Origin of the sequence: Allobosea rubneri, from assembly GCF_032464875.1 — a bacterium.
GTDB classification, from domain to species: Bacteria; Pseudomonadota; Alphaproteobacteria; order Rhizobiales; family Beijerinckiaceae; genus Allobosea; species Allobosea rubneri.
The window spans coordinates 1-56,135 of record NZ_JAWDID010000005.1 but is presented as its reverse complement, the minus strand read 5'-3'; the positions used below and the strand labels follow the sequence as shown (position 1 = coordinate 56,135).

General features: G+C 67.4%; 51 protein-coding genes (1 of these 51 running past the window's edge). 19 read left to right on the top strand and 32 right to left on the bottom strand.

Features of this window, described 5'->3' with window-relative positions:
• The 3 genes from RKE40_RS05170 to RKE40_RS05160 form a co-directional block, all read right to left on the bottom strand.
• A protein-coding gene (locus RKE40_RS05170; protein WP_316017169.1) for a DoxX family protein crosses the window boundary here: on the bottom strand, window positions 1-304 show its 5' portion. Its footprint begins 116 nt before the window's first position; 304 of the gene's 420 nt are visible here — the first part of the coding sequence; the start codon lies at window positions 302-304; its stop codon lies beyond the left edge, outside the window.
• Between the two features lie 116 nt (window positions 305-420).
• On the bottom strand, window positions 421-846 hold the full coding sequence (locus RKE40_RS05165) for a VOC family protein (RefSeq protein ID WP_316017168.1): 426 nt from the start codon (window positions 844-846) through the stop codon (window positions 421-423).
• A 144-nt stretch (window positions 847-990) separates the two neighbouring features.
• Complete coding sequence (locus tag RKE40_RS05160; protein WP_316017167.1) at window positions 991-1,407, bottom strand: VOC family protein; 417 nt, start codon at window positions 1,405-1,407, stop codon at window positions 991-993.
• Between the two features lie 106 nt (window positions 1,408-1,513).
• Between RKE40_RS05160 and RKE40_RS05155 the strand changes: the two genes are divergently transcribed.
• Window positions 1,514-2,023, top strand: a complete 510-nt coding sequence (locus RKE40_RS05155) for a MarR family winged helix-turn-helix transcriptional regulator (protein ID WP_316017166.1) — start codon at window positions 1,514-1,516, stop codon at window positions 2,021-2,023.
• A gap of 111 nt (window positions 2,024-2,134) precedes the next feature.
• Here RKE40_RS05155 and RKE40_RS05150 read toward each other — a convergent pair whose 3' ends face one another.
• From RKE40_RS05150 to RKE40_RS05135, 4 genes are all read right to left on the bottom strand, one after another.
• On the bottom strand, window positions 2,135-3,397 hold the full coding sequence (locus RKE40_RS05150; RefSeq protein ID WP_316017165.1) for an RNA polymerase sigma factor: 1,263 nt from the start codon (window positions 3,395-3,397) through the stop codon (window positions 2,135-2,137).
• Window positions 3,398-3,399: 2 nt separating this feature from the next.
• Window positions 3,400-3,765 (bottom strand): YciI family protein, encoded by a 366-nt coding sequence (locus tag RKE40_RS05145; protein WP_316017164.1) that lies wholly within the window; start codon window positions 3,763-3,765, stop codon window positions 3,400-3,402.
• A 217-nt stretch (window positions 3,766-3,982) separates the two neighbouring features.
• Window positions 3,983-5,017, bottom strand: coding sequence for an aldo/keto reductase (locus RKE40_RS05140; RefSeq protein ID WP_316017163.1), 1,035 nt, complete (start codon window positions 5,015-5,017; stop codon window positions 3,983-3,985).
• Between the two features lie 34 nt (window positions 5,018-5,051).
• Entirely contained in the window at window positions 5,052-6,242 is a 1,191-nt protein-coding gene (locus tag RKE40_RS05135) for an MFS transporter (RefSeq protein ID WP_316017162.1), read from the bottom strand.
• Between the two features lie 104 nt (window positions 6,243-6,346).
• On the opposite strand from RKE40_RS05135, the gene RKE40_RS05130 reads away from it, so the two are divergent.
• Window positions 6,347-7,261, top strand: coding sequence for a LysR family transcriptional regulator (locus tag RKE40_RS05130; protein WP_316017161.1), 915 nt, complete (start codon window positions 6,347-6,349; stop codon window positions 7,259-7,261).
• Window positions 7,262-7,497: 236 nt separating this feature from the next.
• On the opposite strand, the gene RKE40_RS05125 is transcribed toward RKE40_RS05130, so the two are convergent.
• The 5 genes from RKE40_RS05125 to RKE40_RS05105 form a co-directional block, all read right to left on the bottom strand.
• Window positions 7,498-8,292 carry an ABC transporter ATP-binding protein gene (locus RKE40_RS05125; RefSeq protein ID WP_316017160.1) on the bottom strand — a complete coding sequence of 265 codons (795 nt, stop codon included), beginning with the start codon at window positions 8,290-8,292 and terminating at the stop codon, window positions 7,498-7,500.
• The gene (locus RKE40_RS05120; RefSeq protein ID WP_316017159.1) at window positions 8,289-9,212 is read right to left on the bottom strand and encodes an ABC transporter permease; all 924 of its coding nucleotides are present in this window, start codon (window positions 9,210-9,212) and stop codon (window positions 8,289-8,291) included. Before RKE40_RS05120 ends, RKE40_RS05125 begins: the two co-directional genes overlap by 4 nt.
• Window positions 9,213-9,293: 81 nt before the next feature.
• On the bottom strand, window positions 9,294-10,271 hold the full coding sequence (locus RKE40_RS05115) for an ABC transporter substrate-binding protein (RefSeq protein WP_316017158.1): 978 nt from the start codon (window positions 10,269-10,271) through the stop codon (window positions 9,294-9,296).
• A gap of 218 nt (window positions 10,272-10,489) precedes the next feature.
• Window positions 10,490-12,004, bottom strand: coding sequence for an anthranilate synthase component I (gene trpE / locus RKE40_RS05110; RefSeq protein ID WP_316017157.1), 1,515 nt, complete (start codon window positions 12,002-12,004; stop codon window positions 10,490-10,492).
• 11 nt (window positions 12,005-12,015) lie between these two features.
• Entirely contained in the window at window positions 12,016-13,929 is a 1,914-nt protein-coding gene (locus RKE40_RS05105; protein ID WP_316017156.1) for a SurA N-terminal domain-containing protein, read from the bottom strand.
• Window positions 13,930-14,078: 149 nt separating this feature from the next.
• On the opposite strand from RKE40_RS05105, the gene tpiA reads away from it, so the two are divergent.
• From tpiA to RKE40_RS05090, 3 genes are all read left to right on the top strand, one after another.
• Complete coding sequence (gene tpiA, locus RKE40_RS05100) at window positions 14,079-14,840, top strand: triose-phosphate isomerase (protein ID WP_316017155.1); 762 nt, start codon at window positions 14,079-14,081, stop codon at window positions 14,838-14,840.
• A 126-nt stretch (window positions 14,841-14,966) separates the two neighbouring features.
• Window positions 14,967-15,368, top strand: a complete 402-nt coding sequence (gene secG, locus RKE40_RS05095; protein ID WP_316017154.1) for a preprotein translocase subunit SecG — start codon at window positions 14,967-14,969, stop codon at window positions 15,366-15,368.
• Between the two features lie 157 nt (window positions 15,369-15,525).
• Entirely contained in the window at window positions 15,526-17,154 is a 1,629-nt protein-coding gene (locus RKE40_RS05090; RefSeq protein ID WP_316017153.1) for a CTP synthase, read from the top strand.
• Window positions 17,155-17,189: 35 nt separating this feature from the next.
• Here RKE40_RS05090 and RKE40_RS05085 read toward each other — a convergent pair whose 3' ends face one another.
• Window positions 17,190-17,579: a GFA family protein gene (locus tag RKE40_RS05085; RefSeq protein ID WP_316017152.1), complete on the bottom strand. Its 390-nt coding sequence runs from the start codon at window positions 17,577-17,579 to the stop codon at window positions 17,190-17,192.
• A gap of 102 nt (window positions 17,580-17,681) precedes the next feature.
• Between RKE40_RS05085 and RKE40_RS05080 the strand changes: the two genes are divergently transcribed.
• The 4 genes from RKE40_RS05080 to RKE40_RS05065 all read left to right on the top strand — a co-directional run bounded on the left by RKE40_RS05080 (window position 17,682) and on the right by RKE40_RS05065 (window position 20,854).
• Window positions 17,682-18,083, top strand: a complete 402-nt coding sequence (locus RKE40_RS05080; RefSeq protein WP_316017151.1) for a DUF350 domain-containing protein — start codon at window positions 17,682-17,684, stop codon at window positions 18,081-18,083.
• Between the two features lie 10 nt (window positions 18,084-18,093).
• A complete protein-coding gene (locus tag RKE40_RS05075; protein ID WP_316017150.1) occupies window positions 18,094-18,729 on the top strand; it encodes a DUF1190 domain-containing protein in 636 nt (211 codons plus the stop codon).
• 2 nt (window positions 18,730-18,731) lie between these two features.
• Window positions 18,732-19,898 (top strand): glutathionylspermidine synthase family protein, encoded by a 1,167-nt coding sequence (locus tag RKE40_RS05070; RefSeq protein WP_316017149.1) that lies wholly within the window; start codon window positions 18,732-18,734, stop codon window positions 19,896-19,898.
• A 77-nt stretch (window positions 19,899-19,975) separates the two neighbouring features.
• Window positions 19,976-20,854 (top strand): VOC family protein, encoded by an 879-nt coding sequence (locus RKE40_RS05065; protein ID WP_316017148.1) that lies wholly within the window; start codon window positions 19,976-19,978, stop codon window positions 20,852-20,854.
• 16 nt (window positions 20,855-20,870) lie between these two features.
• Here the strand turns inward: RKE40_RS05065 and mdoH are convergent, their stop codons facing one another.
• Both mdoH and RKE40_RS05055 read right to left on the bottom strand, forming a co-directional pair.
• Window positions 20,871-23,090, bottom strand: coding sequence for a glucans biosynthesis glucosyltransferase MdoH (gene mdoH / locus RKE40_RS05060; RefSeq protein WP_316017147.1), 2,220 nt, complete (start codon window positions 23,088-23,090; stop codon window positions 20,871-20,873).
• Window positions 23,078-24,607, bottom strand: coding sequence for an OpgD/OpgG family glucan biosynthesis protein (locus tag RKE40_RS05055; protein WP_316017146.1), 1,530 nt, complete (start codon window positions 24,605-24,607; stop codon window positions 23,078-23,080). Before RKE40_RS05055 ends, mdoH begins: the two co-directional genes overlap by 13 nt.
• A gap of 364 nt (window positions 24,608-24,971) precedes the next feature.
• Here RKE40_RS05055 and glmU point away from each other — a divergent pair, with 364 nt between their 5' ends.
• Window positions 24,972-26,327: a bifunctional UDP-N-acetylglucosamine diphosphorylase/glucosamine-1-phosphate N-acetyltransferase GlmU gene (gene glmU / locus RKE40_RS05050; RefSeq protein ID WP_390893255.1), complete on the top strand. Its 1,356-nt coding sequence runs from the start codon at window positions 24,972-24,974 to the stop codon at window positions 26,325-26,327.
• A gap of 220 nt (window positions 26,328-26,547) precedes the next feature.
• A complete protein-coding gene (gene glmS, locus RKE40_RS05045; RefSeq protein WP_316017144.1) occupies window positions 26,548-28,374 on the top strand; it encodes a glutamine--fructose-6-phosphate transaminase (isomerizing) in 1,827 nt (608 codons plus the stop codon).
• 19 nt (window positions 28,375-28,393) lie between these two features.
• Here glmS and RKE40_RS05040 read toward each other — a convergent pair whose 3' ends face one another.
• A complete protein-coding gene (locus RKE40_RS05040; RefSeq protein WP_316017143.1) occupies window positions 28,394-28,771 on the bottom strand; it encodes a YbaN family protein in 378 nt (125 codons plus the stop codon).
• A gap of 144 nt (window positions 28,772-28,915) precedes the next feature.
• Here RKE40_RS05040 and RKE40_RS05035 point away from each other — a divergent pair, with 144 nt between their 5' ends.
• Window positions 28,916-29,638, top strand: a complete 723-nt coding sequence (locus RKE40_RS05035; protein WP_316017142.1) for a DUF502 domain-containing protein — start codon at window positions 28,916-28,918, stop codon at window positions 29,636-29,638.
• On the opposite strand, the gene RKE40_RS05030 is transcribed toward RKE40_RS05035, so the two are convergent.
• Together RKE40_RS05030 and RKE40_RS05025 are read right to left on the bottom strand one after the other, a co-directional pair.
• Window positions 29,628-30,461, bottom strand: a complete 834-nt coding sequence (locus RKE40_RS05030; RefSeq protein WP_316017141.1) for an AraC family transcriptional regulator — start codon at window positions 30,459-30,461, stop codon at window positions 29,628-29,630. The genes RKE40_RS05035 and RKE40_RS05030 overlap by 11 nt on opposite strands.
• Window positions 30,462-30,530: 69 nt before the next feature.
• On the bottom strand, window positions 30,531-31,424 hold the full coding sequence (locus tag RKE40_RS05025) for a LysR family transcriptional regulator (protein ID WP_316017140.1): 894 nt from the start codon (window positions 31,422-31,424) through the stop codon (window positions 30,531-30,533).
• 99 nt (window positions 31,425-31,523) lie between these two features.
• Between RKE40_RS05025 and RKE40_RS05020 the strand changes: the two genes are divergently transcribed.
• Together RKE40_RS05020 and RKE40_RS05015 are read left to right on the top strand one after the other, a co-directional pair.
• Window positions 31,524-32,372 (top strand): SDR family oxidoreductase, encoded by an 849-nt coding sequence (locus RKE40_RS05020; RefSeq protein ID WP_316017139.1) that lies wholly within the window; start codon window positions 31,524-31,526, stop codon window positions 32,370-32,372.
• Window positions 32,373-32,455: 83 nt separating this feature from the next.
• Complete coding sequence (locus RKE40_RS05015; protein ID WP_316017138.1) at window positions 32,456-32,875, top strand: RidA family protein; 420 nt, start codon at window positions 32,456-32,458, stop codon at window positions 32,873-32,875.
• A 14-nt stretch (window positions 32,876-32,889) separates the two neighbouring features.
• Here RKE40_RS05015 and recG read toward each other — a convergent pair whose 3' ends face one another.
• The gene (gene recG / locus RKE40_RS05010; RefSeq protein WP_316017137.1) at window positions 32,890-34,992 is read right to left on the bottom strand and encodes an ATP-dependent DNA helicase RecG; all 2,103 of its coding nucleotides are present in this window, start codon (window positions 34,990-34,992) and stop codon (window positions 32,890-32,892) included.
• Window positions 34,993-35,135: 143 nt separating this feature from the next.
• Between recG and RKE40_RS05005 the strand changes: the two genes are divergently transcribed.
• Together RKE40_RS05005 and mfd are read left to right on the top strand one after the other, a co-directional pair.
• A complete protein-coding gene (locus tag RKE40_RS05005) occupies window positions 35,136-35,432 on the top strand; it encodes an FAD assembly factor SdhE (RefSeq protein ID WP_316017136.1) in 297 nt (98 codons plus the stop codon).
• A 162-nt stretch (window positions 35,433-35,594) separates the two neighbouring features.
• Window positions 35,595-39,143 carry a transcription-repair coupling factor gene (mfd, locus tag RKE40_RS05000; RefSeq protein ID WP_316017135.1) on the top strand — a complete coding sequence of 1,183 codons (3,549 nt, stop codon included), beginning with the start codon at window positions 35,595-35,597 and terminating at the stop codon, window positions 39,141-39,143.
• A gap of 52 nt (window positions 39,144-39,195) precedes the next feature.
• Here the strand turns inward: mfd and RKE40_RS04995 are convergent, their stop codons facing one another.
• Both RKE40_RS04995 and RKE40_RS04990 read right to left on the bottom strand, forming a co-directional pair.
• Entirely contained in the window at window positions 39,196-40,227 is a 1,032-nt protein-coding gene (locus RKE40_RS04995; protein WP_316017134.1) for an AMP-binding protein, read from the bottom strand.
• Between the two features lie 9 nt (window positions 40,228-40,236).
• Complete coding sequence (locus RKE40_RS04990) at window positions 40,237-42,090, bottom strand: ABC transporter substrate-binding protein (RefSeq protein ID WP_316017133.1); 1,854 nt, start codon at window positions 42,088-42,090, stop codon at window positions 40,237-40,239.
• 276 nt (window positions 42,091-42,366) lie between these two features.
• Here RKE40_RS04990 and RKE40_RS04985 point away from each other — a divergent pair, with 276 nt between their 5' ends.
• Window positions 42,367-43,194, top strand: a complete 828-nt coding sequence (locus RKE40_RS04985; RefSeq protein WP_316017132.1) for an invasion associated locus B family protein — start codon at window positions 42,367-42,369, stop codon at window positions 43,192-43,194.
• 82 nt (window positions 43,195-43,276) lie between these two features.
• Here RKE40_RS04985 and mazG read toward each other — a convergent pair whose 3' ends face one another.
• Window positions 43,277-44,116 (bottom strand): nucleoside triphosphate pyrophosphohydrolase, encoded by an 840-nt coding sequence (gene mazG / locus RKE40_RS04980; protein ID WP_316017131.1) that lies wholly within the window; start codon window positions 44,114-44,116, stop codon window positions 43,277-43,279.
• A gap of 37 nt (window positions 44,117-44,153) precedes the next feature.
• On the opposite strand from mazG, the gene arfB reads away from it, so the two are divergent.
• Window positions 44,154-44,573: an alternative ribosome rescue aminoacyl-tRNA hydrolase ArfB gene (gene arfB / locus RKE40_RS04975; RefSeq protein ID WP_316017130.1), complete on the top strand. Its 420-nt coding sequence runs from the start codon at window positions 44,154-44,156 to the stop codon at window positions 44,571-44,573.
• Window positions 44,566-45,123, top strand: coding sequence for a regulatory protein RecX (locus RKE40_RS04970; protein WP_316017129.1), 558 nt, complete (start codon window positions 44,566-44,568; stop codon window positions 45,121-45,123). The genes arfB and RKE40_RS04970 overlap by 8 nt, the downstream gene beginning before the upstream one ends.
• Before the next feature lie 28 nt (window positions 45,124-45,151).
• Here the strand turns inward: RKE40_RS04970 and RKE40_RS04965 are convergent, their stop codons facing one another.
• The 10 genes from RKE40_RS04965 to RKE40_RS04920 all read right to left on the bottom strand — a co-directional run bounded on the left by RKE40_RS04965 (window position 45,152) and on the right by RKE40_RS04920 (window position 55,868).
• Window positions 45,152-46,132 carry a Bug family tripartite tricarboxylate transporter substrate binding protein gene (locus tag RKE40_RS04965; protein WP_316017128.1) on the bottom strand — a complete coding sequence of 327 codons (981 nt, stop codon included), beginning with the start codon at window positions 46,130-46,132 and terminating at the stop codon, window positions 45,152-45,154.
• 171 nt (window positions 46,133-46,303) lie between these two features.
• Complete coding sequence (locus tag RKE40_RS04960) at window positions 46,304-48,616, bottom strand: molybdopterin guanine dinucleotide-containing S/N-oxide reductase (protein WP_316017127.1); 2,313 nt, start codon at window positions 48,614-48,616, stop codon at window positions 46,304-46,306.
• Window positions 48,617-48,634: 18 nt separating this feature from the next.
• The gene (locus RKE40_RS04955; RefSeq protein ID WP_316017126.1) at window positions 48,635-50,026 is read right to left on the bottom strand and encodes an FAD-binding oxidoreductase; all 1,392 of its coding nucleotides are present in this window, start codon (window positions 50,024-50,026) and stop codon (window positions 48,635-48,637) included.
• A 76-nt stretch (window positions 50,027-50,102) separates the two neighbouring features.
• The gene (locus RKE40_RS04950; RefSeq protein ID WP_291642617.1) at window positions 50,103-50,495 is read right to left on the bottom strand and encodes a carboxymuconolactone decarboxylase family protein; all 393 of its coding nucleotides are present in this window, start codon (window positions 50,493-50,495) and stop codon (window positions 50,103-50,105) included.
• A gap of 54 nt (window positions 50,496-50,549) precedes the next feature.
• Window positions 50,550-51,197 carry a 4-carboxy-4-hydroxy-2-oxoadipate aldolase/oxaloacetate decarboxylase gene (locus RKE40_RS04945; RefSeq protein ID WP_291642615.1) on the bottom strand — a complete coding sequence of 216 codons (648 nt, stop codon included), beginning with the start codon at window positions 51,195-51,197 and terminating at the stop codon, window positions 50,550-50,552.
• Window positions 51,198-51,220: 23 nt separating this feature from the next.
• Window positions 51,221-52,411, bottom strand: coding sequence for a mandelate racemase/muconate lactonizing enzyme family protein (locus RKE40_RS04940; protein ID WP_291642613.1), 1,191 nt, complete (start codon window positions 52,409-52,411; stop codon window positions 51,221-51,223).
• A gap of 20 nt (window positions 52,412-52,431) precedes the next feature.
• Window positions 52,432-53,406, bottom strand: a complete 975-nt coding sequence (locus tag RKE40_RS04935; RefSeq protein WP_316017125.1) for a quinone oxidoreductase family protein — start codon at window positions 53,404-53,406, stop codon at window positions 52,432-52,434.
• A gap of 70 nt (window positions 53,407-53,476) precedes the next feature.
• Window positions 53,477-54,148, bottom strand: coding sequence for a 4-carboxy-4-hydroxy-2-oxoadipate aldolase/oxaloacetate decarboxylase (locus RKE40_RS04930; RefSeq protein ID WP_316017124.1), 672 nt, complete (start codon window positions 54,146-54,148; stop codon window positions 53,477-53,479).
• Window positions 54,149-54,168: 20 nt separating this feature from the next.
• On the bottom strand, window positions 54,169-55,092 hold the full coding sequence (locus RKE40_RS04925; RefSeq protein ID WP_316017123.1) for an NAD(P)-dependent oxidoreductase: 924 nt from the start codon (window positions 55,090-55,092) through the stop codon (window positions 54,169-54,171).
• Entirely contained in the window at window positions 55,089-55,868 is a 780-nt protein-coding gene (locus tag RKE40_RS04920) for an RraA family protein (RefSeq protein WP_316017122.1), read from the bottom strand. The genes RKE40_RS04925 and RKE40_RS04920 overlap by 4 nt, the downstream gene beginning before the upstream one ends.
• Window positions 55,869-56,135: the final 267 nt, after the last annotated feature.

Sequence of the window (56,135 nt, the reverse complement as noted above, 5' to 3'; positions counted from 1 at the left end):
TGCCGACGCGCAGATGCGTCGCCATGGCGCCGCCGAGCAGTCCGGTGAGCAGGATCGCGCCGAGAATGCTGGTCCGCGGCAGCGCGTAGAGCAGGGCGATCGCCAGCGTCATCACGCCAAGCCCGCGTGCCAGCTCGGGCGACGCGGAGTAGCCGAGCTGCTGCATGGTCTCGGTCACCACCGAGAGCGGGGCGAGCTTGATGCCTCCGTCGAAGATCAGGAAGGCGACGACCAGCCCGCTCATCACGCGGCCGAGCCAGAGCATTGCCGGAGCTGTAGCGGTGTCTTGGATGTCCGAATGCATGGTCTTCTCCGGAACGGGCATGGCTTGATCGGGCATGGCTTCGCTGGCCCGGCGCATGCGGAGCTGCCGGCTGAAGCGCACGAGATGGGGGGCGCCGGCCTCGCGCCGGCGCGCCGTTACTTGACCGCGGAGACCAGGGCCCAGAGGAAGCCGAACGGGTCGCGATACTGGCCGTAGCGGTCGCCCCAGAACATCACCTCGACCGGGGTGACGACCTCCATGCCGGCATCGACGCCGCGCTTCCACCAGAAGTCGATATCGTCGACGCGCAGGGTCAGCGTGCAGCCCTGCGGCTGCTGCCAGGGATAGCCGTACTCGGGATAGGGGTCGCTCAGCATCAGCGAGCCGCCATTGATGTAGAGGTGGATGTGCATGGTGCGGCCCTTCTCGTCGACCGGCTGGCGGGCGACTTCCTCGGCGCCGAACGCCTTCTGGTAGAATTCGGAGGCCTTCACCGCGCCGTCGACGCTGATGTAGGGCACGACGCCGCCGCGGGTTTCGGGCTGGGCTTCGGGCTTCTGGGCGGTTGCTGCTTGCGACATGGCGAAACTCCCTCTTTTGCTGCTGTTGGACGTTGGTTTCGTCTCTGCCGGCCGGTTTTTCCGGAGGCCTGACGCTAGGACGTTGGCGACCTGGCTAAGCCGACAAAGGTCGTGGATTATTTTTCGAAAGGCCGGTCTTGGCGCTCATTCGGCTCCTTTGAGCTCGATCGCGTTGCCGTCCGGATCCCGGATGTAGATCGCCTGACCTTCGCCCTCGGCGCCGTAGCGCGAGCCGGCTGCGACGATGGCGATGCCGTGGCGCTCCAGGTGGGCGCGCAGGCCGGCTTCGTCGAAAGGCCTGATCCCCAGGCAGATATGGTCGACATTGCGCCCCTCGGCGCCCGGCGCCGCGCCGCCGGCGCGGCCGAGCGGGCCGGCGACGTCGACGAGATCGATCAGCGAGCGGCCGGCGCGCAATTGCACCAGCCCGAGCTCATCCTGCCGGCGTTCCACCGGGCAGCCGAGAACGTCCTGGTAGAAGCCGAGCATGCGGGCGGTGTCGGCGGTGCGGAACACCACATGGTCGAGCCCGGCGAGCGTGAACGGAACTTGTGCTGGCATCGCTGCCTCCATTTATCTTGATGTCGAGATAAATCCCTTGTTGTCTTGACGTCAAGATATATCTGGCGTCTCTGCTGACAGGATCGGACAGGAGCTGGAGATCGGGATGGACGGTGCGGTTGAAGAGCGGCAGGACCATGTCGATCGGCTGCGGGCGCAATGGGCGCGCGAACTGCCGGATCTCGACACCAGCCCGATGGCGGTGATCGGCCGCGCCAGGCGGATCACCTTGCGGCTGCGACCGGGCATCGAGGCGGTCTTCGCCCGTCACGGCCTCGATGCCGGCGAGTTCGATGTGATCTCGACCCTGCTGCGCTCGGGCGAGCCCTGGCAGCTGACGCCGACCGCGCTCTACCAGACGCTGATGATCTCCTCCGGCGGGCTGACGGCGCGCCTCAATCGGCTGGAGGCGGCCGGGCTGATCCGGCGCCGCGAGGCGCAGGAGGACCGGCGCAGCCTCCTGGTCGAGCTGACCGAGACCGGCCGGGCCAAGGCCGAGGCGGCCTTCCGTGAGGACATGGCGCTGGAGCGCCGGCTGCTCAGCGGACTGGACGCGGCAGAACAGGCCGAGCTCGCCCGCTTGCTGACGAGGCTGGCACTGAGCCTTGAAAGTTAATTCAGTATGGGAGAATGCTGGTACAAGCCTTTGTAACTGCGAGCTACAGCAGACTGTTCAGGCGGCCGATGAGGCGCCTCACAACCAGCGCGTCGCGAACCGGTCGCGCACTCAGCTTGCGCTGGATACGCCGCTGTCCTGCATGAGCCGGTCGATATGCAGCCTGATATGGGCCGCCTCGCTGGCACTGTTCGCAAGGGCGATCGCCCGGTCGAAGGCGATCCGTGCCTCGCGGCCGCGGCCGAGCTGCAGCAATAGCCCGCCTTTCAGGCCAAAGAAGTGGAAGTAGCCGGAGAGCGATGCTTCCAGCGGTTCCACGAGCGCGAGCGCAGCTTCGGGACCGCGCAGCTTGGCGACGGCAACCGCACGGTTCAGCGTTACGACGGGCGAGGGCTGAATGTGCTCCAGCGTGGCGTAGAGCAGGTCGATCCGCGCCCAGTCGGTCTCCTCAGGCCGCGCCGCGCGGGCATGGACCGCCGCTATCGCGGCCTGGATCTGGTAGGGGCCAGGCCGCTGGTGGCGCATGGCCTTGTCGATCAGGGCGAGGCCTTCCGCGATCAGGTGCCGGTCCCATAGTGCCCGGTCCTGATCGTCGAGCAGCACGATCGCCCCGCTGTTGTCGAGACGGGCTGCCGAGCGCGCGTGCTGGAGCAGCATCAGCGCTGCGAGCCCCATGATCTCGGGCTCGGTCGGGAACAGCCTGAGCAGCAACCGCGCCAGGCGGATCGCTTCCTCGCTGAACGGCCGGCGGCGGTCGGCTTCCGCGCCCGAGGCGGAATAGCCTTCGTTGAAGACGAGGTAGAGCATCGCCGCGACCGCCGCCAGCCGTTCGCCGCGCTCGACAGGGCCGGGCGCTTCGAACGGCACCTCGGCGGCGGCGATCCGCGCCTTGGCCCGGGTGATGCGTTGCTCCATCGCGCTTTCGCCGACGAGAAAGGCCCGGGCGATCTGCTTGACGCTCAGCCCCGAGACGATGCGCAGCGCGAGTGCGACCTGCTGCGTTGCAGGCAAATCGGGATGGCAGCAGATGAACAGCAGCCGCAGGATGTCGTCGCGGTAGTGGGCCCCGTCGAGCCGCTCGGCGACATCGCTTTCGGCATCGCCGAGGTCGGAGATCTGGTCGTCCTGCGGCAACGGTTCCTGTTTCTTCTGTCGCCTGACCTGATCGAGCGCGACATTGCGGCCGACGAAGATCAGCCAGGCGGTTGGGTCGCGCGGCGGCCCGTTCTGCGGCCAGGTCTTGAGCGCCCTGAGGCAGGCCTCCTGATAGGCCTCCTCGGCGATGTCGAGATCGCGGAAATAGCGCAGCAATGCGCTGATCGCCTGGGCGCGGGCCGCAAGCAGCGCCGCATCGATCCAGGCGAGATCGGCCATTTTCAGACTCCGGCCGGATAGTAGACCGCAAGCGGGCGAACCTCGAAGGCGCCGCCGGGATTGGCCTCGCCGAGCTCGCGCGCGATGCCGAGCGCCTCGTCGAGATCGGCGACGTCGACGATGTAGAAGCCGAGGAACTGCTCCTTGGTCTCGGCGAAGGGGCCGTCGAGGATAAGCGGCGCGTCACGATCCTTGCGCAGGGTCGTCGCAGCCGTGGTCGGCAGCAGGCGCGCGACGGGGCCGAGCTTGCCTTCCTTGGCGATGCGGTGGCGGACCTTTTCGAGGCGGCCCATGACCTCCTCGTTCTGCTCCTTCGTCCAGGCCGTGACGACCTCTTCGGAATGATAGCAAAGGATGGCGTAGTGCATCGGCGGCTCCTCTCATGGCCAAGGACGTGTGGCCGGGCCCGCAGCCGACAGGCGGGAGCGCAAAAAATCAAGCCGCGTCGATGTTCCCTAGACCAAGTCGTCCCGGGCGACCGAAGGGAGGCCCGGGATCCATGCCTGAACCTCGCTGGGAAGGCTCTGGAATGGATCCCGGATCTCCGCTTCGCTGCGTCCGGGACGACCGAGACGGTTTGTCGTATCAAACCGCCGGCGGGTTTAGCCGGGCAAAGCCCTCCTGGCGATGATACGGGAAGGCAGGGTACGGTGGCACCGTCGCGCTCGCGGTGTCGAGCCTCGCGATCTGCTCCGGCGTCAAGGCCCAGCCGACGGCGCCGAGATTGTCACGCAATTGCTGCTCGTTGCGGGCGCCGATGATCACCGAGGCGACGGTCGGGCGCTGCAGCAGCCAGTTGATCGCGATCTGAGGCACCGTCCTGCCGGTCTCCTTGGCGAGTTCGTCGAGCACGTCGACGATGGCATAGAGCTTCTCGTCGTCAACCGGCGGGCCGAAATCGGCGGTCTGGTGCAGGCGGCTGCCTTCCGGCAGCGGCTGGCCGCGCCTGATCTTGCCGGTCAGGCGGCCCCAGCCGAGCGGGCTCCAGACCAGCGCGCCGACGCCCTGGTCGAGGCCGAGCGGCATCAGGTCGAACTCGTAGTCGCGGCCGACCAGCGAATAGTAGACCTGATGGGCGACATAGCGCGGGAAGCCGTGCTTCTCGGCGAGCGCGAGCGACTTCATCAGCTGCCAGCCGGCGAAGTTGGAGACGCCGATCTGGCGGATCTTGCCGGCGCGGACCAGCGCATCGAGCGTCGAGAGCACCTCCTCGATCGGGGTGAAGGCATCGAAGGCGTGGAGCTGAAGCAGGTCGATATGATCGCTGCCGAGCCGGCGGAGCGCGGCTTCGGTGCCGTCGATCAGCCGGCTGCGCGAGGAGCCCGCATCGTTGGGGCCATCGCCCATCGGCAGCGTCATCTTGGTCGAGATCAGGACCTTGTCGCGCCGGCCCTTGATCGCCGCGCCAAGAATCTCCTCGGAGGCGCCGTTCGAGTAGACGTCGGCGGTATCGAACAGGTTGAGCCCAGCCTCGAGGCAGATGTCGACGAGACGGGTCGCCTCCTTGGCATCGCTGGTGCCCCAGGCGCTGAAGAGCGGGCCCTGGCCGCCGAAGGTGCCGGCGCCGAAGCTGAGGGCGGGAACCTTGAGGCCGGAGCGGCCGAGATATCTGTAGTCCATGGTTCAGTTCCTTATGCGAAGTCTTTGATAAAGCTCACTGCGGGCAGGAAGCGGGGGCGGTCTGCAGCACCAACCGCTGGCGCTTGTCGAGGCGCAGGCTGATCACTGCCAGAACCAGGCTCGCCAGCGGCACCAAGGCGGCGACCCAGGTCACGCCGGCAAGGCCCGGGCCATGGTCGATGGTGACGCCACCGAGCCAGGCGCCGAAGGCATTGCCGAGGTTGAAGGCGGCGATGTTGAGGCTGGAGGCGAGATTACGCCCAGCTGGCCCGGCCTTGTCGAGCACGCGCATCTGCAAGGGCGCGACAGTAGCGAAGGCCGCCGCGCCGATCAGCCCGACGAAGATCGTCACAGCGACGGGCGAGCGCAGCGTCGCCGTCATGGCGAAGAGCACGATGGCAAGGGCCGCCGTGGTCGCGAGCAGGGCGACCGGCAGGTTGCGGTCGGCGAGCTTGCCGCCGAGCATGTTGCCGACGATCAGGCCGAGGCCGAAGAGCAGAAGGATCGGCGAGACCGCTTCCTGCGAGAAGCCGGTGATCTCGACCAGGATCGGCTGGATATAGGTGAAGACCGCGAAGACGCCGCCGAAGCCGAGCACGGTCATGGCGAGGCCGAGCAGCACCTGCGGATCGGCCAGCGTCGCGATCTCCTGGCGTAGCGGCGCGACCTCGGCCTTGCCCTTGTCGGCCGGGACGAGACGAGCGAGCACCAGCATGGCGATGACGCCGATGACGGCGATGGTCCAGAAGGTGGCGCGCCAGCCGAAGTTTAGGCCGAGCCAAGCGCCTGCGGGCACACCGAGCAGGGTCGCGATGGTGAGGCCGGTGAACATCACGGCAATGGCCGAGGCCTTCTTGTCCTCGGGGACGAGGCTGGTCGCGACGACGGAGCCGACGCCGAAGAAGGTGCCGTGCGCCAGCGAGGTGACGATGCGCGCCGCCATCAACAGGCTATAGCTCGGTGCGAGCGCACAGGCGATGTTGCCGAGCGTGAAGATCGCCATCAGCAGGATCAGCACCTGCTTGCGCGGCAGATTGCGGGTGGCGAGGGTCAGCACCGGCGCGCCGACGAAGACGCCGAGCGCATAGCCGGAGATCAGCAGGCCGGCCATCGCGACCGAAACCTGCAGGTCGCCGGCAACCTGCAAGAGCAGGCCCATGATGACGAATTCGGTGGTGCCGATGCCGAAGGCACCGGCGGTGAGGGCATAGACGGCAATGGGCATTGGACGCTCCGCGCCAGGCAAGAGAAGTGTCCTCGCCAGATGGTGCAATGCAGTGTCTTGAACTAGGATGCCGCCCGTAACATCACTTGTGACTTGAGTTCATCATGGCAACGCTGCTCAGCAACCGCTCCGGCGAGATGGAAGTGTTCGCGGCCGTGGTCGAGCGCGGCGGCTTCTCCGCCGCTGCCAAGCTCTTCGGCATGACGCCATCGGCCGTCAGCAAACTGGTCACAAGGCTGGAGGGCAGGCTTGGCGCAAGGCTGATCAACCGCTCGACACGCAAGCTGCAACTGACTGCGGAAGGCCAGGCTTTCCACCAGCGCTGCGTTGCCATTCTCTCGGACATCGCCGAAGCCGAGGCTGAGGCCGCGGCCGGACGCGCGCCGCGCGGCCGGGTTCGGGTCAACGCCAATGTCGCCTTCGGCAACCAAATTCTGCTGCCGCTGCTGCCGGCATTCCTCGCCGAGCATCCCGAGCTCTCGGTCGATCTCGTCTTCACCGACCAGGTCGTCGACCTGATCGAGGAGCGGGCCGACATCGCGATCCGGGTCGCGCCAGGCCCCTTGCGCGGCAACCAGTTGATGGCGCGCAAGATCGGTGAAAGCGCCGTCGCCGTCGTCGCTTCGCCCGCCTATCTCGCCCGCCATGGCGAGCCAAAGACGCCGGCCGATCTGGCGAAGCACAACCTGATCGGCTTCAATTTCGCCCGTTCTGTGGAGGGCTGGCCCTTTCGCGTCGACGGTGCGCTGATCTCGATCGCCGCGGTCGGCAACACCCAGGTCGGCGACGGCGAGATCGCGCGCCAGCTCGCCGTCGCCGGTGTCGGGCTCGCCCGGCTCGGGCGCTTCCATACCCAGGCCGAGGTCGCCGCAGGGCGGCTCGTCACAGTGCTGGAGGACTTCAACCCCGGCGACATCGAGGTGATCCACGCCGTCTATCTCGGGCAGGGTGGCTTCGTGCCGGCGCGGATGCGCGCCTTCATCGATTTCCTGGCGCGGAATGTGAAGATTCGAGCCTGAAGGCACGGCCGTCACTCCGGGGCAGCCGAAGGCCTGAGTCCGGAACGCATGAACACAGCCCTTTTCCGTCATGGTCGGGCTTGTCCCGACCATCCACGTCTTTGCATCATTGATCAGCTGCGGTGTCCAAGACGTGGATGCTCGCCACAAGGGCGAGCATGACGAGCTGGAGCGATGTCGCGGTCATGGCTTCCGGGTTCGCCGCTTCGCGGCGCCCCGGAATGACGGTAGGAGTCTCAGCTCAGCAGCAGGCTGTCGTCCGAGAGTTCCTCGCCGCGCACCTGCTTGAACAGGCGCAGCAGGTCGGGAACGTCCATCGCCTTGCGGCGCTCGCCGGCGATGTCGAAGACGACCTTGCCCTCGTGCAGCATCACGGTGCGGCTGCCATGGTCGAGCGCGTCGCGCATCGAATGGGTGACCATCAGCGCGGTCAGCTTCTGCTCCTCGACGATGCGCCGGGTCAGGTCGAGGACGAAGGCGGCGGTGCGCGGGTCGAGCGCGGCAGTGTGCTCGTCGAGCAGCAAGGTCTTGGTTCCCGCCAGCGTCGACATCAGCAGGCTGACCGCCTGGCGCTGCCCGCCCGACAGGAGCCCCATCGAATCACCGAGACGATCTTCCAGTCCGAGCCCCAGCATCGCCAGCTTGTCGCGGAACAGGGTCCGGCGTGATGCGTCGAGTGCGGCGCCGAGGCCGCGGGTGCGGCCGCGTGCCTGGGCCAGCGCCATGTTCTCCTCGATCGTCAGGCGCTCGCAGGTGCCGGCCATCGGGTCCTGGAAGACGCGGGCGATCAGGCCTGCGCGCTTCGGCGTCGGCCAGCGCGTCACATCGATGCCGTCGACCTCGACCGTGCCGCTCTCGGCCCGGGCGTCGCCGCTCAGAACATTGAGCAATGTCGACTTGCCGGCACCGTTCGAGCCGATGACGGTGACGAATTCGCCATCGGCGACCTTCAGGTCGAGGCCGCGCAGCGCGCGGTTCTCAAGCGGCGTGCCGCGCCCGAAGGTGACGTGAACGTCCCGGACGCTGATCATGGCGCGCTCCGCTTGAACAGGCCGCGCAGTGGGTTGGCAACACCAGGCAGCATCAGGGCGATGCCGACCAGAACAGCGGTGACGAGGTTAAGGTCGGAGGCGCGCAGGCCGAGCCAGCCGGCGTTCAAAGCGAGCGCAATGGCGAGACGATAGGCGATGGCGCCGATCAGGCAGGAGAACACCGCGATCACGATCGAGCGCGTGCGGAAGATCGTCTCGCCGAGGATGACGGCGGCAAGGCCGGCGATGATGGTGCCGGTGCCGATGCTGACATCGGCGAAGCCCGCCGTCTGCGCGAACAGGGCGCCGGCCAGTGCGACGAGGCCGTTCGACAGGGCGACGCCGACATAGACATGCATGTCGGTACGGATGCCTTGCGCCCGCGCCATGCGCGGATTGGCGCCGGTGGCGCGCATCGCCAGGCCGAATTCGGTCTTGAGGAAGCGCGCGAGCAAAGCGGCGATCACGGTGACGATGATCAGAAGGGCCAGCACGCGCAGGGTCGGGCGGCTCGGCAGCCCGGTCGCGGCGATCAGCGGGTTCAGCCAGGTGAAGAGGTCGATCACCGTCGGCCAGTTCATCAGCGGGATGTTCGGCACCCCCATCACCCGCAGATTGATCGAGAACAGAGCCGTCATCGTCAGGATGCCGGCGAGCAGGTGCAGGATCGAAAAGCGGATGTTGAGCCAGGCGGTGACCGTGCCGGCGAGGCAGCCGGCGACGATCGCCGCCAGCGTGGCGAAGACGGGATTGACGCCGCCCGCGATCATCGCCGCTGCTACGGCGGCGCCGAGCGGCAAGGTCCCGTCGACCGTCAGGTCGGGGAAGTCGAGCACGCGGAAGGTGATGTAGACGCCGAGCGCCACGAGAGCGAACACCAGTCCGATCTCGATGGCGCCCAGAGTGGCGATGAGACTCATCGGTCGCCCTGCTTGTTCTTGTCGGAAACGGCGAGATAGGCGGCCGTTGGAGGCGGCGGCGCGTTGCGCCGCCGCTTCACGTCAGTTGATGACCTGCTTGGCGCGCGCCAGCACGGCCGGCGGAACGGTCACGCCCATGGCGGCGGCGGCCTTGGCGTTGATCACGAGGTTGCTGCCGCTGGCATTGGCAACCGGAATGGTGCCGGGCTTTTCGCCCTTGAGGACGCGAACGACCACCGCTCCCGTCTCGACGCCAACCTGGAAATAGTCGAAGCCGATCGAGGCGACCGAGCCCTTCTGGACCGACTCGGTGTCGCCGGTGAAGACCGGCAGCTTGTTGTCGGCGCCGACGGCGAGCACGGTGCCGAGCGCCGAGATGATGGTGTTGTCGGTCGGCAGATAGATCGCATCGACCTTGCCGACGAGGCTCTGCGCTGCGGCGGAGACATCGGCCGTGCGGCCGGCCGAGGCCTCGACGATCTGGAGGCTGCGGGCCGGCGCCAGCGCCTTGACGGCGTTGAGCAGCGCGACGCTGTTGGCCTCGCCGGGATTGAAGACGACGCCGATCTTCTTGGCCGCGGGCACCAGCTCCTTGATCAGATCGAACTGGGCTTCGAGCGGCGAGAAGTCGGAGATGCCGGTGACGTTGCCACCGGGCGCCTTGCGGTCCTTGACGATCTGGGCCGCGACAGGGTCGGTCACGGCGGTGAAGACCACCGGAATCGTCTGCGTCGCCGTCACCATCGCCTGGGCGGAAGGGGTCGCAATCGCGACGATCACGTTCGGGTTCTCGCCGGCGAATTTCTGGGCGATCTGCGCCGCCGTCGCCGGGGAGCCCTGAGCCGATTCATAGCGGAAGGTCAGGTTGGCGCCGTCCTTGTAACCGGCCTCCTCCAGCGCCTTCTTGACGCCGTCGCGGGCGGCATCGAGCGCCGGATGCTCGACAATGGCGGTGACCGCGACCGTCACCTTCTGCTGGGCCTGCTGCGCGAATGCGGCCGTCCCGGCCAGAAGCGCCAGGGCAAGACCGCTGCCGATCATGGTTGCGCGCAAACGCATGGTGTTCTCTCCATCGGTTGCCGGTGCCCACCGCGCTGACTTCATTCCTCGGCAGCGGGGCAGGGCCGGTTGTGATTGCCGTGCGGGCCAGTCGGAAAAAATCCAATATCAGGGGCCGTGGCCTCGACTTGGGCCACTATGCGCGGCCAAAATCGCGGCGTGCAAGTGAGTTGGCCGCATGGCTCGCCGGTGCGGGCGCATATGACGAACAGCCCGGCTCACTGCCCGCGGCGGCTGCGCGCGGCGAAGCGCACTGCCTCCTCCGCGGCCTTGAACAGCGCCTTGGCCTTGTTGACGCATTCGGTCTGCTCGGAGGCCGGGTTGGAATCGTAGACGATGCCGGCGCCGGCCTGGACCTGCATGCGCCTGTCCTGGACGACGGCGGTGCGCAGGACGATGCAGGTGTCCATCTCGCCATTGGCGCCGAAATATCCGATGCAACCGGCATAGGCGCCACGGCGGTCCTTCTCCAGCTCGTCGATGATCTCCATCGCCCGGACCTTCGGCGCGCCGGAGACGGTGCCGGCCGGGAAGCCGGCGATCAGCGCCGACAGCGCGTCATGCTGCGGGGCGAGGCGGCCCTCGACGTTCGAGACGATGTGCATCACCTGGCTGTAGCGCTCGATGAAGAACGAATCCGTGACGCGCACACTGCCGATCTCGGCGACCCGGCCGACATCGTTGCGGCCGAGGTCGAGCAGCATCAGATGCTCGGCGCGCTCCTTCGGATCGGCCAGCAGATCTTCCGCCAGGGCGGCGTCGGCGGCCGGCGTCGCGCCGCGTGGACGGGTGCCGGCGATCGGGCGGATGGTGACGTTGCCGTCGCGCATCCGGACCAGGATCTCCGGGCTGGAGCAGACGATCTGGAAGTCTTCGAAGTCGAGATAGCAGAGGAACGGCGCCGGATTGATCCGGCGCAGCGCCCGGTAGAGCGCAAAGGGCGGCAGCTCGAAGGGCGCTTCGAAACGCTGCGACAGCACGACCTGGAAGATGTCGCCGGCGCGGATGTACTCCTGCGCCCGCAGCACCATCGCCTCGTACTCGGCCTCGCTGGTGTTCGAGACCGGCTCGGGATGGGAGAGCCCGGCAATGTCGACCCCGGCTTCGGCGGGCAGAGGGGATTCCAGCGCGCTGACCACCGCCTCGAGCCGCTCCTGCGCCTGCTCACGGGCGATCCGTGCCGACACCCCAGGTTGATGCCGCACCGGCGTCACCACGGTGATCTCGTCGCGCACAGAGTCGAAGACCACCATCAGCGTCGGCCGCATCAGGATCGCATCAGGGACGCCGACGCCGGTTTCCTTCGGTTCCGCCAGGCGCTCCATCAGGCGCACCATGTCGTAGCCGAGATAGCCGAACACGCCTGCCGCCATCGGCGGCAGCCCGTCCTGGTCCGGAATCGCGCTCTCCGCCAGCAGCGAGCGCAGGCTCTCGAAGGCAGGGCGGGCATCGGGCAGGAAGGCATCGCCGAGCGCCGGCCGGCACAGCGCGCTCTGGCCGTGATGGCAGCGCCAGATCAGGTCGGGCTCCAGCCCGATCATCGAGTAGCGCCCGCGCACCGCGCCGCCCTCGACCGATTCGAGCAGGAAGGCCGGCCCCTTGCCGGCATGGCGCAGCTTCATGAAGGCCGCGACGGGCGTCTCGCAGTCGCCGACGAGGCTCAGCGTCACCAACTGGGGCTGGCCGGCGTCGTAGGCGGCGGTGAAACGTTCGAGGTCGAAGGCCGACGCCATGCTCGGAACTCTCAGTTCTGCGTGCCGCCGGTCGCGTTGCGGAAGGCGGCCTGGTTCAGCGTGACCCCGAGATCCTTCTGCAGCTTGCGGACGTACTGGGTCAGGACGTCGTCGCTCACGCTCGAGGTGAACAGGCGCACGAAGTTCTCAGCTTCTTCGGTGGTGCGCATATAGGGGGGCACCGTCGCCGCCTTGACCTGGAACAGGATGCGGCCTGTTCCATCGACCGAGGCCGAGGCGCTCTTGCCGACCGGCGTGCCGAAGATCAGCGAGACGACGTTCTGGGGCAGGGCATCGCTCTGGTCCTGGCGGCCGAGGCCGTTCGCCTCCTCGGGCTTGAGGCCGGCGGCGGTCACCACCGTTGCGAAGGCTTCCCCGGCATCGAGGCGCTGGATCAGTTCGCGCGCCTTGGCGGCGAGCTTGGCGGAGACCTCGTCGGCGCGCCACTGGCGCTCGACCTCGGCCTTGACCTCGTCGAAGCTGCGATCGCGCGGCGGATCGATCTTGGTGACCTCGAACCAGACATAGCCGCCATTATTGGGCAGGCGGATCGCCTCGTTGTCGACACCGATATCCGAGCCGAAGATCGCGGTCAGGGTCGCGCTGCCGCCGGGGAGCTGGGTGTCCTGCGTGCCGTCGGGCTTGCGCAGGCTGGAATCGACCGGTCCGAGCGGCCGGATGGTCATCCCGAACTCCTGGGCAATCTCGGAGAGCGGCCGGGCCGAGGCGCGCTGGTCCTCGATCTTGTCGTGGAGCTCGGTCATCAGGGCCGCAGCCTTGCTGGTCGCGACCTCCTTGCGGACCTCGTCGGCAACTTCCTCGAAGCTCTTGAGGCGCGCCGGCTCGATCTCGGTGACACGCAGCAGCACCGGGCCGAAGCCGCCCTGGACCGGCGCGCTGACCGCGGCCTGGGCGAGGGCGAAGGCGGCATCGCGCACGGCGGGGTCGAACAGGCCTTCGCGAGCGAAGGTGCCGAGCGCGAGGTCGGCCTCGGCGATGTTGCGGGCGGCGGCGATCGCCTCGAAGGTTTCGCCGGCGTCGATCCTTGCCTTGGCGGCCTGCGCCTCCTCCATGCTCGGGAAGGCGATCTGCTGGATCGTGCGGCGCTCGGGCGAGCCGTAGCGCTGGGTCTTGACCGTTTCGTAATGGGCCTTGGCGTCCGACTCGGAGACCTTGGCCGGATCGGCGAGGGTATCCGCCGTCAATGCCAACACATTGGCGCTGCGGAACTCCGGAGCCCGGAAGGACGTCTTACGCTCCTCGAAATAGCGCTTGAGCACGTCTTCGGCGGGGGCGGCGATCTCGCCAGCCGCCGTCTCGGGAATCACCGCATAGGCGACGTCACGCCGCTCGTTGCGAAGCCGGTGACCGAGCTCCTGGAGGGCGACCGGGGCGGAGATCCCGCCGATCACCATCTCGGCGAGCTCCTGGCGCATCGTCGCGGCGCGCTGCTCGCGCACGAAGGCCTGCTCGGTCAGGCCGATCGCCCGCAGCAGCTCGTTGAAGCGGTTGCGATCGAAGGCGCCGGCGGCGTTCTTCATGTTCGGGTCGTTGAAGATCACGTCGCGGACCGTGTCGTCGGAGACGGCGAGCCCCATCCGGTCACCGACCTGATCGAGAGTCGCCTCGGTGATCAGCCGCGACAGGACGCGCTGGTCGAGGCCGATCGCGCGGGCCATTTCGGGCGTGATCTGGCGCCGCTGCTGACGCGTCAGCAGCTGGACCTCGTTCTGATAGGCCGTGCGCATCTGCTCGATGGTGATCTCGCGCTTGCCGATCATCGCGACGGCATTGCGGCCATAGCCCTGGAAGATGTCGCCGATGCCCCAGATCGCGAAGGAAAAGATCAGGAACCCGAACATCAAGGCAATCAGGAGCTTGCCGACCAGGCTTTGCCCCGCCTTGCGGATGCCCTGCATCATCATCTTGCTATCTTCCTGTCCTGTCGGCGACGGCGCACTTGCGCGCCGCTTATAGGAACAGAGGCCCGGCTCGGCAATCACCGGCTCTCGCATGTGATTGCGAACCGTTCGCGGCGTTGCTAGTCCCCTTGCAGGCAAATTGGAGAATGGGCGTGACGGCAAGCATCAAGCCGCTGGTGGCGGGCAACTGGAAGATGAACGGTCTCAAGACCGATCTCGGCATCGCCGCGGAGATCGCGCGCGGCCATGACGGCGCCCTGCGGACGAAGGTCGACCTCGCCATCTGCCCGCCCGCGACGCTGCTCTATCCCATGACTGCCGCGCTGATCGGCTCGCGCATCGCCACGGGCGGCCAGGATTGCAGCCTGCGCGACAGCGGCGCCTTCACCGGCGAGGTCTCGGCTGCGATGCTCGCCGATGCGGGCGCGCAGTATGCCATCGTCGGCCACTCCGAGCGCCGCACCCTGCATGGCGAGCGCGATGCCACGGTCAAGGCCAAGGCCCAGGCGGCCCAGGCGGCGCTTCTGGTGCCGATCGTCTGCGTCGGCGAGACCAAGGACGAGCGCGAGGCCGGCAAGGCACTCGCCGTGGTCAAGAAGCAGCTGCGCGGCTCGGTGCCCGAGGGCTCGACCGGCGCGACGCTGGTCGTCGCCTATGAGCCGGTCTGGGCGATCGGCACCGGGCTGACGCCGACCACCGCCGATGTTGCCGAGATGCATGCCGCGATCCGCGCCGATCTCGGCCGCATCCTCGGCAAGGCTGCGGCTGCCAGCGTCAGGCTGCTCTATGGCGGCTCGGTCAAGCCGTCCAATGCCGCCGAGCTGATGGGCGTGTCTGATGTCGACGGTGCCCTCGTCGGCGGCGCCAGCCTCAAGGCCGAGGATTTCCTGGGGATCGCCCGCGCCTGCGGCTGAAGCGAATCTGCTGAAATCGCCGGTGGTGCATTGCGCATGCCCATGCTATGGGCACCGCCGAAAACGCGGATCCGTGCCGGATCGCCCATCTTGGCGAACGTGCACGCCATACCCATTTCGTGAGCCATGCAGAACGTTCTCATCGTCATCCACCTGATCATCGTGATCGCGCTCGTCGGCGTCGTCCTGCTCCAGCGCTCGGAGGGCGGCGGCCTCGGCATGGGCTCGGGTGGCGGCGGTGGCGTCGGCGGCTTCATGACCGGCCGCGGCCAAGCCAACGCGCTGACGCGCGCGACGGCGATCCTGGCGGGGCTGTTCTTCATCACCTCGCTCACGCTGGCGGTGCTCGCGACCCATGGCCGGACCCAGCGTTCGATCATCGACGGCGCACCGGCCCCGGGCGCCACGGCTCCGGCCGCGCCGAGCGCGCCTTCGGCTCCCAATGCCGGCGGCGTCCTCGACCAGCTGCGGCAGATGCAGAATCCCGGCGGCGCGCAGCCGCCGACCCCGGCAGCGCCGGGACAGTGATCGGAACAGGGCAGGGGCCGGGAAACCGGCCCTTCTCTTTTGAGGGGGAAGTGCCGGTAAACCGGCCTTGCTCTTTTGTGGACAAGCATGCAGCGCAGGTCCGACCCTCGTCGGCGCGCTTAGCGAATCGCAATCTTGGCGTTAAAGGTGACCTCCCATGACGCGGTATGTTTTCATCACCGGCGGCGTGGTGTCCTCGCTCGGCAAAGGCTTGGCGTCGGCGGCTCTCGCAGCCCTTCTGCAGGCACGTGGCCATACGGTCCGCCTGCGCAAGCTCGACCCCTACCTCAATGTCGATCCGGGCACGATGAGCCCGTATCAGCATGGCGAGGTCTTCGTCACCGATGACGGAGCCGAGACCGATCTGGATCTCGGGCATTACGAGCGCTTCACCGGCCGGCCCTGCAACAAGGGCGACAACATCACCACCGGCCGCATCTACATGGACATCCTGACGCGCGAGCGCCGGGGCGACTATCTCGGCGCGACGATCCAGGTCATTCCGCACGTCACCAACGCCATCAAGGAATTCGTGCTCTCCGGCAATGAGGGCTACGACTTCGTGCTGGTCGAGATCGGCGGCACCGTCGGCGATATCGAGAGCCTGCCCTTCCTCGAGGCGATCCGCCAGACCAACCAGCAATTGCCGCGCGGCCAGTGCATCTTCCTGCATCTGACGCTGCTGCCCTATATCCCGACCGCCGGCGAGCTGAAGACCAAGCCGACGCAGCATTCGGTTGCCGAGCTGCGCTCGATCGGCATCCAGCCCGACATCCTGCTCTGCCGTACCGACCGCGAGATTCCGCGCGAGGAACGCCGCAAGCTCGCTCTGTTCTGCAATGTGCGCGAGACGGCGGTGATCGAGGCCCGCGATGTGTCGTCGATCTACGACGTGCCGCTCTCCTATCATGCCGAGGGCCTCGACAACGAGGTGTTGGCGGCATTCGGCATGGAAGCCGGGCCGGAGCCCGACCTTAGCAACTGGCGTCGCATCTCCGAGCGCGTGAAGAGCCCCGAAGGCGAGGTCACCATCGCCATCGTCGGCAAGTACACCGGGATGAAGGACGCCTATAAGTCGCTGATCGAGGCGCTGACGCACGGTGGCATCGCCAACCGGGTGAAGGTCAATCTCGACTGGATCGAGTCCGAGGTCTTCGAGAAGGAGGACCCGACGCCGTTCCTCGAGCATGTCCATGGCATCCTCGTGCCCGGCGGCTTCGGTCATCGCGGCGCCGAAGGCAAGATCAAGGCAGCGACCTTCGCAAGGCAGCGCAAGGTACCCTATTTCGGCATCTGCTTCGGCATGCAGATGGCGGTGATCGAGGCGGCCCGCTCGCTGGCCGGCATCGAAGGCGCGAACTCGACCGAGTTCGGGCCGACGGATGAGCCTGTGGTCGGCCTGATGACCGAATGGATGCGGGGCAACGAGCTGGAGCAGCGCGCCGCGGGCGGTGATCTCGGCGGCACGATGCGGCTAGGTGCCTATGCCTCGCATCTGTCGGGCGATACCAAGATCGCCAAGATCTATGGCTCGACCGAGATCTCGGAGCGGCATCGCCATCGCTACGAGGTCAATATGGGCTATCGCCAGCAGCTCGAGGCGCGGGGCCTGCGCTTCAGTGGCGTCTCGCCCGACGGGCTTCTGCCGGAGACGGTCGAGTATGCAGACCATCCCTGGTTCATCGGCGTGCAGTACCATCCCGAGTTGAAGTCGCGCCCCTTCGAGCCGCATCCGCTCTTCGCCAGCTTCATCGAGGCGGCGGTGGTGCAGAGCCGCCTGTTCTGACGGGCGGTTCGGGCATCTCCCGATACTGAGTCAGGTTACTCCGGCACCGTGACCCAACGGTGCCGGTGTTCGGTGTAGACCTGCTTGCCGGGCGCCGGGAAATCGGGATCGGCGAAGGCGCCCACGGCGACCGCGATCATGTCGGGCTTGCGCGCAGGCTCCCAGAACACGGTGCTGCCGCAGCCCGGGCAAAAATGCTGCGTCACGGCGTAGCCGCTGTCCGCCTGTCGTCGATAGGCAGCCGTCCGACCCTGAATCCTGACATTCTCGCGCGGAAAGAACGCTGCGATCCCGTAGGTGCTGCCCGTGCGGAGTTGGCATTCGCGGCAGTGGCAGAGCGAGACGCTGACAGGATCTCCCGCGCAGATCAGGCTCAGAGCGCCGCAAGAGCAATGCGCATGTCGTTGCTGCACCGGTGTCTTCATGGCTCGTCTCGCCTCAACTCTCCGTCGCCTGCGACAGTCTGGCGCATCCCTGTCGCTTCCGTATAGTGAGCTCACAAGGCTTGGGCTTTCGCGGGGGGCGGCATGACGATTTCGATGACCGGTTTGCCGGCGTTCCTGCTCTATTTCTGCGTCGGCTTTGCCCTGATCGCAGGGTTCGCGGTGGCCTATCTGCGCCTCACCGCCCATGACGAGATCGCGCTGATCCGCAATGGCAACCTCTCCGCCGCGATCGCCTTCGGCGGCAATGTCGTCGGCTTCTCCGTGCCGCTGGAAAAGGCAATCGAGCAGGCCAGCAGTATTCCGGATCTCGTGATCTGGGCGGTCATCGCGATGCTGATCCAGTTCGGTGCCTATGGCTTCGCGCGCATCGTGATCCCGGAGCTCTCGCGCAAGATCGAGGAGGATCGGATCCCCTCGGCCGCGATGCTGGCCGTGATCGCCATCGTCAGCGGTACCCTGGCTGCCGCCAGCATGACCGAGTGAGGAGGCCGGCATGAAGCGCTCGACCCAGATCGGCCTGGCCGCGGCGGGTGTCGTGCTCGTGGCGAGCTACTGGTCGCTCTCCGGCGGCGAGACCGACGATTCGCTGATCTACAACAACGTCGCGGAGTGCCGTGCCGCCAACCAGCTGACCGCGAGCCAGTGCGAGCAGCGCTTCAACGAGGCTTCCGCCAACCATCTGCGCGAGGCCAAGAAATTCGGCAGCACGGCCGCCTGCGAGCAGGAGTATGGCAGTGGCGGCTGCCAGAGCGCGGTCTGGAACGGGGCGCAGGTCGCCATTCCCGCGCTCGCGGGCATCATGCTGGCGCGGCAGTTCATGTCCGGCGGCGGCGCGGCCCAGCCGCTGCTGCCGCCGACCAGTTCGGCCTGCCCGCCGGGAACCCGGCAGCCCGGTTCGGGACGCCCGGAATGCGAGCAGCCGGCCCGAAGCTCCTCCTCGTCATCATCGTCCAGCGGTGGCTATTATGGCGGCAGCAGCAGTCGCTCGCGGGCCTACACCACCGCCTCGGGGCAGGCGATGGTTGCCCGCAATATCTCTTCGACCGGGATGGCGAGCACCCCCAGCGTCGCCTCGCGCGGCGGCTTCGGCTCCAGCTCGCGCTCCTATTCCTCCCACTCCTCGTCCTGACCATGCGCCGGCTTTCCCTGTCTCCCCGCCCGGACTGGCAGGCCCAGGTCGAACGGCTCGGCTTCGCCTTCCATACGATCGACGGCGAAACCTATTGGGACGAGAGCGTCGCCTACGGCTTCACGCTGCGGCAGATCGAGGACGACATCGAGGCGCCGAGCGCGGCGATCGAGGAACTCTGCTTCGGCTTCGTCGAGCGCGCCATCGCCGACGAGGAGATCCTCCGCCGGCTCGCCGTACCGGAGGTACAATGGCAGCTGATCCGCGACAGCTGGCAGCGCGGCGACCGGAACCTCTATGGCCGGCTCGACTTCGCCTATGACGGCAAGGGCCCGGCCAAGCTCCTCGAATACAATGCCGACACGCCGACCTCGTTGTTCGAGGCCGCCGTGGTGCAATGGGACTGGCTCGAACAGGCGATGGCGCAGGGCAGGCTCTCGCGCGGGTGCGACCAGTTCAACTCGCTGCACGAGCGGCTGGTCGCGGCCTTCGGCCAACTCCGCGAGCCGGCGCCCGAGCGCATGCATTTTACCTGCGTCGACGGCAGCGCCGAGGACAAGGGCACGGTCGACTATCTGATCGACTGCGCTACGCAGGCCGGGATCGATGCGCGTTTCACTTTCATCGAGGAGATCGGCCTGCTTGCCGATGGGCGCTTCTGCGACGGCGCCAGCCTGCCGATCGAGACGCTGTTCAAGCTCTATCCCTGGGAGTGGCTGTTCCGCGAGCAATATGCCGGAGCGCTCGCCGGCTCGCGCTGCCGCTTCGTCGAGCCGCCCTGGAAGGCGCTGGTCTCGAGCAAGGGCCTGCTGCCCTATCTCTGGGAGATGGCGCCCGGCCACCCCAATCTGCTGCCGGCCTTCTTCGAAGGCGATCCGCGCAGTGCCGAGCTCGGCGCCAGCCATGTCCGCAAACCGCTCTATTCGCGCGAGGGCGCCAATGTGACGCTGGTCGAGGACGGCACTGTGCGCGACAGCGACGACGGTCCCTACGGGGCCGAGGGCTTCGTGCTGCAGGCGACGGCGATGCTGCCGAACTTCGACGGGAACTATCCGGTGCTCGGGTCCTGGCTGGTCGCTTCGCAGCCTTGCGGCCTCGGCATCCGCGAGGATGCGACGCCGATCACCAAGAACACCTCGCGCTTCGTGCCGCATTTCATCGAGGGCTAGGATCGGGAGCGTCCGGCGCGAGCGATGCGCTATCATGGCGCGAATCGTCCGCCCTGCCTTTGCGAGCCCAGTCAGCCATGAACCAGCCTTCGCCTTCGCGCGGTCTCGACCATCTCGTCATCGGCGTGGCCGATCTCGACGCGGCGGGCGACTTCTACACTCGCCTGGGTTTCCGGGTCGGCGCGCGCAATCGCCATCCCTGGGGAACCGAGAACCGCATCGTCCAGTTTCCCGGCGCCTTCCTCGAACTGATCACGGTCGGCGACGGCACAGCGATACCGCCACATGGCCAACGCCTGTTCTCCTTCGGCGCCTTCGTCCGCGACGCCCTGGCGCGAGGAGAGGGCATGTCGATGCTCGTACTCGAAAGCCAGGATTCACGTGCCGATGCCGAGCGCTTCAGGCAGGCGGGAATCGGCGATTTCGAGCCCTTCTTCTTCGAGCGGGAGGCAAAGCGTCCCGACGGCTCGCAGGTTCGCGTCGCCTTCAGCCTGGCCTTCACCGAGAATCCGGCGGCGCGCGAATGTGCCTTCTTCGTCTGCCAGCAGCACGAGCCGCAGAATTTCTGGAGCCCGGTCTTCCAGCAGCACGACAACGGCGCGAGCGGGCTTGCGGCGACCTTCATGGTCGCAGCCGAGCCGCAGGCGCAGCGCGACTTCCTCTCGGGCTTTTCCGGTGCAGCCGGCATCGAGACGGCAGATGGCCGCCTGCGTTTCGATCTGCCGCGCGGCCGCATCGAGGTGCTTACGCCCAGAACTGCCGAGTTGGCATTCGGCGCTGTCGAATCCGCGGCGGGAATGCCGCATTTTGCCGGTTTCGCCGTCACGGTGCCGGAGCTGGCCGCGATCGAAGAGAGGCTGGCGCGCCAGGGCATCGAGCACCGGCGCGCAGAGCGCCGGATCATCGTTTCGGCTGCCAGCGCGCGTGGTTGCGCGATCGTGTTCGAGCAGGGCTGAGGACCGAACCCGGTCGTTACCGGGCCGGCGCCTCGGCGCCGGCATGGGCCGGGCCCTCGGGCAGATTGGCGAGCAGGCCGAGCAGGGCCCGGTCGTGCAGCACGACCATGCGCTCCTTCGGCTTCAGCCAGATCATCGCGTCGGAGACGGTTTCGGCGTCGATCAGCTTGGCCTGGGCGACCGCACGCTCGGGTTCGATCTCGCCGCGGCGTCGCGGCTGGACCTGCGGCAGCATGCTCTCATGGGCCGAGCGCAGGACCTGGTCGGCGTGCAGCGCCAGCAGGCCGTCGGCATCGTCATGGCCGGCCTTGGCGAATTCAGCCTGCAGCGCATTCGCTCGCGTCGCGATCGGCGGCGGAGCGCCTTCCTCCGGCGTGACCAGCAGATTGTGCCGCTTCAGCCAGAGGCCGAGCGCAAGCTGGCCGGAGGCCCAGGACAGCGGGATCGCCAGCACGAGGCCGACGATCGTCGGCGACATCCAGGCGAACAGCGAGGTCGCGATCATGAAGGCCGAGAGGCCGGCGACCAGGCCGAGCATGGTATGCGTGCGGTGCCGCCGGACGATATCCTTGAACGGGATCGAGCCGTCGTCGCGGCGCTGCGGATTCCAGCCGGTGTCACGCCCGAGCAGGATCTGGAAGACCGAGCCGGACTGGATCACCATCATGATCGGCGCGAAGATCGCCGAGAACAGCACTTCGAGCAGGGCCGAGAGGGTGAGGCGGATGCCGCCGCCGCAGGCACGCCGCAGCTTGCCGTCGAACAGTGTCAGCAAGAGCCCGAAGAGCTTCGGCGCCAGCAGGATCGCCATGGTCAACGCGAAGAGGTTCAACGCGCGCTCGGGGTCGAAGCGCGGCCATACCGGGAAGAGCGTGAATTCCTGGGTGAAGTACTCGGGGCGCGCGTAGTTGACCTGCAGCACGATCAGGATGCCGACCACCAGCTGCATCAGCCAGAAGGGCGAGGCGAGATAGGCCATCATGCCCGTGGCGAAATGCTGCCGGGTCGCCAGCAGCAGCCCCTTGGCGCCGATGATGCGCGAATGCTGGAGATTGCCCTGGCACCAGCGCCGGTCGCGCGTCGCGATGTCGATCAGCGAGGGCGGGCTCTCCTCGTAGGAGCCCGTGAGGTCGGGCAGCATGTAGACCGACCAACCGGCGCGGCGGATCAGTGCGGCCTCGACGAAGTCATGGCTGAGGACGTGGCCGCCGAAGGGCGGCTTGCCCTTGAGATCGGGCAGACCGCAATGATCTGCGAAGGCCTTCGTCCGGATGATCGCGTTGTGGCCCCAGTAATTGCCGTCGCGGCCGGACCAGACCGCGAGCCCGGTCGCGATCACCGGCCCGTAGACGCGTGCCGCGAATTGCTGGAGCCGCGCGAAGAAGGTGTTGCGGTTGATGATCAGCGGCAGCGACTGGATGATGCCGGCGTCGGGATCGGCTTCCATCGCCGCGGCGAGGCGCACGATGCAGGTGCCGGTCATCAGGCTGTCGGCGTCGAGCACGACCATATGGGCGTAGTGGCCGCCCCAGCGGGTGACGAAGTCGGCAATGTTGCCGGCCTTGCGATGATGGTTCTTCGGTCTGTGGCGGTAGTAGATCCGCGCCTCCGGGCCGAGACGCTGGCGAAGCGCCAGGAAGGCGCGCTCCTCGGCGACCCAGATGTCGGGATTGGTCGTATCCGAGACGATGAAATAGTCGAAATGCTCGCCGAGCCCCGTCGCCTCGACGGATTCGCGGATCGCGGCCAGTGCGGCGAAGGTCCGCGCCGTCGATTCGTTGTAGATCGGCATCACCACGACCGTCTTCTCGGTCAGCGTCTCGGCGCGCGGGCTCTTCAGAAGACCGAACAGCAGGGTGACGAAGCCGAGGATGGCGCTGGTGAAGGCGAGCGCGATCCATGAGAAGTTGATGGTGAACAGCAGGAGCAGCACGTACTGCAGGAAGGTCGTGCGGCTGACCGACACGACATTGTACATTTCCCAGGCACCGTAGGCCGTGAGCGCCCAGGCGCCTCCGAAGACGAAGAGGCGCGCCAGCCAGGGCGTGCGCCAGGCCTTCGGGGCGGCCGGAGCGCGCCGTTCCGGGCCCTTCCAGCGACGGAAGGACTGCACCGGCATCTCGAGTCGGTTTTCCGGCGGCGTTGCCTCGAAGGGCACCGGCCAGGCCGCCGTCTCGGGTTCGGGCTTGCGGACGATCTCGTCCACAACGGCCTCCTGCATGCTCACCACGTCCATCGATTCAGCCAAGTCTCGGATACGGCCTGGCCGCCGGCGTCGAGAACGAGCCGGAGCTCGGAGAGGTTCTCGTTGCCGGGATCTACCTCGAAGGCGACGCGCATCGTCCGCCGCTCCGGAAACGGCCAAAGACGCAGATTATGCACCGCGCCGGGGGTTGCGGTGACGACGGCGCGGGTTGCGGCGATGAGGCCAGCATCGTTCAGCCGCTCGCCGGTGAAGTCGACGATGAAGCGGCGCCGGCGACCTTGCGAGCCGCGCCCCTGTCGGCTGCGGGTGGCGAGCGCCAGTGCTGGCCGATCCGGTGGCTGCCAGCACCAGGCCTGACGATACGCCACGGTCGTCTCGCTGCCGGCGGCGATGGGCTGGCGCGGGCGCCAATAGGCGATGATGTTGTCGTTGAGTTCGGAATCGGTCGGGATCTCGATCAGCTGAACCGAACCCTGGCCCCATTCGCCGAGCGGCTCCATCCAGACGCTCGGCCGCAGCTCGAAGCGCTGGTCGTCATCGATGAAGGCGTTTGGATCGCGCTCGCGCTGCACCAGCCCGAAGCCGCGCGGGTTGGAATCCTGGAAGGAGGAGACCTGCAGGTTGTTCGGGTTGCTCAGCGGCCGGTAGATCCATTCGCCGGTCCCTGACTGCATCTGCACGCCGGAGAGCTCGTGTATCGAAGGGCGCACATCGTCGAAGGTGCGCCGGCTCTGCGGGCCGGCGAAGAAGGTCCCCATCGTGCAGCCGAAGCCGACATGGTCGAGATTGGCGCGGGCAAAAAGCGTCATCTCGACGTCGATGAAGGTCAAGTCGCCGGGACGCAGCGTCATGCGAACGGCGCCGGTCACGCTCTCGGAATCGAGCAGGCCATGGATGATCAGCACGCCGGAAGCCGGGCTTGGCCGCTCGATCCAGTAGGCTCGGAAGAATGGAATTTCCTCGCCACGGGTTTCGCCCGGGCGCAGGATCAGGGCCCGGGCCAGGGCGCCGAAATTCTGGCCGCGCGCCAGCGAGCGGAAGAAGGTCGCGCCCTGGAAGATGGCGACTTCAAAGGGTCGCTCGAGCCCGGTCGCGACCCGGAACCCCGAAAATTGCAGGTCGACCCCGGCCGGCGGCGGCGTGACGCGGCCGTAGTCGAACTTGCCGCGGTCGAAGGCTACGCGCCGGACGACGTCGTCTTCGACTGCGAAAAGGCTGACCGGTGCCGAAAAGACGTAGCCACGATGCATCGGCTCGATCGTGAACCCGCGATTTTCGCCAGCCCAGATCAGCCCGCCTGGCTGCGCCCGGATGCCGACATACTGGTCGTAGGGCAGGGTGGCGTAGCCTTCCGGCAGGTCAGTCGCCGTCAGCGGCACCATCGGGCGGCGCGACAGCATGCGAGCCGCTTCGACGACGAGCGAGGCTTCAAAGCGCTGGCCTTCGGTGATGACGGACTGCACGAGGCTCGCCCAGCTCGACTGGGCGTGGGCCGGCGTTCCGGAAACCAGGCGCTGCGCGACGAGGCCGGTCGCGGCTGCGCTCAAAAATCGACGGCGATTCAAGGATTTCGACATCAGTTCCAACTTGCGCCGTCAGCGGAGCGGCCGCTTTGCGCTTCTAGAGCATTTTACGGCGGGCTGGAAAGCGGACACCACATTGTAAGGTGAAAAAAAGCGCCCTGCGTGCTTTCGCAAGGTCATCCCCCCGGATCGCTCGCCCCCTCCCTGCCAAGGCTTTGCGGCAGTTCCGCTTTCGCCTCGGCAACCGACTTTGCCAAATCCTCTCCGGATCGGCTATCCACTCCCGGCGCAGCACCCGCCTGCGCCGGATCGATGGCCGGCTTCGGACGCCGCCGCGCCGACCGGGATTTTCGCCCCGACAGTATGAGACTCGAAGATCATGACGGAAATGCAGCCCGGCAGAACCTGTCTCGCCATCATCCTCGCAGCGGGTGAAGGCACGCGCATGAAATCCACCCGGCCGAAGGTGCTGCATGAGATGGCGGGGCGCTCGCTGCTCGGTCACGCATTGGCAGCCGTCTCGGCTGCCGGCGCGGATTCGCTCGTCGTCGTGATCGGCCCGGACCGAGCGGATGTCGCAGCAGAGGCTCGCAGGCTCGCGCCACAAGCCCGCATCGTGGTGCAAGCCGAACGCAAAGGTACCGCCCATGCCGTGCTGGCTGCGCGGGAGAGCCTGGCCGAAGGTCATGGCGACGTGCTCGTCGCCTTCGCAGATACGCCCTTGGTTCGATCGGAGACTTTTGCCGGCTTGCGGGGTGCACTGCACAGGGGAGCAGGTGTCGCGGCGCTGGGCTTCGAGGCGCGCGATCCCACCGGTTACGGCCGCTTCGTCACGCGCGACGGCCAGCTCGAGGCGATCGTCGAGCATAAGGATGCCGATGCGGCGACCCGTGCCATCACACTGTGCAATGCCGGCCTGATGGCGCTCGACGGCAAGCACGCCCTGACCATTCTCGAAGCGATCGGCAATACCAACGCTCAGAACGAGTACTACCTGACGGACGCCGTCGAGGTGGGGCGCAGGCAGGGATTGACGACGGTCGCGCTGATCGCGCCGGAGGCCGAGGTGCAGGGCGTCAACGACCGTGCCCAGCTCGCCGCGGCGGAGGCGGATTTCCAGAAGCGCCGGCGCCTCGAGGCGATGGCGGCCGGCGCCACGCTGGTCGCGCCCGAAACCGTATTCTTCAGCCATGACACGCGCATCGGCCGCGACGTGCTGATCGAGCCCAATGTCGTCTTCGGTCCGGGCGTCAGCGTCGCCGACGGCGCGGTGATCCACGCTTTCTCGCATCTGGAAGGCGCCTGCGTCGGGGCGAACGCGACGATCGGCCCCTATGCCCGGCTGCGGCCGGGCGCCGATCTCGCGGAAGGGACGAAGGTCGGGAACTTCGTCGAGATCAAGGCCGCGAAGATCGGTGAGGGGGTCAAGGTCAACCATCTCACCTATATCGGTGACGCCGAAGTCGGCGCGAACGCCAATATCGGCGCCGGCACGATCACCTGCAATTATGACGGCTTCTTCAAGTCGAAGACGATCATCGGCGAGGGCGCCTTCATCGGCTCCAACTCGGCTCTGGTGGCGCCGGTGACGATCGGCGCCGGCGCCTATGTCGGCTCCGGATCGGTGATTACCCGCGACGTTCCGCCCGATGCGCTGGCAGTCGCGCGGGGACGGCAGATCGAGCGCCAGGGTTGGGCCGCCGCGTTTCGAGCGGCCGCTAGAGCGCGAAAGGCGGCCGTCTAGCGCGCAGGCAGCTAGACGGGCAGGGGTTCAGCACTGGCGGACGAGACGCGACCGGAGCCAGTCGAGCCGGGAGCTGGTCGGTTCGCGCCTCTCGCTGTCCCGGTATGCCGCGGAGCCGTGGTTCCGCTTTCATTCACAGTTGGATATCCAACGTGATTTCGCATTAGCGACGCCGCGCAGTATGGCGTTTCGCACCGACAACGACGTTAAGAGGCATCGCATGTGCGGGATCGTGGGCATTCTCGGCAAACAGGCTGTGGCCGGCCAGGTGGTCGAGGCGCTGCGGCGGCTCGAATATCGCGGCTATGATTCCGCCGGAGTCGCTACGCTCGAAGGTGGCCGGCTCAGCCGCCGCCGCGCCGAGGGCAAGCTCAAGAATCTCGAGGTGCGCCTTTCCAGCGAGCCGCTCGACGGGCTGATCGGCATCGGCCATACCCGCTGGGCGACGCATGGCAAGCCGACCGAGAGCAATGCCCATCCGCACGCCACCGAGAAGCTGGCGGTCGTCCACAACGGCATCATCGAGAACTTCCGCGAGCTCAAGGCCGAGCTCCAGGCCGACGGGCATGTCTTCGACAGCGAGACCGACACCGAGGTCGTAGCGCATCTCGTCACCCGCGAGCTCGATCGCGGTAAGGATCCGATCGCGGCGGTCGGGGCGGCGCTGCCGCATCTGCGTGGCGCCTTCGCGCTCGCCTTCCTGTTCGAGGGACAGGAAGACCTGCTGATCGGCGCCCGTAAGGGCTCGCCGCTGGCGGTCGGTATCGGCGACGGCGAGATGTATCTCGGCTCGGATGCGCTGGCATTGGCGCCCTTCACCAACCTGATCGCCTATCTCGACGAGGGTGACTGGGTCGTGCTGAACCGCAAGGGCGCGACCTTCTACGACGCCGACGGCAGCCAGGTCGAACGCCGTGCCCAGCGCGTCGCCGCCGGCGCCTTCCTGGTCGAGAAGGGCAATCACCACCACTTCATGGCCAAGGAGATCTATGAGCAGCCGGAAGTGGTCGGCCATACGCTGACGCATTACGTCGACATGGCGAACGGCGTGATGCGGCTGCCTTTCGAGACGCCGTTCGACTGGAAGAACCTGTCGCGCCTGTCCGTCTCGGCCTGCGGTACCGCCTATTATGCAGGCCTCACCGCCAAATACTGGTTCGAGAAGCTGGCGCGGCTGCCGGTCGAGATCGATGTCGCCTCGGAGTTCCGCTATCGCGAGGCTCCCTTGCCGGCGAACGGGCTCGCGCTCTTCGTCTCGCAATCGGGCGAGACGGCCGACACGCTCGCCTGCCTGCGCTATGCCCGCCAGGAAGGCCAGCACGTGATGTCCGTCGTCAACGTGCCGACCTCGACCATTGCGCGCGAGAGCGACGTCGTCGCCCCGACGCTGGCCGGCCCGGAGATCGGCGTCGCCTCGACCAAGGCCTTTACCTGCCAATTGACAGCGCTCGCCGGCCTCGCCATCGCCGCTGCCCGCGCTCGCGGCACGCTCTCGGCCGAGCAGGAAGCGCGTTACGTCCAGGAGCTGATCTCGCTGCCCGGCCTGATGGCGCAGGCGCTGACGCTGGAGCCGGAGATTGAGAAGCTCGCTCGCAAGCTCGCCAAGGCGCGCGACGTGCTCTATCTCGGCCGCGGCACGGCTTTCCCGATGGCGCTGGAAGGCGCGCTGAAGCTCAAGGAAATCAGCTACATCCATGCCGAAGGTTATCCGGCTGGCGAACTCAAGCATGGCCCGATCGCGCTGATCGACGAGGACATGCCGGTCATCGTGATCGCCCCGCATGACGCGCTCTTCGAGAAGACCGCCTCGAACATGCAGGAGGTCGCGGCGCGCGGTGGCCGGATCATCCTGATCACCGACGCCAAGGGAGCCGCCGAAGCCGGGATCGTGCCGGAGGCGACGATCATCATGCCGGAGATGGATCCGCTGTTCGCGCCAATCGTCTATGCGGTGCCGATCCAGATGATCGCCTATCAAACGGCCGTCTTCATGGGCAAGGACGTCGATCAGCCGCGCAATCTGGCGAAGTCGGTCACTGTCGAGTGAGCGCGATCCCTCGCCTGAATCAGTCGCCCGCCGGCTCCGGCCGGCTGGCGACATAGGTTCCGGCCGCGATCAGGCAGGCGCCGGTCGCCCACAAGGCGATTGGCGGCGCGTCGCTCGCAGCGACCAGCGCGAAGCTCAGCACCATCGAGCCGCAGGCGATGTACTTGGTCCGCCGCGCGATCGAACCTGTTCGCCGCCAGGCCACGACCTGCGGTCCCAGCTTCGGATGGCCGATCAGCCAGGCCTCGAAGCGCGGCGACGAGCGCGAGAAGCACCAGGCTGCGGCGATGAGGAAAATGGTGCCCGGCATCAGCGGCAGCACGAGCCCGATCACGCCGATGGCGGTCAGCACCCAGCCTGCGGCGAAATAGAGGTGGCGGCGCCAGGGGCTCGGCATTCTGGAAGGCTCGGACACGCGCGCCTGTCGATACTTAAGAATCAGGGACTAGCCAGAAGCGGCTGCTCGGCTATCGTCGCATATTGCGGTGCAGGGTTGCAGCCCCCCGCAGCCCTTGGATCCGATAGAAGCCCAGGATAGTCGATGGTCGCAGACCGCCCGCCCGATCCGCACCTCGTCGTCCATCCCGACCTGTTGCGGCCGAGCTTCGGCACCAGACTGCGGCGCTACTTCCTGACCGGGCTCGTGCTGGCGGCGCCACTCGCGATCACGGCGTCGGTGACCTGGTGGTTCGTCAATCTGGTCGATGGCTGGGTAAAGCCGCTGGTTCCGGCGCAGTTCTGGCCGGACACCTATCTGCGCTTTCCGCTGCCCGGGTTCGGCGTGGTCTTCGCCCTGGTGGGGCTGACGCTGCTGGGCTTTTTCGCCGCCAACCTGGTGGGGCGCACGCTGATCGGCGCCGGTGAGGCGCTGCTCAACCGGATGCCGGTGGTGCGCGGGCTCTACAAGGGCGTGAAGCAGGTCTTCGAGACGATCTTCTCCCAGTCCGGCACCTCGTTCCGCAAGGTCGGTATGGTCCAGTTCCCGCAGCCTGGCATGTGGTCGATCGTCTTCATCGCGCAGGAGGCCGCGCCCGAGATCGCCGGCAAGCTGCCGGACTGCGACGAGCAGATCGGCGTCTTCCTGCCCTGCACGCCGAACCCGACCACCGGCTTCTTCTTCTATCTGCCCCGGCGGGAGGTGGTCGAGGTCGCGATCTCGGTCGAGGAAGGCGCCAAGTTGATCATGTCCGCCGGAATGATCCAGCCCGGCGACGCCCTGGGACGCAACGGCGGCAACGGCAACGGGCCCCGGCTCAGCCCTTGAGGGCGAGCCAGATCTCGACGACGCCGTTGCCGGTCGCCCCGTTGAAGCGCTCGTCCATCCGCTCCAGGGTCGCTCCGAGGGCGGGCTCGCGTCCCGATTTCGGCAGCCATTCGCGCCAGATGAATTCAAACGCTTGTTTGATGCCGGTGATGTGGCCGTCATATTCGAAGACCGCGTAGTGCTGCTCGGGAACGCGCAGCCGTTCGAACTCCTGCGGCAGGTCGCTGAAGCTCGAGACTTCGACGCCGGCGAGGTAGTCGAAGGCGCCCTGGTCGTCGCAGTTGTGGCTGACGCCATAGGCGGCATGCCCGATCTGCCCGGGGATATGGCCGAAATGCGGGACGATCTTCTGCCAGAGCAGCGGGATGCCCGCGGTATTGTCGACCGAGAAATGGCCGCCGAATCCGGCAAAAAGCAGGAGCTTGCCGGTGACGAAGCGCGGCTCGGCCAGGGTAGTCGGTGAGATGTCGTGCATGGAAAGCGGCTCCACGAGGGTGAGGGCGGATAGATCGCGCCGAGCCCGCAGATCCTCCGGCGTGACGCCGAATTGCTCGCGAAAGGCGCGGGTGAAGGCCTCGTGAGAGCCATAACCCCAGTCGAGTGCGACCTGCAGGATATCGGGCGCACCCTCGGCCAGCCGGCGTGCCGCCTCCGACAATCGCCGCTCGCGGACATAGCGCATCACCGAGCGCCCGGTCGCGACGCCGAAGGCGCGACTGAGATGGAAGCGGGAGACGCCGCTCGCCTCGGCGATCTCGTCGAGCGAGAGCGGCGCGGTGAAGCGGCTTTCGATGCACCAGAGGGCTTTCTTGATCGGGTCCATGGCTCACTCACGAAACGCCTGCACCATGGTGCAGGCAGGGCGGACGCGCTTGATCGAGATTGCTACCGGCTATTTTCGTAGCGTCTTGACGACGTCGAGGAAGGCCCGCAGGGCCGGCGGCACGGCGCGATGCCCCGGGTAATAGACCGCCACCCCTTCCGGAGCCGGCGCCCAGGCGGTGAGAATCTGGCGCAGGCGACCCTCGGCCAAGGCCGTCTCGGCGGCCGGGCTGGCGACATAGGCGATGCCCAGATCGTTGATCGCTGCGTCCACCATCAGTTCCTCGTCGTCGAGGATGACCGGCCCACCGACTTCGATCGTCAGCTCCTGCCCGGCCCGTTCAAACTCCCAGCGATAGAGCTTGCCGCTGGGCATCCGGTGGCCGATGCAGCGGTGACTCTCCAGTTCCTCGGGACTGCCTGGCTCGCCGAAGCGTTCGAGATAGGCCGGTGACGCCACGCAGATGAAGCTGATCGCGGCGCCGAGCGGCACGGCGACCATGTCCTTGTGAATCGATCCGGCGAGACGCACGCCGGCATCGAAGCCGGCCGATACGATGTCGACCAGGCGCCCTTCGACGACGATGTCGACGACCACACTCGGAAAGCGCTCGGCCATCAGAGGCAGCACCTCGCGGACGAGAAGCGTGGCCGCAATGCGCGGCACGTTGATCCGGACGTTCCCGGCAACGCTGCCGCGGAACGTCGCGATGCTGTCGAGTGCATCGTCCAGCGTTGCGAGCGCAGGCTGAAGCCGGCCGAGCAGTTCGAAGCCCGCTTCGGTCGGTGAAACACTCCGTGTCGTGCGGTTAAGCAGGCGCACGCCCATGCGATCCTCGAGGGCACGCATCGCATGGCTCAAGGTAGACGGCGCCATGCCGAGCTCGTCGGCCGCATGGCGGAAGCTGCGGCGGGTTGCGACCGCCACGAATGCGGTGAGGTCGTTGAGCGAGGGGCGATTCATTGGTGGTAATCCAGCATGATCTCATACGGATTTTCGTGCCTAATCCGCACAATGCTTCTTCTCTATCTCATGCCGGTGTCAAACCAGAAGGTGTGGGATATGCAGAAAACTTGGCTAATTACGGGTGTTTCGTCCGGGCTCGGCCGGCTCCTGGCGCAGAAGGCGCTGGCGCGTGGCGACAGCGTCGTCGGAACCAGCCGCAGCGCCGATGCACTGCCCGATCTGCGCGAGCGCTATCCGCAGCGACTTGGCATCATTGCGCTCGACCTCAAGGATCAGAGTTCCGTGCGTGCTGCGGTCGACCGCGCTTTCGAAGAGCGCGGCCGTCTCGACATCGTCGTCAGCAATGCCGGCTATGGCCTCGTCGGAGCGGCCGAGGAGGTGAGCGACCAGCAGGTCCGCGACATCATCGCGACCAATCTCATGGGCTCGATCACGCTGATACAGGCGGCTTTGCCGTATCTGCGCAAGCAGGGCGGCGGCCGGATTCAGCAGCTCTCGAGCGAGGGCGGCCAGATCGTCTATCCGGGTCTCGGCCTCTATCATGCGACCAAATGGGGCATAGAAGGCTTCGTCGAGACCGTGGCGCTGGAGGTCGCGCCCTTCGGCATCGAGCTCACCCTGGTCGAGCCCGGTCCGACGCGCACGGAATTCGGCGGCAATCTCGCCCACGCCGAAGCGCTCGCGGCCTATGAGGAGACGCCGGTCGGTCAGACCCGCGCGGCGGTTCGCGGCTCCTGGGTGGTCAAGGGCGATCCCGAGCGGGTGACGGAGGCGATGATCAGGCTCGCCGACCAGAAGGGGCCGCTTCCAAGGCGGCTCGTGCTCGGTGCCGATGCCTATGCCGGCATCCGGAACGCGCTCAGCGGCCGTATCGCGGAGCTCGACAGCCAGAAAGAGATCTCGGTCGCGGCCGATTTCACCGAGGCGGAACTCGCACGGCTCTGAACGCTGATCCAGCCAGCCCGCCAAGCGCAATCCGGCACGGTTTCAAGCCAGCCTCTTATTCGAACATTCCACGAGGTAATGACATGGCCAAGCGCGACGCCATTTTCCCCGCCGATCGACATGCCCTCTATGATGTCCATCAATATTCCGCCGCCATCCGGCATGGCGACCTGCTCTTCGTTTCCGGACAGGTCGGGAGCCGAGAGGACGGCTCGCCCGAACCGGTCTTCGAGGACCAGGTCCGCCGGGCCTTCGCCAATCTGCGCGCCGTGCTCGCGGCGGCGGATGCGAGTTTCGACGACGTGATCGACGTCACCTCCTTTCACACCGATCCGCAGACGCAGTTCGACACGGTTCTGGCCGTCCGGGCCGAGGAGATCGGCGAGCCGCCTTATCCGGCCTGGACGGCTGTCGGCGTGACCTGGCTCGCCGGCTTCGACTTCGAGCTCAAGGTGATCGCCCGCCTGCCGCCCAAAGCTGCCGGAAGCTCGCCGGCGGCATAGGGCCAAGCGTGGTCTCAGCCCGCGCGGAGCAGGCGGATCGCGACGTCGCGCTCGAACAGGTAGAGCAGGGTCCTGATCGCCTGGCCGCGCGGCGTCTCCAGATTGGGATCGCGCTCGATCAGCAGCCGGGCATCGTCGCGGGCGGCCGCGAGCAGGTCGCCGTCGACCTCGGGCCGGGCGATGCGCCAATCGGGCGAGCCCGACTGCTTGGTGCCGAGCACCTCGCCTTCGCCGCGCAGGCGAAGGTCCTCCTCGGCGATGCGGAAGCCGTCCTCGGTCTCGCGCATGATCGTCAGCCTCGCTTCGGCCACAGGCCCAAGCGGGCCCTTGTAGAGGAGGAGACAGGTCGAGGCGGCCGAGCCGCGCCCGATCCGGCCGCGGAGCTGATGGAGCTGGGCGAGGCCGAAGCGCTCGGCATGCTCGATCACCATGACCGATGCGTTGGGCACGTCGACGCCGACCTCGATCACCGTGGTCGAGACCAGCAGGCGCGTTTCGCCGGCGACGAAGGCCGCCATCGCCGCATCCTTGTCGCGGCCCGGCATCTGGCCGTGCAGCAGGCCGACCTTGGCGCCGAACTCTTCCTGCAGCGCCTCGAAGCGCTGCTGCGCCGCCGCGACGTCGAGCGTGTCGGATTCCTGGACCAGCGGGCAGACCCAGTAGACCTGCGCGCCGGCCTCGATGGCGCGTCCGACCGCGCCGACGACCTCGTCATAGCGCTCGGAGGAAATCGCCTTGGTGGCGATCGGCTTTCGGCCCGCCGGCTTCTCCGACAGGATCGAGACATCCATGTCGCCGAACCAAGTCAAGGCGAGCGTGCGCGGGATCGGAGTCGCCGTCATCACGAGGACGTCGACCGCTTCGCCCTTGGCACCGAGCAGCAGGCGCTGATGCACGCCGAAGCGGTGCTGCTCGTCGACCACGGCGAGCGCGAGGTCATGGAAATCGACGCCTTCCTGGAACAGGGCGTGCGTGCCGACGACGATGTCGATCTCGCCGCCGGCGAGCCCCGCCAGGACCTGGCGGCGTCCCGCGCCCTTTTCGCGGCCGGTCAGCAGCGCAAGCTTCAAGCCGGCCTTCTCGGCGAGCGGCGCCAGGCGCTCGGCGTGCTGACGGGCAAGGATTTCGGTCGGCGCCATCAGCACCGATTGCCGCTTCGCTTCTGCCGCCGCGGCCATCGCCATCAGCGCGACCACTGTCTTGCCGGAGCCGACATCGCCCTGCAGCAGGCGCAGCATCCGCTCCGGCTTCTCCATGTCGTCATGGATGTCGGCGACCGCCTTGCGCTGGCCGTCGGTGAGCTTGAAGGGCAGGGCGGCTTCGATGGCCCGGCGCAAGGCACCGTCGCCCGCCGTGACGCGGCCGGCCATCTTCTTCTGCTGGCGCCGGACCAGGGCGAGCGCGATCTGGCTCGCCAGCAATTCGTCATAGCCGACGCGCCGGCGCGCGACCGTATCGCCCTCGACGGCCTTGAGGTCCGGCGGGTGGTGCAGCGCCTGCATGGCCGGCCGGAAGGCGGGGAATCCGGCCTTCGCCAGAAAGCCCTCATCCTGCCATTCCGGCAGATCGGGGCAGCGCTCGGCCGCACCGGCGACGATCCTTGCCATGATCCGCCCGCCGACGCCCTCGGTCAGGCGGTAGACGGGCTCGATCGAGGGCAGGCTTGCGGCGAGCTTGGGATCTAGCACCCTGTCGGGATGCACCATCTGGCGCATGCCGTCCCAGAGCTCGAGCTTGCCGGAGATCAGCCGATAGGCGCCGACCGGCAGGGTCTGGAGCAGATGGCGGACATCGGCATGGAAGAAGACCAGCGTCACGTCGCCGGTCTCGTCCTCGACGAGGATGCGATAGGGCGCCTTGGCCTTGGTTGGCGGGGGCGGGCGGTGCTCGCTCACCCGCGCGGCGAAGGTCGCGATCTCGCCGATCGGCGCTTCTGCGATGCTCTCGCTCGGGCGGCGGTCTATGGCGCCGCTCGGCAGGTGGAAGAGGAGGTCGATGACGCGGGCATCATGGCTTTCGTCGCCGAGGAACTTGTCGAGCAGCTTGCCGAGTTTCGGGCCGACGCCGGCAAGCGTGGTGGCGGGGGCAAACAGCGGATCGAGGATCGAGGGACGCAAAGGGGCCGCTCACAGCATGTCAGGAGTGCGAGGATCGCGGCGCGGGCACCGCTGACTTCATCGGATTCCCTCGCTATATAGCCCGCGAAGGCTGGCTCGGCGACGGGCCGGTCCGTTGCGCATTCGCCAGCGTGAGGAAAACGATGAGTGGCTCGACCCGCAGCAGCGCCGATCTCGACCCGCGCCGGCGCAAGATCCTGTTCCGCGCCTGGCATCGTGGCATGCGCGAGACCGATTTGATCATGGGCCGCTTCGCCGATGCCGAGATCGGCGGGCTGAGCGAGGCCGAGCTCGACGAGTTCGAGCGCCTGATCGAAGTGCTCGACCGTGATCTGCTCAGCTGGATCACCGGCGAAGCGGAGGTTCCGGAGAACTATGACAGCGCGCTGTTCCGCCGGCTGAAGGCGTTCCACCAGCACGACAAGCCGATCCATGTCTAGCCTTGCGCCCAAGGCTGTCATCCCGGGCGCAGCGAAGCGAAGACCCGGGATCCATGCCTGAACCGTTCCGGCATGGATCCCGGATCGGCGCCGCCTGCGGCGGCTTGTCCGGGATGACCCGGCGATTTTCATTCCGTTAGACTTGCCAAGATTGGCTACTGCATGAGCATTCCCCCGCCTGCCCAGATCGCCAAGCCGCAGCTCGAGCGCATCCTCGATGCGCTGCGCCGCGGCGACAAGCCGATGCTCTCCGCCGTGCCGGACGGTTTCGACGCCGTCGTGCTCGCCGACCTGACGCGCGCCCGCGCCAAGAAGGCGGAAGGGCCGGCGATGCTTGTCTTCGTCGCCCGCGACGGCCAGCGCCTGCAGGTGATCGAGAATGCGCTGCAGTTCGTCGCGCCCGATCTCGAGGTGATGAGCTTCCCGGCCTGGGACTGCCAGCCCTATGATCGTGTCTCGCCGGCGCCCTCGATCGTCGCGCACCGGATGACGACGCTGTCGCGGCTCGCCAAGACCAAGTCGGGCGACCGGCCGCGCCTGCTGCTGACCACCGTCAACGCCGCGCTCCAGCGCGTGCCGGCCTTCTCCAAGGTTGCATCCGAGAGTTTCTCGGCTGCGCCGGGCAACATGGTCGACACCGAGGAGCTGGCGCGCTGGCTCGACGTCAACGGCTACCTGCGCACATCGACCGTGCGCGAGACCGGCGAGTTCGCCGTGCGCGGCGGCATCGTCGACCTCTACCCGCCGGGCATGCCGGCGCCGATCCGGCTCGACTTCTTCGGCGATACGCTTGAATCGATCCGCACCTTCGATCCGGAGACGCAGCGCACCACCGGGCAGTTGCGTGGGCTCGACCTCGTGCCGATGTCCGAGGCGCAGATGACGAGCGACTCGATCCGTCGCTTCCGCCAGTCCTATATCGCGACCTTCGGCACGCCCGGGCGCGACGACACACTCTACGAAGCGGTGAGCGAGGGCAGGCGCCCGGCGGGCCTCGAGCACTGGCTGCCGCTGCTGGCGGAGAAGCTCGACACGCTCTTCACCTATCTGCCCGATGTTCCGATCGTGCTCGACCATCACGCCGATGACGCGGTCGGCGAGCGTATCAGCCTGATCAAGGACTATTACGACGCCCGCAAGAGCGCGCTCGACCAGCCGTCGCCGGGCTCTATCCCCTACAAGCCGCTGCTGCCGGAGGCGCTCTATCTCTCGCCGAACGATTGGCGCGGAATCATCGGCGAGGCCGGCGTCGCTTCGCTGACGCCGTTCCAGCTGCCCGAGAGCGAGGGCAAGCTCGTCGTCGATCTCGGCGGCAAGCAGGGCCGCAGCTTCGCCGCCGAACGCGCGGACAATTCCGGCAGCGTCTTTGACGCGGCCGTCGCCCATGTGAAGGCGCTGGAGGCCGACGGGCGGCGCGTTATCCTCGCCGGCTGGTCGGAGGGCTCGCGCGAGCGTCTCGCCCATGTCCTCGCCGATCACGGCCTGAAGTCCGTGCAGATGACAGGCTCGCTGCGCGCCGCCTTCGACCTGAAGCCCGGCACCACCGCGCTCGCGGTCTGGGGCTTCGAGACCGGCTTCGAGGCCGGCAAGCTCGCGGTCATCGGCGAGCAGGACATTCTCGGCGACCGGTTGGTGCGTCCCCGCCGCAAGGCCCGCCGCCCGCAGGATTTCATCAACGAGCTCTCCTCGCTGACGCCCGGCGACATCGTCGTCCATGTCGACCACGGTATCGGCCGTTTCGTCGGCCTGCAGACGATCACCGCGGCCGGCGCGCCGCATGACTGCCTCGAAATCCACTATGCCGGCGACGCCAAGCTGTTCCTGCCGGCGGAGAATATCGAGCTGCTCTCGCGCTACGGCTCGGAGGACACCGAGGTCGTGCTCGACCGGCTCGGCGGCGGCGGCTGGCAGGCCCGCAAGGCCAAGCTGAAGCAGCGCATCCGCGAGATGGCGGGCAAGCTGATCCAGATCGCCGCCGCCCGCGCCCTCAAGGAAGCGCCGCGCCTCGTCCCGCAGGACGGGCTCTATGACGAGTTCTGCGCCCGCTTCCCCTATGAGGAGACCGAGGACCAGCAGAACACCATCGACGCCGTGCTCGACGACCTCGCCGCCGGGCGGCCGATGGACCGGCTGGTCTGCGGCGATGTCGGCTTCGGCAAGACGGAAGTCGCGCTGCGTGCCGCCTTCACCGCTGCGCTCGCCGGCAAGCAGGTCGCGGTCGTGGTGCCGACGACGCTGCTCGCGCGCCAGCACTACCGAAATTTCGCCGAGCGCTTCGCCGGGCTCCCGGTGAAGGTCGGTCAGGCCTCGCGCTTCGTCTCGGCGCCCGATCTCAAGGCGGTGAAGCAGGGCATCAGCGACGGGACCATGGACATCGCCGTGGGCACGCATGCGCTGCTCGGCAAGGGCATCGACTTCAAGGATCTCGGACTCGTCATCGTCGACGAGGAGCAGCATTTCGGCGTCGCTCATAAGGAGCGGCTGAAGGAGATGCGCGCCGAGGTTCATATGCTGACGCTGACCGCGACGCCGATCCCGCGCACGCTTCAGCTCGCCATGACCGGGGTGCGCGAGCTCTCGATCATCGCGACGCCTCCGGTCGACCGGCTGGCGGTGCGCACCTTCGTCACGCCCTTCGATCCGCTGATCGTCCGCGAGGCGCTGCTGCGCGAGCGCTATCGCGGCGGGCGCTCCTTCTATGTCGTACCGCGCATCGAGGACATCGCCGACGTCAAGGACTTCCTCGACAAGCAGGTGCCCGAGTGCAAGGTCGGCCTCGCCCATGGCCAGATGGCGGCCGGCACGCTGGAAGACGTGATGACGGCCTTCTACGAGGGCCAGTACGACATCCTGCTCTCGACCACGATCGTCGAATCCGGCCTCGACATCCCGACCGCTAACACGCTGATCGTCCACCGCGCCGACATGTTCGGCCTCGCCCAGCTTTATCAGCTCCGGGGCCGCGTCGGCCGCTCGAAGATCCGCGCCTATGCGCTGTTCACGGTCCCGGCCAACCGCAAGCTGACGGACCAGGCCGACCGACGCCTTAAAGTTCTGCAGTCGCTCGATACGCTGGGCGCCGGTTTCCAGCTCGCCAGCCACGACCTCGACATCCGCGGCGCCGGCAACCTGCTCGGCGACGAGCAGTCCGGCCATATCAAGGAGGTCGGCTACGAGCTCTACCAGCAAATGCTGGAGGAGGCGGTGGCAGCGCTCAAGGCCGGTGTCGAGATCGAGAGCGACGCGCACTGGTCGCCGTCGATCCAGATCGGCGCGCCGGTGATGATCCCGGAGCACTATATCGGCGATCTCACACTGAGGCTGACGCTCTACAAGCGCCTCTCGACTATGGACGAGGATGGCGAGCTGCAATCCTTCGGCGCCGAGCTGGTCGACCGCTTCGGCCCGCTGCCCGAAGAGGTGCAGCAGCTGCTCGAGATCGTCGCGATCAAGGCGCTGTGCAAGCGCGCCAATGTCGAGAAGGTCGAGGCCGGGCCGAAGGGCATCATCGTCGCCTTCCGCGACAACGAGTTCGCCAATCCGGAAGGGCTCGTCTCCTATGTCGCCAAGCAGGGCTCGCTGGCCAAGGTCCGCCCGGACATGCGCGTCGTCTTCATCGATGATTTCGAGACGGCGGAGCAGCGCCTGAAGGGTACGCGCCGGTTGCTGACCGATCTCGCGCGCATCGCCGAGCGGAAGAAGGCGGCCTAAGGGACGGCTGAGCGTCATTCTCGGGTCAAGCCGAGAATGACGGCCTCCTGGCTCAACCCGGATTGCGCCGCCTGATCTCGACGCGCTCCGGCTCGTGCGCAATCACGTCGACGATGGCGAGATCCGGCCGGTCGAGCTGTGGCAGGCCCTCGTCCTCCCCGGCGCGCCGCACCACGACCAGGCTGGAGAGCGCCTTGTGCCCGCCGAGCCGCGAGCGTGCCAGTGCAGGCTCCATCGTGGCCGGCACCACCAGATGGACCATCCGCCCGCCTTCCAGGCAGGCGCGCAGATCGTCCAGCACGAAAAGACCGAGCGGCAGCAATTCGACGCCGGTGAGCAGGGAGATACCAGGGCCGGTCGCGAGTGCGGCCAGGTCGGCGCCGACCAATGTGGTGATGACGCGCGACGAGGCGAGGGGCTTCAGCACGCGGGAAATCTCCAGCGCCTTGGCGAGGACCTCCTTCTCGCCGATCGCGAACGGGCCGGCGAAGCTCCTGCCGTCGACGACGCTGATCGCCGAACGAGCCACGGCAGGCACGGCGGGCTGCGAGGCGCCATGTCCGAGAAGCTGGTCGAGCGCGGCGACGCCGTCGGGCACATCACGTCCGAAGCCGCCGATGAAGCGCATGCCGAAGGCGCGCGCCGCGACATCGCGCAGCAGCATGAGCGGCCTGAGGGCGCCGATGCGGGCGACGCCGATCGCCATCACCGCGCCGGAGCGCTCGATCATGCCGAGCAACTCGGTCTCCCCGGCATGGGGAGGCAGCGGCAACGGCGAGAGGCCGGCCCGCAGGCAGGCCAGGATAGAGATCAGCGCTTCAGGCCCGAGTGTGGCCAGGATGGCGACGCGCGCTCCGGGCTGCGGTCGCGCCAGCGTCAGCAGACCTGCCAGCCGGTCGACCCGACCGTCCAGCTCCGCGAAGCCGAAGGCCCCGGGGGCCGCTCCGCTCCAGTCGCGCCGCCCCGGCGGGTCGCGGAAGGCCGGTTCACGGCCGCGCTTGGCGGCTAGGGCCTTGAGCAGACCGTCGAAATCCAGTCCCTCGACCAGCGCAGCGATGGAGATCTCGTCCTGCTCGGGCCGCATGCGCCGGTCTCAATTCGCCGGCGCTGGCGCGGAAGGCGCCCGGGCCAGGACCTCGTTGGAGAGGAAATAGGCCGGCCGGCGCTGTGGCAGCACCACCTCGCGCGAGCGCGCCATCCAGGTCTCGGGGAGATAATAGAGCGGCACGGCGTAGAAGCCGGAGAGCAGCAGGCGGTCGAGCGTGCGGACCGAGGCGACGAAATCCTCGCGCGATTCGGCGGCAAGGAGCGTCTTCAGCGTCGCATCGACTGCCGGGGAGCGCACGCCGGCATAGTTCAGCGCGCCCTTGCGGTCGGCATTGGTCGATTGCCAGCGCCCGACCTGTTCGTTGCCCGGTGATGCCGAGGCCGCCCAGGTCCACTGGATCATGTCGAAATCGAAGGCGGACAGACGGCGCCAGTACTGGACGTCGTCGATCAGGCGGACCGAGACGCCGATGCCGAGTCGGGAGAGCGAGGCGGCATAGTTCAGGGCGAGACGCTCCTGCGGCCGGTTGGTCACGGTGATCTCGAAGGCGAAAGGCGTGCCGTCGCTGCCCTTGCGCAACTGGCCGTCGCGCAGCTCGTAGCCGGCCGCCTCGAGCAGGTCGAGCGCACGCCTCGCCTGCTCGCGGTCGCGCCCGGAGCCGTCCGTCGCCGAGGGGGTCCAGGTTCCGGCGAGGATGTCGTCGCGCACGGCGCCGGGGAAAGCCGCAAGCAGCGCCTTCTCCCGCTCATTGGCGGGCACGCCGAGCGCCGAGAGTTCGGAGTCTGCGAAGAAGCTGCCGGCACGCCGGTAGACCCCATAGAACAGGTTGCGATTGGCCCATTCGAAGTCGAAGAGCATCGCCAGTGCCTCGCGCACCCTGATATCGGCGAAGATCGGCCGGCGCGTGTTGAAGACGAAGCCGGTCATGCCCTTCGGCGTCTGGAAGCGCAGCGTATCGCGCACGATCCGGCCGTCGCGCACCGCCGGGACATCATAGCCGGTCATCCAGCGCGTCGGGTCCGATTCGACCCGGACGTCATAAAGTCCTGCCTTGAAAGCCTCGAACAAGGCGTTGGAGTCGCGATAGAAATCGTATCGGATCTCGTCGGCGTTGAAGAGGCCGCGGGTCAGCGGATGATCCTCCGCCCAGAAGTCGTTGCGGCGCTTCAGCACCAGCATCTCACCCGGCTTGACCTCCTCGACCCGGTAGGGACCGGAGCCGAGCGCCGGCTTGAAGCTGGTGTCGCCGAATTTTTCCGCATCTGTGGCGTGCTTGGCGAAGATCGGCATGGCGCCGATCACCAGCGGCAATTCGCGGTTGGAGCCGTCGCCGAGCTCGAAGACGACCGTGCCGGGCGAGGGCGCCTCGGCCTTGGTAATGCGGGCGAGACTGGAGCGGTGGAACGGCTTGCCCTTGGTCTTCAGCATCTCATAGGTGAAGATCACGTCGGCGGAGGTCACCGGCTGCCCGTCAGAGAAGCGGGCGCGCGGATCGATCTCGAAGACGAGGCGGGTCCGTTCCGGGTTGAGTTCGACCCGGCTGGCGAGCAGGCCATAGGCGGTGAAGGGCTCGTCCGCGGAGCGGAACAGCAGGCTCTGCTGGACATAGCGTGGCACCGCATCGGGCGCGACGCCGAGCACGACCAGCGGGTTCAGGCTGTCGAACGTGCCTTGCTGGCCGAAGATGATTCGCCCGCCCTTCGGCGCCGCCGGATCGGCATAGGGCAGATGCGTGAAACCCTTCGGCAGGGCCGGCTCGCCATGCATCGCGATGGCGTGATCGCTACCCTGCGCGGCCGCCTGCGGAGCCCCCGCGAACAGGCCAAGGCATGCCGCACCCCCGAGCACGAGCCCGAGAACGCAACGCCGGCGTGCGGATGCGACAAGATTCCGAAGCATGAAAGGCCCTGATTCCCTGCCGGACCATACCATGCGGCCCAAGCCGGAGATGATAGCCAAAACACCGGGGTGCAAACTTACGTTTGGTCGCCTCTTTCGGGCTGGAAACCGAGGGAAGAACTCGCTAAACGCAAGCCGAGGCGTCATTCAAACGCCTTAATCGCGCCTGATGTGCTCATGCCAACCCCGGCTCCGGCACCATGCCGGTTGAGCTTTCGGTATTGCGCGCGGCCTCCATGTGCCGCTTAGCCAGTTTGCATGTTCGAGGAACTTCAGATGTCCGCTTCGTCTTGCCTGCCCCTGCACAAGGGCGCCACCGCGAAGAGCACGATCCGCGGCCTCGCGCTCGTACTGGGCGCGGCCGTCGCTCTCGCGCCTTTCTCCGCCATGTCCCAGGCGCAGCGTCCTGCCGCCAAGCCGGCGGCGCCGGCCCAGCAGCCGGCGCAGCAGCCCGCTCAGGGCCAGGGCGCCCAGAACGGCCCGACCGTCGTTCAGGTGAAGCCCGAGCCGTCGCAGACGAACTGGACGAAGGTCTGTGGCAAGGATCCGGCGGCCAACAAGGAAATCTGCTACACGACCCGCGACTTCGTCTCGGATCAGGGCCAGCCGGTGCTCGCCGTCGCCGTCTATGACGTCAAGGGCGACCCGAACAAGATCGTGCGCTTCCTGATGCCGCTCGGCCTGCTGCTGCAGCCCGGCATCCGCTTCGGCGTCGACACCGCCCAGCCGACCCCTGGCCGTTTCGCGATCTGCTTCCCGAACGGCTGCTTCGCCGAGGCGCAGATCAAGGACGACTTCATCAACCAGATGAAGAAGGGCACGAACCTGAACATCAGCGTCCAGAACCAGGGCGCGCGCGAGGTTTCCTTCTCGATCCCGCTGACCGACTTTGCCAAGGGCTTCGACGGCGCGCCGATCGATCCGAAGGTGCTCGAGGATCAGCAGAAGCAGCTCCAGGACGAGCTGGCCAAGCGCCAGGATGAACTGCGCAAGCGCCTCGGCGGCAGCGGCGCCAGCGCGGCTCCGGGCACCCCCGGTGCGCCGGCGGCTCCGGGCACGATGCCCGCTCCGGGCGCCGCGCCGGCTCCTGCGCCGAAGCCCTGATCGAAAGCCAGACTTCGACAATCGACGCCGGACCGGAAGGTCCGGCGTTTTTTGTTGTTCTGAAGGACGGCGCCGGAACGGCTCAGTCGCGCTCGGCGCGCTCGGCCTGCTTGACCCGCTGCCAGAGCGCCTCGAGCTCGTCGAGAGACGCTTCGGCGGCTTTTCTGCCCTCATCGGCGAGCCTTGCCTCGATCCCGGCGAAGCGGCGCTCGAACTTGGCGCTGGCGGCGGCGAGGCAGGCCTCGGGATCGGCATCGACATGCCGGGCGAGATTGGCGACGACGAAGAGGAGGTCGCCGATTTCCTCGGCGATGGCAGCCTTGTCGCCGCCTTCGAGAGCCTCCTCGATCTCCCTCGTCTCCTCGCGGATCTTGTCGAGCACGAGCCGGGCATCCTTCCAGTCGAAGCCGACGGTCGAGGCCCTGGCTTGCAGTTTCCAGGCGCGCGTCAGGGCGGGCAGGGCGGTCGGCACCCCCGCGAGTACGCCCTCCTGGGCGGATGGGGCCGGCAGCCCCGCGGCCAGATGCGCAGCCGCCTTGTCGGCCCGCTCCTGCGCCTTGATCTGGCCCCACAGCGCCTTGACCTCGGCCGGCGAGAGATCGCGCGCATCGCCGAAGACGTGCGGATGACGGCGGATCAGCTTGCTGGTGATCGCCTCTACGACGTCCGGAAAGGCGAAGGCGCCCGCTTCCTCGGCCATCCGCGCATGGAAAACCACCTGCAACAGAAGATCGCCGAGCTCGTCCTTGAGGTCGACGAGATCACCGCGGGCGATGGCGTCGGCGACCTCATAGGCCTCTTCGACGGTGTAGGGGGCGATGGAGGCGAAATCCTGCTCCAGATCCCAGGGGCAGCCGGTTCCGGGCGTGCGCAGAGCCGCCATGATCTCGATCAGGCGGGCGATATCGCGATCGGGCTTCAACGCTGCAATTCTCCTTGGGGTGCGCTACCGTCCTCCCATGATTCAAGTGACCCCGTCCATTGCGATCGACGAGAGCCTGATCGAGGAGAGCTTCGTGCGCGCCTCGGGCCCGGGCGGCCAGAACGTCAACAAGGTCTCGTCGGCGGTGCAACTGCGCTTCAACGCTGCGGCGGCCGATCTGCCGGATCATTTGCGCGAGAAGCTGCCGCGGGTCGCCGGAAAGCGCATGACGCAGGACGGCACCATCATCGTGGTGGCGCAGCGCTTTCGCGACCAGCAGCGCAATCGGCAGGATGCGCTGGAGCGCCTGCTCGCGATCCTGCGCGAGGCGGCCGAACGCCAGAAGGCCCGCCGGCCGACCAAGGCGACCTATGGCTCGCAGCAGCGAAGGCTCGCATCGAAGGCGAAGCGCAGCCGCGACAAGAGCCTGCGTTCAGGCAAGCCCGGGGATGACTGAGGCAGGGACCGGCGCGAGCCGGGCACGAAGCGCCGGGCAGGGCCGGGCGCCGCGACCGATCACCCCGACCTATCTGCAGCGAGCGGCGATGCACTATCTCCATCGCTATGCGGCCTCGTCGAGCCAGCTCCAGCGGGTGCTCGAGCGCAAGGTCGAGCGTAGCTGCCGCCATCACGGCGGCGAACCCGGTGAATTCTCCGGCATGGTCGCGGATGCGGTCGCGGCCTGCGTCAGGAGTGGCCTCGTCGATGACCAGCGCTTCGCCGAGACGAGGGCGCAGAGCCTCCGGCGCAAGGGGCGTTCGGCGCGGGCCGTCTCGGCCGGCCTCGCGGCCAAGGGCGTGCCGCGCGAGATCGCCGCGGCAGCCCTGCCCGACAGCGACGAGGATGAGCTTGCCGCGGCGCGCATCGCCGCAAGGCGCAAGCGGCTCGGGCCCTGGAGCAGGCCAGGGCAGGAGCAGGACCGCCAGAAGCAGCTTGCCGCACTGGCGCGCGCCGGGTTCAGCATGAAAATCGCCCGCGCCGTGATCGACGGCGCGGGCGAGACATAGAGCCGGAGCGGCCTCGTCTTGGAGGCGCTCAGTCCGGCTTGACGTTGGCGTCGGCGACGACCTTGCCCCAGCGCGCGACCTCGGCGTTGACGAAGGCGCCGAAGGCCGCGCCGTAGAGGTCCGGAGTTTCCGAGCCGTTCCGCTTCCAGGCGTCGCTGACCATCGGCGTCGCGAGCGCCTTCTTCACCTCGGCGGTCATCTTCTCGACGACCTCCGGCGGCGTGTTCTTGGGTGCCCACATCGCATACCAGGTCGAGACCTCGTAGCCGGGCAGGCCGGCCTCGGCCGCTGTCGGCACGTCGGGGAAGGCGGCGGTGCGCTTGGGCGCGGCGACGGCGAGCGCCTTGAGCTTGCCGCCGGAGATCTGCGCCGCAGAGGAGCCGAGCCCGTCGAAGGCGAGATCGACCTGGCCGGCGACCAGATCCTGCATCAGCGGGCCGGCGCCGCGATAGGGCACATGGGTGAAGTTGGCCTTGGACATCAGCTTGAACAGCTCACCGGCGAGGTGATGGGTCGTGCCGTTGCCGGCCGAGCCGTAGTTGAGCTTGTCCGGGTTCTTCCGGCCGTATTCGATCAACTCGGCCAGCGTCTTGGCTTCGACCTTGCCGGGATGGACGACCACGACCTGCGGCGGCTGCGCGATGATGCCGATCGGGATGAAGTCGGTCTGGATGTTGTAGTCGAGCTTGGGATAGAGCGCCGGCGCGATCGCGTGATGGGCCGCACCGATGAAGAAGGTGTAGCCGTCGCCCGCCGCCTTGGAGGCCGCCGAGGCGCCGACCGTGCCGCCGGCCCCGCCGCGATTGTCGATCAGGATGCGCTGGCCGAGCTGCTGCTCGAGTTGCGCCGCCAGCGGCCTGGCGAAGGCGTCCGTGCCGCCGCCGGCCGGGAAGGGCACGATGAAGGTGACCGGCTTCTGCGGCCAGGCCTGGGCCTGCACCGGCGCCGAGGGCGCGAGCTGGACAAGGGCGGCGAGCGCGATGGCGCCGAGCCAACCGGATTTGAGCATTCTGATCCTCCCCATGAGAACGCGGAAGAGGCTCTTTCCGGCCTCGTACCCGCCTGCCGCCCGGCAATGGCGGCCGGGCGTTCCCGAGGATTAGGACATCACTGCTGACGAATGGCAAGAGAGCGCCGTCGCGGTTCCGCGGCCGTCGGCCTCACGCAAAAATCGGCGGGTTCAGATCAACGGAGGCGGCTCATAGCAGGTGATCGGGGGAAGCTCGCCCTCATGGCGCACGATCTCGACGAGGCAGGAATGGGCGATCGTCGCCTGTCCGAGCCGCGAAGAGCCGCGATCCTGCGTTAGCACGTTAGGATTTCCGTGCTTGTCGAGCGATCCGACGCGGCCTGGTTCCAGCGGATCGTACCAGGCGCCGGTCGCCATCTGCACGACGCCTGGCATCACGGCATCTGAGACGACGATGCCGGCGAGGCAGGCCCCGCGCTCGTTGAAGACACGGACGATGTCGCCATCGCCTAGACCGCGTGCGCGGGCGTCCTCGGGATGGATGCGCAGCGGCTCGCGCCCATCGATCTTGGTCGAGCGGGAGAGCGCGCCATTGTCGTACTGGCTGTGCAGCTTGCTCGCCGGCTGGTTGGAGATCAGGTGCAGCGGGAACCTTTCAGCGAGCGGTGCGCCGAGCCATTCGCGCGGCACGAGCCAGATCGGATGGCCCGGGCAGTCATCGTAGCCAAACCCGGCGATCCGCTCGGAGAAAAGCTCGATACGGCCGGACGGAGTCTTCAGCGGATGGGCTTGCGGATCGGCGGCGAACTCGGCGAGCAGCGGCGTCTGCTCCTGCGGCTCGGGCAGGGTGACGATGCCGGTTTTCCAGAAGCTCTCGAAATCCGGCAGCTCCATGCCGTATTCGGCGACTCGCTGGCGCGCCACCGTGTAGAAATGCCGGATCCAGCCCTCCTCGTCGCGGCCTTCGGTGAAGGTCTCGCGCGCCCCGAGCAGGCCGGCGAGATCCGCGAAGATCTCGTAATCGCTGCGCGATTCACCGATCGGTTCGCTGATCGGGTGGCAGGCGGCGATCATCCGGTCGCGGGAAGAGCTCGCAATGTCGTTGCGTTCCATCGCGGTGCTGGCCGGCAGCACGATATCGGCGTGGCGAGCCGTCGCGTTCCACCAGGATTCGTGGACGATGACCGTTTCCGGCCGGCGCCAGGCCGCGATCAGCCGGTTGATGTCCTGATGATGGTGGAAAGGGTTGCCGCCGGCCCAATAGATCAGCCGGATGTCGGGATAACGCCGCTTCTCGCCGTTGAAGTCATAGGGCGCCCCCGGATGCAGCAGCGCATCGGCGATGCGCGCCACGGGGATCGAGTCGGAGATCGCATTGCTGCCTTGCGGCAGGGTCGGCCAGGAGAACGGATACACCGGATTGCCGACGCCATTGGCGGAGGCGTAGCCGAAGCCGAAGCCGCCGCCGGGCAGGCCAATCTGGCCGATCATCGCGGCGAGCGCGATCGCCATCCAATAGGGCTGCTCGCCATGCTCGGCCCGCTGCAGCGACCACGACATCATGATCATGGTGCGCCGGCGCGCCATCTCGCGGGCTAGCGTGCGGATCGTCTCGGCCGGAACGCCGGAAATCGCCTGCGCCCAGTCTGGGGTCTTCGGCACGCCATCGACGGCGCCGGTGACATAGCCGGCAAAGCGATCAAAGCCGGTGGTGCAGCGCGCAAGGAACTCGCGGTCGTGCAGACCTTCCTCGATCAGCGTATGGGCCAGCGCGAGCATCAGCGCGACGTCGGTGTTGGGCCGCGGTGCGATCCATCTGGCATCGAGCTCCGCCATCGCGTCGTCGCGGATCGGGCTGATGCAGACGAAGGAAGCTCCCCGGTCGCGGCAGGCGGTCATGCCCTCTCGCAGCAGGTGCCGGCTGATGCCGCCGGAGCCGACCTGCGCGTTCTTGTGTGGAGTGCCGCCGAACATCACGATCAGCTCGGCATGGCCGGCGAGCTGGTCCCAGGTGGTATGCCCGGCGTCGAGGCCGCGCTTGTCGCCGAGCACATGCGGCAGGATCGCGTCAGCCGCGGCGAAGCTGTAGTTGGAGATCGAGCGGACATAGCCGCCGACCGCGTTCAGGAAGCGATGCACCTGGCTCTGCGCATGGTGGAAGCGCCCGGCGCTGGACCAGCCATAGGAGCCGCCGAAGATCGCGCCATTGCCGTGGCTCTCGCGCACCCGTGCGATCTCGCGCGCCACGAGGTCGAGCGCCTGCGGCCAGTCGATCTCGACGAAAGGTTCGCCGCCGCGCCCGGAGCCGCCGGCGGCCGCGCCCTTTTCGAGGAAGGAAGCGCGCACCGCCGGCCGCCTGATCCGGCAGCCGTCGTCGAGCGCTCCAATCATCGACAGGCCGAGCGGGGAGGGGTCGGGATCGTGCTCGTAGGGTTCGAGCGCGACGGCCGCCCCGTCCTTCATCCGCGCGCGGTACACGCCCCAATGCGTCGCGACGGTCGGCTCGTCGGGCGTGATCAACATGAGCTGTTCCGTTCCTGGTCAGGAAGCTGTGGCAGGCGCGCCGAGCTTGCCCGGATTCATGATCGCGTGCGGATCGAGCGCCAGCTTCAGTGACTGCATCACGTCGACGCCATTGCCGTGCTCGCGCTGCAGATATTTCAGCTTGCCGAGCCCGACACCATGTTCGCCGCTCGCCGTTCCCCCGGATTCCAGGGCGCGCATGACGACGTTCTCGGCCAGCCGCTTGGCTTCGGCGAGTTCCTTGGGAGCGTCGGGCATGACGAGGTAGGAGACGTGGAAGTTGCCGTCGCCGACATGTCCGTTGATCTTGAACTTCAGGAAGGAGGCGTCGCCATCGGCCCGTGCTGCGGTCATGTTGTCCGCCAGTGCCGAGATCGGCACGCAGGCATCGGTCACGAACATCGCGGCTCCCGGGCGCATGGCGCGCGTCGCCGGGTTGGAATCGTGGCGGGCCTTCCAGAGGCGTTCGCGCTCCTCGCGCTGCGTCGCCCATTGGAAGCCGCGTCCGCCATTCTCGGCCGCGATGGCCTCGACGATCTCCGCCTGCTCGCGGATGCCGGCTTCCGTACCGTGGAATTCGAGAAACAGGGTCGGCGCGACCGTGAGGCTCATCTTGGAGTAATGGTTCGAGGCCGCGATCGCGATGTCGTCGAGGAATTCGATGCGGGCGATCGGCACCCCGCTCTGGATCGTGGCGATGCAGGTGTCGACGGCCCCCTTCAGGCTGTCGAAGGGGCACACCGCCGCCGAGATGGCGGCCGGCACCGGGTGGAGCCGAAGCGTGATCTCGGTCAGCACGCCTAGCGTGCCCTCCGCGCCGACGAAGAGCTTGGTCAGGTCGTAGCCCATCGAGGATTTGCGTGCGCGGCTGCCGGTGCGCAGCAATTCGCCGTTCGGCAGCACCACTTCGAGCGCCAGCACGTTCTCGCGCATCGTGCCGTAGCGCACGGCATTGGTGCCGCTGGCGCGGGTTGAGGCCATTCCGCCGAGCGAGGCATCGGCGCCGGGGTCGACCGGGAAGGTCAGTCCCGTCGCGCGCAGATGCTCGTTGAGGGCCTTGCGCGTCACGCCGGGCTCGACCACCACGTCGAAATCGCTCTCATGCACGGCGAGGACACGGTTCATCCGCGACAGATCGAGACTGATGCCGCCGGCGGTGGCGAGGATCTGACCTTCCATCGAGCTGCCGACGCCATAGGGGATGATCGGCACGCGCGCCGCCGCGCAGGCGGCGACGACGCGCTGAACCTCGGCGGTCGACTCAACGAAGACGACTGCGTCCGGCAGCATGGTCGGTAGATAGGAAAGATCCTCGCCATGGTGCCGGCGGACTGCCTCGGCGGTCGAGATGCGCTCGCCGAAATGGGCGCGCAGGGTTTCGACGACGGCCGCCGTATCGCCATAGCTCATGATCGTAATCCATCTGTCTGCAGCTCCGCCCCCAGCATGCGCGTGGCAGCGGGGGCGGTGCCAGTCGGCAAGCCGCTCACTCGAGCGAGGCGTCGATCGGCACGCGGTAGCCGTTGACCAGACGGTTGGTCTCGTTGGCCATGCCGACCACCGCCATCACCTCGCCGAACATCGCGTCGGTCATTCCGGCCTTGCGGGCGGCCGCGGTGTGGCTGGCGATGCAGTAGCCGCAGCCATTGCTGGTGCTGACCGCGAGATAGATCATTTCCTTGACCAGCGGGTCGAGCGCGCCGGGAGCCATGACCTCCTTCACGCTCTCCCAGGTCCGGCGCAGACCGACCGGATCATGCGCCAGGTACTTCCAGAAGTTGTTGACGTCCTTGAGGTTCCGCGAGGTCTTGATGTCGTCATAGACCGCGCGGACGGCCGGCGGCGCGTCGGCATACTCGATCGGCTTCAATCGGCTCATCTTGATGTCTCCGGTATGATCGTTCGGGGTTCGGCGAGAGCGCTGCGAACGCCGTCAGATGTTGAGTTCGATGCCCTTCTTCCGGAGCAGCTCGCTCAGATTGAGCATGTCCCAGGTCGTCTTGCCCTGGAGCAGCTCGCGGCGGAAACGGGCCTCCTTCTCCTCGCGGGTCTTGGAGGCGACGGCGATGGCAGCGATCTCCGCCTTCGGCACGATGCAGACGCCGTCATCATCGCCGATCACGAGGTCGCCGGGCTCGACCAGCATGCCGCCGGCGACGATCGGCTTGTTCAGGGCGCCGAGGGTTTCCTTGACCGAGCCCTTGATCGAGAGGGCGCGGGCGAAGACCGGGAAGCCGATCTCGGCGATGGTCGCGCCGTCGCGCACGCCGCCGTCGACGACGAGGCCGCCAATGCCCTTGCCCATGGCGCAGCTCGCCATCACGTCGCCGAACAGGCCCTGCTCGGTGAAGCCGGCCGAGGCGCAGACGATGACGTCGCCAGCCTTCGCCATCTTCAGCGCCGCGTGCAGGGTCAGGTTGTCGCCGGGCGGGCAGACGCAGGTGAAGGCCGGCCCCAGCACCTTCATGCCGCGCCGGACGGGCTTGATGCTGGAATCGAGTGCGCCGCGGCGTTCCATGGCCTCATGGGCCGTGGCCGAGGCGACTGAAGCATAGGCTTCGCGATAGTTGAATTCGGTCATGATCTTTATCCGATGAATGAGGGTCAACGGGTGACGTTGGCTACGCCCCAGACGTAGTTCTTCCGGGGGAATTCTTCCCAGTACTGGCGCATGTCCTTGTGCGGGAAATCCTTGTACGGCCGCTTGCGCATGCGCTCGACATCGATGTCGACGCCGAGGCCCGGCGCGGTCGGCAGGTCGATCCAGCCATCCTCGACCTTCAGCCCGGGCGAGCCGATCTCGTCGCAGGCCTCGTTCAGGTTGATGAAGCATTCGGCGATCAGGAAGTTCGGGATCACCGCCGAGAAGTGCACCGTCGCGGCGAGCCCGACGATGGTGCTGTTGTAGTTGTGCGGGCTGATCGCGATCGCATGCGGCTGCGCCATCGCGGCGATGTCGAGCATCTGCTGCAGGCCGCCGACGGCGCAGATGTCGGGGTTGAGGATATCGGCCGCGCGCTTCTCGAAGACCCGGGCGAAATCCTCCTTGGTGTAGAGGGTCTCGCCGGTCACGACGGGCGTCGAGATCGCGCGACGGACTTCGGCGACGAGGTCGAGATTGTCGGAGAGGCAGGGCTCCTCATAGCAGAAGATGCCGTATTCCTCGAGCCGCTTGGCGACGCGGATGGAATGATGCGGCGCGACGCGGCGGTGCGCGTCGATCAAGAGGTCCATGTCGGGGCCGAGCGCCTCGCGCATCGCCTTGACGTTGGCGACCGCATAGTCCTCTTCCTCGCGGGTGATGAAGGTGCGCCACGGCCCGGGGAACGGGTCCCATTTCAGCGCCGTGTAGCCCATCTCCTTGACCTGGAGTGCCCGCTCCACGGTCGACTCGATATCCGTGACCCCGTACCACCAGCCATTGGCGTAGACCCGGACCTTCTCGCGCGAGGCGCCGCCGAGCAGGTTGTAGAGCGGCTGCCCAGCCTTTTTGCCGACGATGTCCCACATCGCCAGCTCGATCGCGCTCCAGGCGCAGAAGAAATCGACCGAGGAACGCCGGATGGCGAAATCGTCGAACATCACTTGCGCGGTATGGCGGATGTTGTGCGGGCTGCGCCCGATCACATAGGGCGCCATGGCGCGGATATAGTCGTCGACGACCTTTTCCTTCTTCACGCCGACATAGGATTCGCCCCAGCCATAGAGCCCGTCATCGGTCTCGATGCGGCAGAACAGCAGGTTCTTGCCGCTGCCCGGATGGAAGAAGAAGGTTTCGATACGTGCGATCTTCATCGCCAGCTCCGGAATTGGGCTCAGGGCCGCAGGATGGTCTGGCCGGTGGTGCGCCGGCTCTCGAGGGCCGATTGCGCGGCGGCGGCGTCCTTCAGGGCGAAGACCTGGTCGATCTCCGCCGTGACCACGCCGCGGCGCATCGCCTCGAACAGGTTGCTCGACATCGCCTCGAGCCTGGCCCGGTCCTTGATGAAGGGGAAGATCGAGGGCCGCGACAGGGTCGCGCATTTCGGCGCGAGGCCGGCGATGGCGAAGGGTGGCACCGGGCCGGAGGCATTGCCGTAGCTGACGATGTGTCCGAACTCGGCGACCGCCGCGAGCGAGGCTTCGAACGTATCCTTGCCGACGCCGTCATAGACGCAATGGCAGCCGCGCCCGCCGGTCAGCTCCTGCACCCTGGTCGCGACATCCTCGCGGCTGGTGACGATGACATGGTCGGCGCCGGCAGCCTGGGCTTTCGCCGCCTTCTCGTCGCTCGAGGCGGCGCCGATCACGATGCAGCCGAGCGATTTCGCCCAGGCGGCGAGCAGCAGGCCGACACCGCCGGCGACGGCATGGATCAGCACGGCGTCGCCGGCCTTCGCCTGGGTCATGCGGAAGAGCAGCATCTCGGCCGTCATGCCCTTGAGCATCAGCGCTGCGGCCTGATCGTCGGAGATGTCGTCTGGCAGCTTGACGAGCGCCGCCGCGTTCATGACGCGCCGCTCGACATAGGCGCCGGGAGCACCGGTGACATAGGCCACGCGGTCGCCGACGCCGAAGCCTGTGACACCGGGACCGACAGCCTCGACCACGCCCGCGGCTTCCATGCCGGGCGTGCAGGGCATCGTGCCCATCTTGTAGAGCCCGGTGCGCACATAGATGTCGATGAAGTTCAGCCCGATCGCCGTATGGCGCAGCAGCACCTCGCCCTGGCCCGGCTTGCCCGGGTCGAGATCGACCCATTCGAGCACGTCCGGTCCGCCGTGCTGCTGCAGGATGATTGCCCCGCTCATGTCCTATCCTTCATTCCAGTCGTCTTGAATCGGGTGGCCGGCTGCCGGCAGCCCCGAAAATCGCGTGATGTCAGACGGCCGAGGCCTGGCCCTTGCGGGTCAGCAGTTCGCCGAGCTTGTAGACGTCCCAGGGCGTCTCGCCGGAAGCGAAGCGCTGCTTTGCAGCGGCTTCCTTCTGAGCCCGCACCTTGCAGGCTGCGAGCACGGCGTCGACGGTCTCGAACGGCACGACGACCAGCCCGTCGGCATCGCCGATGATCACGTCACCGGGGCGCACCAGCACGCCGCCGAGGACGATCGGCTCGTTCAGCGAGCCCAGCGTCTCCTTGATCGTGCCCTTGATGCAGATGCCGCCGGCGAAGACCGGAAAGCCGACCTCGCAGATCGTCGCGGAGTCGCGCACGCCGCCATCGGTGACGAGGCCGGCGAGCTTGGCGCCGACAGCGCAGCTCGACATCACGTCGCCGAACATCCCCTGCTCGGTGCAGCCATGCGCATCGCAGACCAGGACGTCGCCCGGCTTCGCCATCTTGAGCGCGGCGTGCAGCGTGAGGTTGTCATTGGGCGGGCATTCGCAGGTGAAGGCCGTGCCGGCGACCGTCATCGCCTCATCGACCGGCTTGATGCCAGAGGCGAAGGCGCCGCGGCGGCCTTGCGCCTCGAAGACGGTGGCGGAGCCATAGGCGAGCAGGGCCTGGCAGGTCTCGGGCGAAATGCGCGGGGGCAGGGGGGCTGTGGACATGGCGGCTCTCGTCAAAAACGTCAGGATCTGGCGGGGGACGGCGCGGCAGCGAGGGCCGCGTCGAGAATAGTGAGCGCGCCATCGAGCGAGGGCGGCTGATTGCCGCCGCTGCCTTCGACGACGCCGCTGGCGGCGCTGCGCTCCATCAATTTGACGATGGCGTCGGTCATCAGCGGGTCGAGGCCGGTCTCGGCGACGGCGGCGCGCGACATGCGCATCTCGTCGGCACGGCGGCCGGCATGCGGGACATGCGAGCGCACCAGCATCGCGGCGGTGTCGAGGGCAGGGCGGGCATCGAGGAAGGCGCAGAAGCTCTGCAGCACCTCTGCCTCGACGCCCATGCGCCGCGCCGCGATCAGGGCTTCGACGTAGAGCGCCTCCAGCCCCTTGGCGAGGACGCTACGGACGATCTTGATGCCGGCGGCCGCACCGAAGCGCTCGCCGACCGGCGAGATGTCCATGCCATAAGGCGAAAAGCGTTCGACGAATTGGCCCACCTCGGGTCCGGCCGCGACGATCGGCACGCGATGCCGCGAGGTCGGGGCGGAGCCGAGGATTGCGGCATCGACGAAGCGACGTCCGGCGGCGGTGACATACGCGCCGACCGCCGCCTTGTCGGTCGGCCCGAGCGAGGTCAGGTCGACATAGAGCGCATCGGGGCGGACATGTGCCGCGCAGCTCTGCGCGACCGCCATCGAGGCCGAAGGCTGGACCAGCACGAACACAGTCTCGGCGCCGGCAAGTCCCTCCGGCCCGTCAAGAAGCGTGACCCCGGCCTGCTCCGCGCGCTGGCGGATCCGTGTCCGGAACGGCTCCCGGTCGGCGGCGACATCGAAGGCGGCCATGCTGTCGAAGCCCGCCTCGCGCAGGCCGCTGGCGATCGAGGAAGCAGCCTCGCCGAAGCCGACGAAGGCGAGCCGAAACCTGGGTGCTGCGGCGTTCACCATTTCTCGGGCGCCACGATCGCGGCCGTCTCGGCGGCCGAGGCGCCGGTGCTGATCGCGTCGATCAGCGTCTTTTCCTTGGCGGCGACCTCCTCGGCCCGTGCCAGCACCTCGGCCGCGATGGAAAGCGGCACGACGATGACGCCGTCGGAGTCGCCGAGCATCAGGTCGCCCGGCCGGATCTGCACGCCGGCGATCTCGACGATGCCGTTGAATTCCAGGAGCTCGAAACGGTGCTTGCCGGTGCGCGGCGTCGCCCCGCGTGCCCAGACCGGCAGGCCCATGCGGCGCATCGCGTCGGTATCGCGCACGCAGCCATCGACGACGACACCGGCGAAGCCATGCGCGGCAACGGCGGTCGCCATGATGCCGCCGATATTGGAGGCGGCCGGGCAGGCACTGCCGTCGATCACCATCACGTCGCCGCGCTGCGACAGCGTCACCGCGTCGAGCGCGCCGAGGCGGGGGGAGGTCTTGTTGGCGATGTTGTAGCCGCTCGTCAGCCGGGCGGCGCCGTGCTTGACCGTGACGGCGGGGCCGACCATGCGCTGGCCCGGCGCGATCGGCGGCAGGGCCGTCGTTGGGATCGCCGAGTCGACGCCGTACTCGTCGAGGATGTCGGCGATGGCGGAGGTCAGGTCGGGCAGCTGCCGGAAGCGCGCCACCAGATCCGGCGACGGGCGCTCGAATTCGACCGCACGGATGCGCTCGACCGGGATCGTCCCCATGAGCCGGCCTTCATAGGCGGCGAGCTGCTTTTCGATGGTGGTTGTCATGCCGCTGAACGCGCCTCGTACCGACTGCTCGATTCAATGGCATGCGCTCCGCATGCCACAAAGCGAATTAAATTCAGTTTTATTGATCGCAAAATGGCATCACATAGGTTCGGCTTGGCTGAGCACAGAGAAACCGCCTTAGCTAGGTTCAGGACCTATTAATTTGGTTTGAGATGTGATTCACGGTGTCCGGGAGGGTACCGTGATGGGTGATTTGTTTCTGTTGAGCGAGCGCCAGATGGCGCGGATCGAGGCGTATTTTCCGCT

Coding starts and splice junctions, on each gene's coding strand:
- RKE40_RS05165 (WP_316017168.1), bottom strand. CDS start 846: ATGTCGCAAGCAGCAACCGCCCAGAAGCCCGAAGCCCAGCCCGAAACC.
- RKE40_RS05160 (WP_316017167.1), bottom strand. CDS start 1,407: ATGCCAGCACAAGTTCCGTTCACGCTCGCCGGGCTCGACCATGTGGTG.
- RKE40_RS05155 (WP_316017166.1), top strand. CDS start 1,514: ATGGACGGTGCGGTTGAAGAGCGGCAGGACCATGTCGATCGGCTGCGG.
- RKE40_RS05150 (WP_316017165.1), bottom strand. CDS start 3,397: ATGGCCGATCTCGCCTGGATCGATGCGGCGCTGCTTGCGGCCCGCGCC.
- RKE40_RS05145 (WP_316017164.1), bottom strand. CDS start 3,765: ATGCACTACGCCATCCTTTGCTATCATTCCGAAGAGGTCGTCACGGCC.
- RKE40_RS05140 (WP_316017163.1), bottom strand. CDS start 5,017: ATGGACTACAGATATCTCGGCCGCTCCGGCCTCAAGGTTCCCGCCCTC.
- RKE40_RS05135 (WP_316017162.1), bottom strand. CDS start 6,242: ATGCCCATTGCCGTCTATGCCCTCACCGCCGGTGCCTTCGGCATCGGC.
- RKE40_RS05130 (WP_316017161.1), top strand. CDS start 6,347: ATGGCAACGCTGCTCAGCAACCGCTCCGGCGAGATGGAAGTGTTCGCG.
- RKE40_RS05125 (WP_316017160.1), bottom strand. CDS start 8,292: ATGATCAGCGTCCGGGACGTTCACGTCACCTTCGGGCGCGGCACGCCG.
- RKE40_RS05120 (WP_316017159.1), bottom strand. CDS start 9,212: ATGAGTCTCATCGCCACTCTGGGCGCCATCGAGATCGGACTGGTGTTC.
- RKE40_RS05115 (WP_316017158.1), bottom strand. CDS start 10,271: ATGCGTTTGCGCGCAACCATGATCGGCAGCGGTCTTGCCCTGGCGCTT.
- trpE (WP_316017157.1), bottom strand. CDS start 12,004: ATGGCGTCGGCCTTCGACCTCGAACGTTTCACCGCCGCCTACGACGCC.
- RKE40_RS05105 (WP_316017156.1), bottom strand. CDS start 13,929: ATGATGATGCAGGGCATCCGCAAGGCGGGGCAAAGCCTGGTCGGCAAG.
- secG (WP_316017154.1), top strand. CDS start 14,967: ATGCAGAACGTTCTCATCGTCATCCACCTGATCATCGTGATCGCGCTC.
- RKE40_RS05090 (WP_316017153.1), top strand. CDS start 15,526: ATGACGCGGTATGTTTTCATCACCGGCGGCGTGGTGTCCTCGCTCGGC.
- RKE40_RS05085 (WP_316017152.1), bottom strand. CDS start 17,579: ATGAAGACACCGGTGCAGCAACGACATGCGCATTGCTCTTGCGGCGCT.
- RKE40_RS05080 (WP_316017151.1), top strand. CDS start 17,682: ATGACGATTTCGATGACCGGTTTGCCGGCGTTCCTGCTCTATTTCTGC.
- RKE40_RS05075 (WP_316017150.1), top strand. CDS start 18,094: ATGAAGCGCTCGACCCAGATCGGCCTGGCCGCGGCGGGTGTCGTGCTC.
- RKE40_RS05070 (WP_316017149.1), top strand. CDS start 18,732: ATGCGCCGGCTTTCCCTGTCTCCCCGCCCGGACTGGCAGGCCCAGGTC.
- RKE40_RS05065 (WP_316017148.1), top strand. CDS start 19,976: ATGAACCAGCCTTCGCCTTCGCGCGGTCTCGACCATCTCGTCATCGGC.
- mdoH (WP_316017147.1), bottom strand. CDS start 23,090: ATGGACGTGGTGAGCATGCAGGAGGCCGTTGTGGACGAGATCGTCCGC.
- glmU (WP_390893255.1), top strand. CDS start 24,972: ATGCAGCCCGGCAGAACCTGTCTCGCCATCATCCTCGCAGCGGGTGAA.
- glmS (WP_316017144.1), top strand. CDS start 26,548: ATGTGCGGGATCGTGGGCATTCTCGGCAAACAGGCTGTGGCCGGCCAG.
- RKE40_RS05040 (WP_316017143.1), bottom strand. CDS start 28,771: ATGCCGAGCCCCTGGCGCCGCCACCTCTATTTCGCCGCAGGCTGGGTG.
- RKE40_RS05035 (WP_316017142.1), top strand. CDS start 28,916: ATGGTCGCAGACCGCCCGCCCGATCCGCACCTCGTCGTCCATCCCGAC.
- RKE40_RS05030 (WP_316017141.1), bottom strand. CDS start 30,461: ATGGACCCGATCAAGAAAGCCCTCTGGTGCATCGAAAGCCGCTTCACC.
- RKE40_RS05025 (WP_316017140.1), bottom strand. CDS start 31,424: ATGAATCGCCCCTCGCTCAACGACCTCACCGCATTCGTGGCGGTCGCA.
- RKE40_RS05020 (WP_316017139.1), top strand. CDS start 31,524: ATGCAGAAAACTTGGCTAATTACGGGTGTTTCGTCCGGGCTCGGCCGG.
- RKE40_RS05015 (WP_316017138.1), top strand. CDS start 32,456: ATGGCCAAGCGCGACGCCATTTTCCCCGCCGATCGACATGCCCTCTAT.
- RKE40_RS05005 (WP_316017136.1), top strand. CDS start 35,136: ATGAGTGGCTCGACCCGCAGCAGCGCCGATCTCGACCCGCGCCGGCGC.
- mfd (WP_316017135.1), top strand. CDS start 35,595: ATGAGCATTCCCCCGCCTGCCCAGATCGCCAAGCCGCAGCTCGAGCGC.
- RKE40_RS04995 (WP_316017134.1), bottom strand. CDS start 40,227: ATGCGGCCCGAGCAGGACGAGATCTCCATCGCTGCGCTGGTCGAGGGA.
- RKE40_RS04990 (WP_316017133.1), bottom strand. CDS start 42,090: ATGCTTCGGAATCTTGTCGCATCCGCACGCCGGCGTTGCGTTCTCGGG.
- RKE40_RS04985 (WP_316017132.1), top strand. CDS start 42,367: ATGTCCGCTTCGTCTTGCCTGCCCCTGCACAAGGGCGCCACCGCGAAG.
- arfB (WP_316017130.1), top strand. CDS start 44,154: ATGATTCAAGTGACCCCGTCCATTGCGATCGACGAGAGCCTGATCGAG.
- RKE40_RS04970 (WP_316017129.1), top strand. CDS start 44,566: ATGACTGAGGCAGGGACCGGCGCGAGCCGGGCACGAAGCGCCGGGCAG.
- RKE40_RS04965 (WP_316017128.1), bottom strand. CDS start 46,132: ATGCTCAAATCCGGTTGGCTCGGCGCCATCGCGCTCGCCGCCCTTGTC.
- RKE40_RS04960 (WP_316017127.1), bottom strand. CDS start 48,616: ATGTTGATCACGCCCGACGAGCCGACCGTCGCGACGCATTGGGGCGTG.
- RKE40_RS04955 (WP_316017126.1), bottom strand. CDS start 50,026: ATGAGCTATGGCGATACGGCGGCCGTCGTCGAAACCCTGCGCGCCCAT.
- RKE40_RS04950 (WP_291642617.1), bottom strand. CDS start 50,495: ATGAGCCGATTGAAGCCGATCGAGTATGCCGACGCGCCGCCGGCCGTC.
- RKE40_RS04945 (WP_291642615.1), bottom strand. CDS start 51,197: ATGACCGAATTCAACTATCGCGAAGCCTATGCTTCAGTCGCCTCGGCC.
- RKE40_RS04940 (WP_291642613.1), bottom strand. CDS start 52,411: ATGAAGATCGCACGTATCGAAACCTTCTTCTTCCATCCGGGCAGCGGC.
- RKE40_RS04935 (WP_316017125.1), bottom strand. CDS start 53,406: ATGAGCGGGGCAATCATCCTGCAGCAGCACGGCGGACCGGACGTGCTC.
- RKE40_RS04930 (WP_316017124.1), bottom strand. CDS start 54,148: ATGTCCACAGCCCCCCTGCCCCCGCGCATTTCGCCCGAGACCTGCCAG.
- RKE40_RS04920 (WP_316017122.1), bottom strand. CDS start 55,868: ATGACAACCACCATCGAAAAGCAGCTCGCCGCCTATGAAGGCCGGCTC.